We start from the raw sequence: 57,671 nt of genomic DNA on the forward strand, positions 1-57,671 counted from the left end.
CCAAGTACTAGCTGTTGAGGTCCCAATGAACCCGGATCGCCTCCGCGACCGGCCCTGCCGTGACATCGACTTGGAACGAAACGGGCGCGGTCCCTGTCGCTTCAATGATGGTGTCGTGATAGACGCGGCCGCATGCCGGACACAGGGTGTAGAGGTCCTCGTCGTCGGGCCACGCGGCAAGTCCGGCGGGTACCGGCGAGTCATTTCCGGCGTAAACAGGAACGCCCTGTGAGTTGGCCTGAATCAATCCCTCTTTGCTGACGGTGTTTCCGCAGAGACAAGTGATCGTGGTGACATCATGACCGATGACATCGGCGAATTCAGTGTCCATGTGAGCTCCCCGCAGTCGGAAGAGGTTCTGCTTGTAGTTTATGCCTGCAGATCCGCCGATGCAGATCCACCGATGCTTGATCCGCCGAATGCCTGATCCCGAACAACCGGCGGATCGGAACTGGTTGTTCCACGAGGTCTTGGGCGGGAAGATGTTCCCATGCTGCCTGAGGAGCGATTCAACGTGCTGGTTGATGAATTCAGGGCCAGTCCGGACGTCGGCGTGCCGGGAGAACCGGGGCAACGCGGATTCGGTTCGAATGCTCTCAAGGTCCACGGCTCGATTTTTGCGATGCTCTCCGGAGGCAGGCTCGTTGTGAAGCTGCCGCACCAGCGGGTCGAGACGTTGATCGGAACCGGAGCTGGCGCACCGTTTGACGCCGGAAAGGGCCGTGCGATGAGGGAATGGCTCACCGTCACTTCCGACGATGAGGAGTCCTGGCTGGCCCTGGCACGCGAGGCCTTGGACTTCGTGGGATCCCGGCGAAGAACACAGTGAAAGGACGCGATGAAATCCAACGAACTGCTGCTGGATGCTTTTGCCCGGATCCGTGACATAGTGGCCGCCACGCTTGAAGGGGTCGACGGCGAGTCCCTGGCCCGGCGGCCCGGCGGCACCGGGAACTCTATAGCCTGGTTGATTTGGCACCTCAGCCGGGTGGAGGACGTCCAAGTCGCGTCGGCCGCCGGCGTCGAACAGGCGTGGACCTCGCAGGAGTTTGCCGCCCGCTTCAAGCTGCCACTGCCCGAACGCGACACCGGCTACGGCCACTCGAGCGATAAAGTCGACGCAGTTCAGGCGCCGCCGGCGCTGTTGCTCGAATACTACGACGCCGTCCATCGGCAGACGGTGGCGTTCGTGAAAACCCTTGGCGATGAGGACCTTGATCGCGTCGTCGACACCCGTTGGGACCCGCCTGTCACTCTCGGCGTGCGGTTGGTCAGCACGATTGCCGATTGCCTTCAGCACGCGGGACAGGCCGCCTATGCCAGGGGCTTAGGCGGCCTGTGAGAGCACTCCTCATGCGGCGTTCCGGGGTTTGAAGACCAACCCCAGGACGGCTGCCAGCGCGAGTGCGGAAAGGACGGTTGCCGACCAGAACCCGGCCCGCCCGCCGGTCAGGAAATCGCCGGGGACAGCGAATGCCGCGTAGATCGAAGCGACGATGGCCAGCCCGACGGCGCCGCCCAACTGCTGCATTGTCTGGAAGAGTCCCGATGCGGAACCTGCGTGCTCGGGTTCGACGTTTCGCAGCGCGAGCGTCGTGAGCGGCATGAACGTCATGCCGGCGGAGATTCCGGTGCCCAGAAGCGCGAGCAAAACAATGGCGAACGGGGTGTCAGCGTTGAGTTGCGTGAGCGGCAAGAAAGCGACGACGCGAAGGGCCGTGCCGAAGATGACCAGACTGACGGCTCCGAAGCGCTCGAGGAGCCGCGGGACGATCCGCGACATCGCGAAGATGCTCAGCGGCATCGGCAGGAACGCCAGCCCCGTCACCATCGGCGTGAGGTGCAGATCGTCTTCGAGGTACTGGACCATGAGGAAGAACATCGCCAGCATCCCGCCGTAGGTGGCCGCCATCGCTGCCAGCGCGGCCACTCGGCTGGGACTGCGCAGCAGTTGCGGTCGGAGCAGCGGGTGGGCCACCCTCCGTTCGGTGACGGCAAGAATGGCGATCAGCGCGGCCCCGACAACCAGGCCGCCGATCGTCCGCGGACTCGACCAGCCGACGTCGCCCGCTTGGATGAGGCCCCACACGATGGCGACGGCGCCGCCCGTCGCGGTGACCGCTCCGAGGATGTCGAAGCGCCCGGGGCGCCGGGGGGTTTCCGCGACGAGGCGCGGTACCGCAATGAGGACCACGACGCCGATCGGCACGTTGATGAAGAGGGTCCACCGCCAGCTGGTGGTGTCGGTGAGAAGACCGCCGAGGATGAGCCCGAGCGCGCCACCCATGGAGGCAATGGCGGAGAACAGGGCGAGCGCCCGGTTCCGCGCGCCGTCGTCCTTTGCGCTTGTGGTGATGAGTGCGAGCACGCTCGGAGCGGCGAATGCGGCGCCGAGGCCCTGAAGCGCGCGTGCGATGACGAGAAGGAGCGGCGAGGTGGCCAGGCCGCCGAGTAGTGAGAAGAGCGTGAAGGCCGCGACGCCCACCAGGAAGGTGCGACGGCGGCCGACGACGTCTCCGATCCGTCCGCCGAGCAGCAGGAGGCCGCCGAAAGCGACGGCGTAGCCGTTCAGGACCCAGCTGAGCTCGGCCCGGTCGAAGTGGAGGTCGGTGGCGATGTGGGGGAGCGCGACGTTCACGACAGTCGCGTCGAGGACAAGCATGAGTTGGGCCAGCATGACCAGCCAGAGGCCAATGCTGCCGGCGCGACGGCCGGATGTAACGATCCCGGCTGGGGCGCGTGTGGCGATTGTGGGTGTCATGGGAGGTGTCCTGTTCTAGCCGAGGGGGCTGACGTACACTAAGAGGAGAGATGCTCCGCTTAGAACTATACGGAGACACTCTCCGATTTGCAATGGTGTATCGAAAGGTGTTTCTGTGCGCGCTGACGCCCAACGCAACCGCGACCGGATCGTGGAGGTTGCACGTGCGCTCTTCCGGGTCAAAGGCTACGAAGCCGTTTCGATGGATGAAGTTGCCAAAACGGCCGAGGTGGGACCCGGTACGCTCTACCGGCACTTCCCTACCAAAGAGTCGTTGTACGACGCGGTCCTGGAAGCGTGGGCAGAGAAGGTCAACACCGCCGTCGAACGGGCCCTGACGCTCGACGCCCCTGCGCGGGAGCGGTTGCTGAATTGGCTGACCGACTATGCGTCGATGCTGACAGAGCACAAGGGTGCCGCCGCGCGGATTACTGCCGCGTTGGGCGACCCCGGTTCGCCATTCGCGGCAAAGTGCCAGACCTACCTGGGGGCCAATCAGCGCGTGATCGAGGCGTTGGACTCGGCCTTGCGCCCCGGAGTCGACGCGATGCAGATCAGCCGGCTCGTCGGTGGCGTGGCCGCGGTAGTGGACAACAGCGAACTTCCGGCCGATGCAGCAGCATCGATGCTCGCGGTAGTCGCTGACGGACTGATTGCTTCCTGACGCGGTTCAGAGGGCTGAGCCCCATTCTCCGGGTGCAATCCCGGCCACACTCGCAAATCCATTAACTAAGTCGAGTAGGGATCACTCAAGGCTGTCTGGAAGCCGGTCCGTAGGATCCGTAGTGAGCCGAAGATGGCTCACTGCCATTGCTTTTTGGAACGCAATGTGCGGCAGTACCAGCCCCGGCAGGGCCCTGAACCATGCCAAGGACGCACATCATGAAAACTGCAAAACTCATGGCCGTCGCTTGCCTCTTGTTTGCTTGGATAGCCATCCCATCCTCCGCCGCGAATGCCGCACCGATGGCGTCTCCGAACCCGGCCGCCGCGTTGGGCAACGACATTTCCTGGCCCCAATGCGGGGGCGGACTGCCTTCCGGCCAGGCGTTCGCGATCGTCGGAGTGAACGGCGGCCGGCCGGGCACCGTGAATCCCTGTTTCGCCGAACAGCTGGGCTGGGCCAGCGGTTCGGCGGGCGGGACGAGCCAAGCGGCGGCCGCTCTGTACGTCAACACCGCCAATCCCGCAGGATCTGGCGGGTGGTGGCCGGCATCCAACAGGGACGTCACCCTGACGGGTCCTAACCCGTATGGAAACTGCGACGGGACCGCTTCGGCGGCCTGTGCCTACATCTACGGTTACGGAATGGCCTCCGACGACGTCAACCGGTTCGGTGTACCCGACCCCGCCAAGCACATGTGGTGGCTGGACGTGGAGACCGGGAATGCCTGGTCCTGGGACACTGTGGCCAACGCCGCCGATCTTGAAGGCATGGCCGCCTACCTGCAAAGCATTGGCGTTGCGGTGGGCATCTACTCAACGTCGTACCAGTTCGGGGTCATCGCTGGTCAGCTTCGCCCCAACAGCAATCTGAACGGGCTTAAGAGCTGGCTTGCCGGAGCAACGTCACCCGAGTCCGCCGCCGAACTCTGCTCGGCCCCTCCGCTGACGGCCGGGGGCGTGGTTGCGCTCACCCAATTCACCACGGACTTCGACTACAACTACTCCTGCATTCCACCCGCGCCGCCGCCACCGCCAGCACCCGCGCCGGTAGTAGCCCCGCCGGCGCCCCCGGTCCCGACGCTGACTGAAGACGCCAACGGCAAGCGCAAGCCGGTTCTGTCCATACCGCAGAGCTGACGGGATGTGTTCACATGTGTAGTCGGATGATGAACAAGAAGTAGACCCAGACGGGCATCGAAAGCAGCGAAAACACGGCCATCGCGGTCCGTTCCCGGGATCGCCCGCGCAGGATCGCGGAGAGCAGCCGGAATGCGAGAATTCCGATGAGTCCTCCGACGCAGTTCAGAATCACATCGTCGATGTCCGATGCTCCAACCGCAAACACGCCCTGGATGATCTCCACGGCGACGCTGACCGAGGCGACCTTGAGCATGGTCAGCCATGCGGCCGCCCGAGGTCGGAGCCACGATGCGTAGACTCCGAGCGGGATGAAGATCAGGATGTTCCCGGCGACGTTGGCGAACGCCACTCTCGCGGTCCCGGGAGAGTGGCTGAACGCGTATTGCGCGATGCTTGCGAACGGGAGGAGATTGATCGATCTCTCCGAACCCGGTGAACGAGAGAAGAGAAGCAGCTTCAGGAGGAAGGCCGCGTAGAGGGCGAAAACGGCGAAGATGGCCAGAGTCTCCGCCTTCGCCCGTTTCGTGGTGGGTCGACTGCCCCGCACATCATCCGTGACCGTGGTGGGTTTCGGTTTTGCACGCATCCGCAGGACGATACAGAGGCAACCTGTTGTGCTCCTGTGAAACCTGGATCCGACAACCGCCCCAGAGGCGTGCCGCCGTTCGTGACGCGTCGTTTCGTGACCTGAGGCAACGATGGACCAGACTTAGGGACGTGAGCAACAAACCCCGCCCCGGCCTAGCGATCGCTGCATTGAGTCTCGGGACGGCGCTGAATCCGCTTAACTCATCGATGATCGCGGTTGCGCTCGTGGTTCTGCGCCAGGACTTTGCGCTCGACGTCGCCACGGTCACCTGGGTGATCACGTCCTTCTACCTCGCCTCCGCGGCTGGCCAGCCGCTCATGGGCCGGCTCGCGGACCGTTTCGGTCCGCGGAGGTTGTTCACCTTCGGCATGGCGGTGGTTGCCATTTCCTGCCTTCTGGCGCCGTTCTCGCCGAACTTCGCACTGGTCTGCGTGGCGCGCGCGCTCATGGCGGTGGGGACCGCGACGGCGTACCCGTGCGCCGTCGTGATGGTCTCGACGCTCAGCCGGCAGGCGAACATCAGCTCCACCCGGCCCCTGGGCCGGATCCAGATGGCGAACACCTCGGCAGCAGCGGTGGGGCCCGTCGTCGGCGGTCTCTTGGTGAGCCTTGTCGGCTGGCAGGCGCTGTTCGCGATCAACGTGCCGATCTCGCTTCTGGCCCTGATCGTGGTGCGGCGGGTGGCGCCGCCCGACGTCGGACGCGAAAGCGGCAAGCTCTCCGCCCTCCTGCGCGATTCCGACATTCCGGGCATCCTGGCGTTCATCGCCTCCCTGACGCTCGCGATGATGGCGCTGCTCAACGTCATGCCGGCTTATCGCTGGTGGTTCGTCGCCGTCGCTGTTGTCTTGGCGGGGCTGTTCGCATGGCGCGAGTTCCGGTTCAGTCCGCCGTTCCTGGACTTGCGGCTGCTCGGCCGGAACCGGCCGCTGTTGCTGTTGTACTTGGGTTTCGCGGTGTTCAGTGCGGTCTACTATTTTGCCTTCTTCGGGCTTCCGCAGTTGCTGCAGCAGGCCGGAAGGTACGACGCCGGCGTGGTCGGCCTGCTGATGCTGCCCCTTGCTGCCATGTCGGTTTTCGTGACGCCGGTGACGGTGCGGTTCATTGAGCGGTTCGGCGTACGGTCCGTGATGATCGCTGGCGTCGTGCTTTTGGCGGTGGCTTCCGGTGCGCTCGGGGTGCTGACGCTGTCCTTCTGGCCCCCGCTGGTGCTCATACTCACGGCGCTGATGGGTATTCCGTATGGCGTGGTCAGCACGGCGTCGAACCAAGGTTTGTATGTGTCCGCGCGGCCTGAGGACAGGGGAGTGGCAGCCGGGATTTTCCAGACGTGCCGATACCTCGGGGCCATCACTGCGACGGTGCTCATTGGTGTGCTGTACGGGCCCGGGGTCAACCAGGCAAACTGGGGGCTCATGGTGCTCGTGATGCTGGGCCTGAGCGCGGTGGTGTTTGTGCTGGCGCTGGCTTGGCGGAAGCCGGGGGCCGTGGGATAGGTCCCATCGCGCCGCTCCGAAACCCGCTGCGGCTCGATAGACCCCTATACCTACTCCGACCCAGCTTGACCACTCATTTTCGGTGCGATGCCCACTCAATTTCAGTGCAATGGACACCCAGTGATGATTTTCGACCGTAGCGTTGGATAGATTGTCAGGCTAGGGCTCTGGGGCGCTCTCCTCAGACTTGGAAGGCAGCCAGGCTCACATTTCAAAGCTGGGGTGTCTGCGTGAGGAGCTGGGAAGTGTTCGAAGAGAAAGTCCGGCGGGCACTTGACTACGTGGCTAAGTCCTACCGGAAACGTCCTTTCACGTTAGCCGAAATTTTGAGCGGCGTTGTTCGGATGTGGCCATTAATGACAATTGTCCCGGCGCTGGGGATCATCTTTGCCAGCCTGTATCTGCTCAATCTCGGCGTCTACCCTCCGGTGGACTTCTTGGTTTATCGGTACGCTTCGGTAGCGTCTTGGCCCGGGGGAGACATCTATTCCCGCAACATTTTTGGGGAACTTTTGCCGGCCGAGGGTCTGCCTTTCGTTTACACGCCGTTTGCAGCTGCGCTCCTATCTGTCACGAGTTTGTTTCCTTCCCAGGTGTCCTTCATGCTGTGGACCACGGGCTGCGTAGCAATTTTGGCGTTCATCATTGGTGTTTGCCTGCCGCAGTCTTTGCCCAGGCGCCGGACGATATGGCTCGCGCTTCTTTTGCTGGGCTGTTGTACCACCATCGTCGCCCAGCACTTGGTGTGGGGTCAGATCAACTTGTTCCTCGCTGGACTCTGTCTCGCGGATTTCTGTCGTCACACCAATAGAAGGTGGTCCCGGTTCGTTCCGAAAGGGGTGTTGATCGGGGTCGCTGCCGGTATCAAGCTGACCCCGGCCATCTTCATTCCTTATCTCTTGATGACAAGACAATGGCATATGGCGGTCTCCGCCACTGTCGGTTTCGTCGGGACGGTCATTATTGGCGGGATCATGTTTCCCGCCATGTCAGTCACCTATTGGTTCTCAAACGTGTGGCAGCTCAGCTCGAAGGTTGATCTCGGCACCCAGTTCGCCAGCGCGGGCAACAACTCCATACAGGGGGCGGCCGGAGCGATCGGGCATTGGGCGGTCTCGCCCTCCCAGGTCATCGTTATCGTTGTGGCCCTTCTCGGCTTGTTGGCTGCTGCGGAGATCTTCCGCGCGGGACAGACGCTGGCGGCGGTTCTGACTGTCGGAATGACTGCCAATCTTGTCTCACCTGTAAGTTGGGTGCATCACTGGGTCTATCTGATCCCGGCCCTTATCGTGCTCTGGTTCCTGGGACGGACGCGCACGCGGATCTTCGTAGCAGCTGCCGCGCTCGTTCTGCTGATCCATGGAACGGATCTGGGTGAACACATGCTGCAGAACGGCCCTATCATGCTCGCACCCCTGGGCATACTCCTTCGAGAGTCGTTGCTGCTTATTTCAATCGCAACTATAGGGACGTTCTTCGCGCTAAGGAGCCGCACCTCGCCTCTCGCGGCAGCAGTGCAACCTGTGCCCCGCGTCAGATGAAAGGTCAGTACATCCTATGGCTGGAAATAGTGCACCAAGCAGACGCCAGTTATTACTTCCTGTCCAAGACGGAAGCTTGGTCGAAGCGCGCGGTCGGCTGTTCATGGGGGCCGACGGACATGCCTATGTACGGCCGAGAATGCACCCGGATGAACCGCGTATCGGTCTGCACGAGCAAGCTCAAATGGACACAACAACAGTCAGAATCAGGGTCACGGGCCTTGAAACTCGTGAACTGGGCTCGTGGCACACAATTCGTGGCACTTTGAGGGGGATGAGCATCGAAGTTGAAGCTGCACTCGATGCCCCTGCGGAATGGCTCGACTCGTGGGAGGAAGCGGACCCAAGATACGCAGAGTCGAAGCCCGATGAGCCGTCGGAGTGGTTCCTTAGTCCCGACCGCAAGGCGCTTCTGGAAGGAATCTTTGCCAGCTTTGAAGAGCATAAGGACTTCTATCCCCATATTTCGTCCGGACTCAACGGCACTCACGAAGGTACATTCCGCGTTAGCCTGTACATGCTGGCGATCAACGAAAGTTTCGCATCGTGGGCAGGCAGCTACAGTTCCGACGACCTCCTTGTTCGATCGTTCGTGAGGGCGCTGTAGCTTTGGGGTTGCTGTGCGTTGGACAAGCACTGTCGGCGTGGTCTCTGCGATGCTGCTCCCCAGATCCGCGCGTTGACTGCCTGCGACGGAGGCGTCCAACGGCATGCCGGTTGCCCGGTCCGCCTCGAAACGGGGACGTAGTCCCGGCCACGGGGAACTGAAGTGCGTCGCCGGGAGGCTTGCGCTCCGGCAAGCAGAGCATATTGACACCCTCATGAGGCCGGAATATCGTCGGCCTTACGAGGTTCGTGGGTCTCAAAATGAGTGATTTCGGCGCTGCCTTTGGGGGAGCTCCGCTAGTCGATGGTGCTAGCGAGGAGAGTCCTCAATGTCTTGGGAAATGTCATGAGAGCCATGCGCGCCACAGCGTTCAGGATGGATCCACGCGAGGCCGGTCTTGTCGCGGTTCTGCTCGTCCTCGCGGCAGTCAGCTGGATCGTTTCTGCCGCACAAACGTCCGGGATGGACATGGGGCGTTGGACGGATCCCGGGCCGCTCGGTTTCTTCCTCACCACCTGGGTGGTGATGCTTGCGGCGATGATGTTTCCGTCCGTGGCGCCCATGGTGGTCGCTTACGCCAGGATCACCCAGCACCGCCGCGAGACCGGGCGCTATGCACCTGCGGGTTCCACGGCCATATTCGTGGCCGGCTACCTGATCTCGTGGACGATCTTCGGCCTCGCCGCCTATACGCTGTACGCGATGGTCGCGGCCCTCGTTCCGGGGTTGTTTTCCTCCGATCCGGGCGGTCGCTACCTTGCAGCCGCAGTGATTTTTGTGGCGGCCCTGTACCAGCTCACGCCGGCCAAGAACGTCTCCCTGATGAAATGCCGGACGCCGATGGACTTCATCCTGCGCCGAATCCGCTACGGGACCTTTGGTGCACTGCGCCTTGGACTCGAACACGGCGCATGGTGCGTCGCCTGCTGCTGGGCGCTCATGGTGGCGCTCTTCGCACTCGGCGTGATGAGCGTCGGCTGGATGGCTGTGGTGGGGGCGTTCATTGCCTTGGAGAAGATGCTCCCGTGGAGGCGGATCGCCAACCGATTGGTCGCCGTCGCGCTGGCCGTGATCGCCGTGGCGATCGCCGTTGCGCCCGGGATGGCGCCCGGCGTCGGGATGTAAGTACGGGGGAAAAATGGGACGGTCTCACTCATACAGGAGTCGGAAATGACTGATGACAATGGACTGATCGGGCGTTTTTACAAGGAAATCATCGAGGGTGGAAACCTGGATCTGATTGATGAGCTCGCGATGGACAACCTGGTGGACCACGAAGAGGCACTTCCCGGACAACCGCCTGGGAAGGACGGCGTTCGGTTCTTCGTCTCGGCCATCCGGACAGCGTTCCCGGACATCAAGGTCAAGACATTACAGCCGTGGCTGACGGACGGAACCTTCGAGGCGTGCCACGTTGTGATGACGGGTACCCACCGCGGTGACATGGCCGGCGTTCCAGCATCAGGCAATAGCGTCGAGTTCGGCGGGACCGACATCATCCGCGTCGAGGACGGCAAAGTTGCTGAGCACTGGGGATCAACTGACACCCTCAGCCTCATGCAGCAGATCGGCGCCGTTCCCCAGTATCGATTCCGCAATAGAGTCACCCGCCAGCGCTCCGAGAAGCGGGCGGGAGGCATTCGGAGGTGAGCCGGGAAGTCTGGTCGGCAGCTCAAGCCCTCGCTGTGGCCTTCACTCTCGTTGCCAATCTTTCCCGCGGGTTTCCCCTCGTCAGCCTCGCCGTCGCAGGCCTCCTTTACCGGGCCTGGACTAAAGCAGGACGCCCCCGCGGCATCCGCAACGTGGCCGCCGAAGCAGAAGTCGAATGACGCAGGCAGGCAAACCCTAGCTGCCGGCGCCGCTCGCGCCGTCGGCGTCGTCGAAGGCTTCCAGCAGCGCCGCGCCCTCCGCGAGGAGGGGGTCGCGATCGGCTGGCTGGGCCACGAGCCGGGTCACATCGCTCATGAGGGTCTCGACGTACTGACGCACGACGGCGTGGTGGGCCGCGTCGCCGAACCACACGAGCTCACGGCACGCGCGCAACAGGGCCCTGACGACGCGAGGCTCGTTCGCGCCGTAGCGTCGCACCTGTCCGAGGGCCAGATCCACGAGATAGGCGAAATCGCGGGCCGGTACGTAAAGTCTTACGGTGCCTTGCGCGTCCACCACGGCCTGCGGCCCGTGCTGCCGGATGGAGAGGGCCGCGAGGATCGAGCCGAGATGGTCCACCGCTTGGTTCGCAGTGTAGGGATCGTTGATCGCGGGCGACAGCGCTTTGGACGCGACGTCGGCGAGTTGCCGGATCCCGAAGGCGACGTCCTGCTCGAGGGTCCGTTCGTAACCGATCCGCACGCTCTGGGCGAGCGCACGGCGCAGTTCAGCGCCGCCGTCGAGGGCGGGAGGACGTGCGCCCTCGCCTTTGCTCTCCCACACCCAGGCGAGCGGGGAACCCGCGACGACGTGCCGGCCGATCATGGGCACCATCCGGGCAGCAAGGCCCCGGCTCGCGAGCGCCTCCACGAACGCCTCGACGTGGAACGCTTGGACATATCCCGACTGCGGTACCAGCAGGGCCGTGGCGCCGGGCGGCGGGTTTGGCATGCGGATTCCGGGATCCCCGGGAACAAAGGACCGCTCGATCACCTTGAGCGTGGCCTTCTCGACACCCTTCATGACTTGATCCACCTGGATCGAATGGGACAGATGGTGGGCGAAAAAGACGAGCATCACCATGCTCACGAACAGCAGCAGGAGTGCCCCGCTCACCGCGAGGCGAGGGTAGTCCTGGGTGCGCTGTCCGGCGGCGATGCCCACCGTGTAGAGACCAGCGGTGCTGTACGCGAACGTGGCCACGAACGCGCTGAGCGTTACCTGGTTGGGGATGTCGCGCAGGAAGTTCCGCAGCAACCGCGGGCTGAACTGCGTCGACGCGAGCTGCAGTGCCACGACGGTGAGGCCGAGCACGACGGCGATGACGGTCACCATGGTGCTCGCGATCCCGATGAGCAGGTTACGCGCGTCGTCGGAGGTCCCTTGGAAGAGGAGGACTGCGAGGGGCGACGTGGCGTCGAGCTGAACCGCGGAGAGCCCCGCACCCGCGATGATTGCGACGACGACGGCGCAGGTGGGCATCGCCCACAGGGCACTCGCTAGATACTCCCGAACGGCATCACGCCTCACAAGTGTCACTCTCGACTGAGGGTGCCCGCCAGTCAAGGGGAGGCTTGTGAATTAGTGAAACACCCCATCTTAGTTGTTCCGCGCCTCCCAGCGTGGCTGCCATGGCGGATGAATCACTACCGAGGATCCACAAAATATGCTTTATAAAAACGGTTGAGTAACCCTCGACGATCACCTAGGCTTCACGTCAAGCCCGCTAAAAACGGCGGGTCATTTCTCAACTGGGGGGAAATATGAAATTCAGATCTGCCTTAGTTGCCGCTGCCCTGGCGGCAACGGCAATGGTATTAGCGCCGCCGGCTCAAGCCGCTGACGGCCACACTTTGAGCGGCTCCGACCGCGCCTTTGTGATGGAATCGAGTGAGCGGCTAGGGATTGCTCCACCAGTCAGGGACCGCCTGATTGCCAATCTGGAGAAGGGAGTCGTGCCCGAATCCATGACAGGTGCATCTCCCGTCAGCACCAAGACCAAGAAGCAGCCGGATAAGACGGAGGTCAGGAAGGAGTTCGGGGACGGATCCGTCTCGCTGACTACCTTCCAGAACCCCACCGAGCACAGGTCAGGGGGATCCAAGGCTGAGGTAACGCCCATGTCCATCTCCAACTGTGCCGACTACACCGGTGTCGGAACGTTCGAGTTCAGGCACTGCCAGGTCCGCACTGATCAGTTCTCGTTCACTATGGCCTTCGAGTCTGACGGCCGCCTCGGCAGCAGCTGCGCGCCCAGCTTTGCCGGAGCGATCTACAACATCTACGGAGCCTGGTACAGCGGTGTCGGATCTGTGGGCGGAATCACCCAGGAAGTCCTCCAAGGAGTGCAGAACTGCTCCGGCGCAGCCCGCGCACGCGCAAGCGCTCTCGTGAACATGGGTTGGTACTCCACAACGGCGTCGTTGACCTTTTACGTCCAGAACAGCTCACGGTGGGACACTTCACCGTAATGACTAGGATAGGAACATGCGAGAACCGAACTGGATGACCGTTATTCTCCTCGTTGTCATGGCGATTGCATTCATCAGCGCCGTTGCCTGGATTACGGTGGCAGCGCTGCGCAGAAGCCGAAAGAAACTAGACAATGAGTCAAGGCACGACGCATAGTTGACCGTTCCCCGGGTCTTCTTGTCCAAGACGTGGGGGCCAACTCGGCAGAGCCCCGCAAAGAAGCCCTCCCCGGGTCAATGACCGGGAAGGGCTTCTTCGTTGTGTTGCTCAACCGGCCACCCAAGGGGTCCGCAGCTAACCTGATTGAACTTACAGGTTCAGAAACAAGCGTACTTACGGACTTCGCAAGTTCGTAGTATTCGAATATACGCATTTACAAATATACAAACTTCGGCCATTGCGCAGCCTCACGGAACGCGCATCGCCCTTGTCAAGGTTTCCTGACATCCCGTCTGTCAGGAACCGGTACTACGACCCGCAAACAGCCCAATTTCTCAATGCAGACTCGCTCGCAGCCCTTACCAAGGCCATCTACAGCTATGCGAATAGCGATCCGCTGAACAAGATGGACCCTCTTGGGCTGTCCGCTACACAGATCTCGGAGGATGATGGTGGTACAGGGTGCGCTTCCCCCTCGAATTCCTACAATTCATACATATCTGGGCCGACTGATTTCTCGTCAGTCACTGGATGCGTCACCAGCTTCGACACCTGCACAGACCAGGCATTCGCAGCGCAAGGGGGCGGTAAGAGCTGGAAAGAAATCCAAAAGAATTTGACCACGTGTCGACAATTCTGGCCTGGGACGCCACTGGGTATCCTAGATTGGTGAATCACGAAGACCCGGGGACACTTCTGGACGGCCCCTCGGCATACTGGTTGGCAAATACCAGAACGAAATACACGAAGATTTTCCTCCCCTCCCTCTCACAGGGGCCGTCCTCAGTTTTTTGAATTTGTGGGTCCAACGGGTGATGACCTCGCTGATCATATTGATAATGATCACGATTGGACCGCTGCTGTACCTGATCATGGCTGCATTCAACAAGGACAGCGCAGAAGTCGAGGCGGGGTACACGACCAGTCCAAGTAACCACATAGATCTTGAGCAACGAGACCCATACGTGGGACGAGTGATCAGGAAGCCCGGCGAACCATACCTGGAACCAGCCCGGTTCAAAGAGATCGTCTCCCGCGCCCGAGCGGAATCGAGAGAGACATCCTGGACGGGAAGCCACGGCAGGCGTCCATGGCCGCCAGTTGTATTAAAGAGCGAATGCAACATTCATGGGAGGCGTGTCAGTTGAGAGGAATGATGGGGTGACTGCAGAGCGCGACACCGTCAGCCGCCGTCGTTGGGGCCTTACACGGTGGGCATTATTCCGGTGGTGGTCTTCTTCCCGGCGGTTTTTGTCAGCGAAGCCATTACTCCAACGGGGATAGATTGGTCGTCACGGTCGTGGAACTTCCTGTCGATCCTGATGCCATGGTTCGACGGGAGCGTGCCTGGGCCAAGGTCATTCGGGGCGATGTTCAGCCTCCCGATCCTGACAGCGATTGCGATCATTTACCTAAGACGGCGATCGATCTCCAATCGTCCAGACAAGAGTGAATGACGAAACAGCTCCCTAGCAGCTTTCATCAAATACAGAAACCCGTAAATCTACACTGGGCTGGCCTCCGGCAACGAAATGAGCAGTCATGACGACCCCGACCAGCAAGAAAAGATCGTCAGGTTCAACGAACTGCTGGCCAACATCGTCATCTACTCCACCGCCTGCGATATCACCGCCGCCGCCAACGAGCTCGCCGCCGAAGGCCACACCATCGACCCCGAAGACCTAGCCACGATCTCGCCCTAAATCAAAAGGACCATCCGCCGCTTCGAAGACTGCGTCCTCAACCTCACCCCGCCACACCAAGACCCACAAACGGAACTAGACCTGCAACCAGGATCGCTATTCTCGCCCATCAGCATCTAAGGGATTGTGAAAAGTGGAATCGGACGGCGCTTCACCGGTAAGAAGTGGACAATTCGCAGTGCACTATAAGTGCAGTATGATGCACTTATGGATGAGAGTACAACTGCCCTGGCATCCGCAATCGGCGCCCGGGTCAGGCAGGAGCGGCAGTCGCGGGGCTGGACCCTTGATCAGTTGGCGGATGCTGCAGGTGTAAGCCGCCGAATGGTGGTCAACGTCGAGCAGGGCGCCGCGAATCCAAGCGTTGGAACCCTGCTGAGGATCAGCGACGCGCTCGGAGTCGGGCTGCCGGCCTTGGTCGAATCGCCCCAGCCCAAACCGGTAAAGGTTACCCGCCGCGGTGAAGGAGCGGCATTGTGGAGCAGTGCTTCCGGTGGCCAAGGGGTGCTGGTGGCCGGCACAGAATCGCCGGACGTGGTTGAACTGTGGGATTGGACTTTGAGCCCGCGTGACAGTCACGTAAGCGAGGCCCACACACCGGGTACCAAGGAACTTTTGCAGGTTCAGGAAGGCACAGTGGTGGTCGAGGTCGCAGGGCAAGCGATCACCCTCGATACCGGTGACGCTGTCAGCTTCCCGGGCAACGTGGCGCATTCCTATGCCAATCCGGGCACGGAGCCGGCGAGGTTTTCCCTGGCCGTCTTCGAACCCGGCGTAGGGTCCGGACACCGGCATGAGTAAACGCGCAATCCGCGGCGCCGCAGTGCCACCATGGGGGCTGGCCGTTGCCGCGATGTTCTCGGTACAGCTGGGGTCCGCCCTTTCGGTAGACCTGATCCCTGTGGTGGGTGCGGCCGGCACCGCTTGGCTGAGGCTCAGCGTGGGAGCGCTCATCTTCCTGGCAGTGGCCCGGCCTCCGCTGCGTGCGGTACGCCGTCGCGATGTGCCGGTGCTCCTGGCACTGGGTGTCGCCACGGGGCTGATGACCATTGCCTTCCTCGCCGCGATCGAGCGCATCCCGCTCGGCACCGCCGTCGCGATCGAGTTCCTTGGCCCCTTGACCGTCGCCTCCGTGCGCAGTCACAACGCGAGGGCCCTTCTCTGGCCTGCGCTCGCACTGGTGGGAGTCGTCCAGCTCACCGACCCCTGGCAAGGGCAAGTCGACCTGGCGGGTATCGGGTTCGCCTGCCTCGCCGCCGGCGGGTGGGCGGCCTACATTCTGCTCACCCAACGCGTTGGCGATCGTTTCACTGGCATCGGGACACTTTCGCTCACGGTTCCCGTGGCTGCCCTCACGGCAGCGGTGGTAGGTATCCCGCAAGCCGCTGGACAGCTCACCTTCGGTGTCCTCGCTACCGCAGTCGCAGTGGCTGTCCTGATGCCCGTGTTGCCTTTCATCTTGGAGTTGCTCGCGTTGCGCCGGATGACTTCAGCCGCCTTCGGCACCCTGATGGCGCTCGAACCCGCCTTCGGCGTTCTCCTCGGACTGCTCGTGCTCCACCAGCAGCCCTCGCTCATCCAGTTTGTCGGCATCACGCTGGTGGTCCTCGCCGGCGCCGCAGCGCAACGAGGTGGTCGACGCCACCCGCTCACCACTGATCAGGCCGGGACCAGACCGGACCTCGACCTTGTCGGCTAGATAGGGAGCTGGAGTCCTTGACTTCAAGTTCGGGCTCAACAAGGGTGGAAGGGATCGATCCAAGCGACATTCTTGCGAAACAGGAGATCCACCATGACTCTTCCCAAAGGTTTGACTTCCGGCATCTGGCTGCTCGACATGGCTCACAGCGAGATCGGCTTTAGCGTCCGGCACGCCGGCATCAGCAAAGTCCGCGGACGCTTCACTGACGCGAGCGCCGAGGCCCGCGTCCGCGAGTCGTTGGCCGACGCTTCGCTCCACGCAACGGTCAAGACCGCGAGCTTCGACTCCGGCGATGCCAACCGTGACGCCCACGTCCGCGGCGCCGACTTTTTCGACGTCGAGAAGTTCCCGGAGATGACCTTCCGGGCCACCAGCGTAGAGGGCGACGGCGATGACTACACTCTGACGGGCGACCTCACCATCCGCGGGATCACCAAGCCGGTGGAGCTGGAAGTTGAGTTCACCGGCGTCGCGGTTGATCCTTTCGGCGCGACGCGCGCCGGGTTCTCCGCCGAAACCGAGATCAGCCGGAAGGACTTCGGACTGACGTGGAACGCCGCCCTGGAGACCGGCGGTTTCCTGGTGAGCGACAAGGTGAAGATCAACCTCGAGGCTGCCCTCGTGAAGCAGGCCGAGCCCGCCGCAGCCGAGTAGTCAGCGGCCGAGTAGGCAAGAGGTAGCCGGGCGGCCGCTCAACTCGCCGTGTAGGAGTTGAGCGGCCGGCCGGTGCCGCCATACGTGAGGTCCAAGACGAGAAGGCCTTTTTGTTCCAGGACGCTGAGGTAACGCTGCGCCGTCGGGCGGCTGACCCCAAGCTGTCCGGCGATTTCAGCGGCGCTGACGGGGCCCCCGGCGGCGCGGACGGCGTCGAGCGCTTTTTGCATGGTGGGCTGCAGGCGCGGCGCCGGAGCCGCGGGCCTGACCCCGGCGGAGCGCGCGTTGTAAAGGCTGTCAATGGTGGCTTGATCGGCAGTTGAAGCGGAATCCAGCTCCTGCCGCCAGCTCCGGTACGCCTCCAATTGCGTGCGGAGCCGGTCAAAGCTGAACGGCTTGACCATGTAATAGACCGCGCCGCTGGTCATCGCTGACTTGACGGTGGCCAGGTCCTGGGCCGCGGTAATGACGATGCAGTCGACGTCGGTTCCGGCCGCCTGCAGGGACCGCAGCATCGAGATCCCGTCCTCGTCCGGCAGGTGTACATCCAGCAAGAGCAAGTCCGGGTTGAGGCGCGCTATCGCCTCCCGCGCGGCTGCGGCGCTGTACACCTGACCGACACATTCGAAACCATCAACCCTGGCCACGCGGGCAGCGTGGATTCCGGCGACCCGGAAATCGTCGTCGACGACCAATGTCCTAATCAAGGTTTGGACTCCTTTCCATGTCCGCGCCGGTACGGGCGTTCCGGTAGTTGAAGCGACGGCAGAAAACGCACAAAACGTGCATTTTTGCGGCTAAGGCGCACAACTTACTGAAGACTTCTGGCCCGGATGCTCCCTTCCTAAGCTTGACACAGTTGCCGTGATCCACATCACGAATTCAAGGAAATCCCAATGAAGGGACTCCAAAGACAGAGAGGTCTTAGCGTTATGAATGCTATCCACCCCAACCGGCCGCCCGGGGCCCCCGAGAGGACTGAGGACGCCGCGGGCATCGACATCGTCGGGTTGACCAAGCGTTACCTCACTCCCAAGAACGAGACATTCACTGCCATCCGCGATGTGACGTTGAGGGTCGAACCCGGCCAGTTCTGCGCGATCGTCGGACCGACGGGCTGCGGCAAGTCGACCACCCTGGCCCAGGTCTCCGGCCTGGAACGGCCGAGCGCCGGCTCGGTGCGGGTCCACGACCAGCTGGTTGACGGCATCACCAATGGCGTCAGTTACATGTTCCAAGCAGACGCGCTCTTCCCGTGGAAGACCGTTCTCGGAAACGTTTTGATCGGCCCGGTCCTGCTCGGGACGCCGAAGAAGGAAGCCACCGTGCTCGCAAGGGACTGGCTGCGCCGCGTGGGCCTGGCCGGCTTCGAGGACCGTTATCCGCACCAGTTGTCCGGCGGCATGCGCAAGCGCGTCGCCATGGCGGCGGCGCTGATCAACAACCCGCGGATCCTCTTGATGGATGAGCCGTTCGGCGCCCTCGACGTGCAGACCAAGGCCATCATGCAGAATGAGCTGCTGGCGCTCTGGGAAGAACTGCGCCCCTCTGTCCTGTTCATCACGCACGACCTCGACGAGGCCGTGGCGCTCGCCGACAAGGTGGTCATCATGACCAGCAGCCCGGGAACCATCAAGGATGTCTTCGACATCGATCTGCCCCGGCCGCGTGGAGATGTCCAGAAGATCCGGCACGAGGAGCGGTTCCTGGAGCTGCAGGGCCAGATCTGGGAGTCCTTGAAGGACGAAGTCACTCGCGCTTACAAGCAATCGGCGGGTGTAGCAGCATGACAACCACAATCAGTAGAGGTGCTCCCGTGCAAGAGCAAGAGAAAGCACAAGCGAGTGAGCTCAAGGTTTCCGCCCGGCGTGCCATGAACCGTCGCACCACGTGGGTTTGGGCCGGCCGTGCCATTCTCGCGTTCGTTGTGATCGGTGGCTGGCAGTGGTTCACCACGGAGGGCTGGGTGGACAAGTTCTTCTTCGGCCAGCCGACCGAAATCTGGAACAGCCTGGTCAAGCTCTTCACCGAGGGCACGGCATTCGGCACCATTTGGGAAAACCTCTGGGTCACCATGCAGGAAGCGATTTACGGCTTCTTGCTCGGCACGCTCGTCGGCGTCGTGCTCGGGATCCTTTTGGGCTCGAACAAGTACCTGTCGGAAGTTGTCGGCCCGTATATCCGGATCGTGAACTCCATCCCCAGAATCGTGCTCGGCTCGATCTTCATCGTGGCGTTCGGCCTCGGCGTCTTCCCGAAGGTGCTGCTCGCAGCGGTCCTGGTCTTCTTCGTCGTCTTCTTCAACGCCTTCCAGGGTGTCCGTGAAGTGGACCAGAACCTGGTCGGAAACGTCCGAGTCCTGGGTGCATCGCCGCTCCAGGTAGCGATCCACGTGACCATTCCCTCGGCTATGACCTGGATCATCGCCAGCTTGCACACGGCATTCGGCTTCGCGATCATCGGCGCGCTTGTTGCTGAAGTGCTCGGTGCCCAGCAGGGAATCGGCCTGATCATCAGCCAGGCACAGGGAACCTTCGACCCCAACACAGTCTTCGCTTGCATGGTGATCATCGCAGTCATCACGCTCGGGGCGGAATACCTCATCGCCCTGCTAGAGCACACCCTGCTCAAGTGGCGGCCACCAAACCGTTCCGAAGCCCAGGCGATCTGACGCTCGCCGTTTTGCACTCCACTTACCCAACGCTCGAATCCTCACAATAGAAGGAAAAGCACAACCATGATGAAGAACAAGATCTACGCCGTCGGCGCTGCCGGAGTGATCGCACTGAGCCTCGCGGCTTGCGGCACCAGCTCCGCAAGCAGCAGCAGCACTGCGAGCGGCGGTGCTTCCGCGGACGCCGCCTCGATGCCCACCGTGAAGATGATGGTTGGCGGCATCGACAAGCAGATCTACCTGCCGTACCAGCTCGCAGAGCAGCTTGGCTACTACCAGAAGTACGGCGTGAAGGTGGAGCTCTCTACCGAGCAGCAGGGTGGCGTTGGCGCCGAAGACGCGATGGCATCGGGGCAGGTGGACATGGCCGGTGCCTGGTACGTCCACACCGTCGACTTCCAGTCCAAGGGCAAGAACGTCATCAACCTCGTACAGCTCTCGAGCGCACCGGGCGAACGCATCATGTGCAGCCCCAAGGCAAACGTGAAGACGGGTGCGGACCTCAAGGGCAAGACCGTCGGCGTTACCGACCTCGGCTCGGGAACCGATGAGCTCACCCAGTTCATCGCCGCGAAGGCCGGCCTCGCCAAGACTGACTACCACACGATCGCCGTCGGCGCCGGATCAACCGCCATCGCGGCCATCCAGCGCGGCTCCGCTGACTGCGTCATGACCACCCAGCCCACGGTCGGGGCCCTCGAGAGCAAGAACCTCGCCACTTCCGCGATTGACCTCGCCACCACTGAGGGTGCCACCGCAGCACTTGGCGGCACCCTGCCGTCGGCCGGCCTCCTCGCCCAGTCTGACTGGGTCAAGACCCACGAAGACGCAGCCCAGAAGGTTGTCAACGCCCTCGTCGACACGATGCACTGGATCAGCACCCACTCCGCCCAGGACATCGCCGACAAGCTGCCCCAGTCCTTCGTCCAGAACAGCACCATCTCCAAGGACCAGTACGTCGCAGCGCTGAACCAGGACAAGGGCCAGTTCCTCCCGGACGGCATCATGCCCGCCGGCGGCCCGAAGACCATCTTCGACGAAGAGAAGACCATCGGCGTTGACACCTCCAAGGTCAACATCCCCGACACTTTCACCCAGAAGTACGCCCAGGCCGCACTCAAGCTTGAGGGCTACACCGCTACCACCACCCCTGCCGGCAACGACGGCTAATCTCATCGCTGTATAGCTAGCCCCTAACAATCGGCCTGCGTGGTAATCCACGCAGGCCGATTGTTTTTGTTTCTTTACTTGCGGATGCGCGGAGTTAGAGCCGCCGCGTACTCCTTCGATTTCTCGTTAGCCATTCGTTGGATTTGAAGAATTTTGCCAGCTCCGGTCCGGCATTCTCGGAGATACGTGCGTTGCCATCGGTCATGTCAAACAGGGGAAGGTAGCCCTTTTGCTTGGCCAAATCATTCGCTATTTCGAGAACCGACTTTTCCTCGGATGATACCGGATCACCGCTGATCACTCGCTCGGCTATGTGCTCGCACCCGGACACTTGCAGTATGACCATGAGGTCGAAGTTTCTGAACTCGTGCTCACGCCAGATGCTCTTCAGTTGAAGAGGCCCGATGGTGCTGCTGTCGCCAGCCCTAACTTCATAGCTCGTCATGGGACCACCGCTAGGAACAGAACGGATTTCCTTACGAGGGACATGTTCATCTCCATTGGGCAGGTAGGCATTCCAAAACAGGACGGGCGGTCTGTTTAAAGTAGGCGACAATACTCGCTGCGTCCATCCTTGGCGGCCATCAGGGCCTCCCGCACTCGTCCAAACGGAGCCGCGGGAACGGACCCGGATCTCAAAATTGATAGTGAGCTATTGATTTTTCCCATCAGTCTCAACTAGTGTCTGACCACCACCGATGATGAAACGAGAAAATCTCGCTCCGTCGGCAGACTTTTGGGGGGAATTCGTCATGCCTAATGGTCGTAAGATCCTTTGTTCAATCGCACTATCTTCAGTTCTGGTTTTCTCGGGCACCAACGCCGCCACCGCCCGGGCCGCCACCACCGAGTCGACTGCGGCTCCGGCCGCTCCGATTGTTGGTGCAACTACGGAGCCGCAGGTCGCCAAGGTCTGGAACGTCTGGCAAGACAACTTTTACAGCGAGGGGACGTGCAAAAAGGCCTCCTTCCCGATCCTCTATACGCACCCTTATATTCTTGACTATCGCTGTCTTCAGAATCGTCCCGGTTCTTTCAACGCCGGCCGCTGGTCGCTTTGGGTTCTGGTTCCTGATTCTGTCTAAACGAAGCGGAGGTCGCCACGCCCTATGAAGGCAAAGAGCGAAACAACCAGCGGCCAGAAGTTGCGCCCTGTCCGCGAAGGTTCCTCGGTGGAAGTATGTGGACGCCTGTTCACCGGAACCGACGGGCACACTTATGCGCGTCCGAGACTTCACCCCGATGAACCGCACACCGGTTTGAGGGAACAAGCCGAACGGGACTCGACGCCAAACAGAATCAGAGTCACGGGCTTGGGAACGCAAGAACGGCAGTTCGGCGGAGCCGAGGGCTCTTGGCATACCATTCGTGGCATTCTCAGAGGCATGTGCATCGAAGCCAAGGCAGTGCTCGATCCTCCCGAGCACTGGCTCGACACCTGGGCGGGAGCAGCCTCTAGATACTCAGAATCGGACCCTCATGCGCCAACCGAGTGGTTCCTTAGCCCAGACCGCCAGGAGTTCCTGGAGAGAATCTTTGCCATGATCGATGAGCGTAAAGACTTTTGTCCGCGTATCTCGTCGGGACTTAGCGGTACCGATAACGGCACCTTCTGCGTCAACATAAATATCATGGCGATCAACGAGAGTTTCGCGGCTTGGGCAGAAAACTACAGCCCGGATGACCTCCTTGTCCGATCTTTCGTTAGGGCGCTCTAGGGGCAGATTCATAACGACGCTAGGCAATCATCGGCATAAGCAAGGGCGGCCAGCACGGATAACATGGTGGCCGCCCTCGCTTGCCAGTGTCTAGACGTCGATGCTGGCCATGTTGGGGTAGCGCGCTCCGGCAGTAGACCCTGCCGGGGCCAGTTCGTCGAGGCGCTTCAGATCATCTTCGGAGAGTTCGACGGCGGTGGCCCCCAGGTTCTCGGCCAGGCGTTCGCGCTTCTTGGTGCCGGGGATCGGGACGATGTGCTCGCCCTGTGCCAGCAGCCAGGCCAGGGCCAACTGTCCGGGAGTGCATCCCTTCTGGTCGGCGAGTTCTTTCACCCGGTCCACGAGTTCCAGGTTTCGCTTGAAGTTCTCGCCTTGGAAGCGAGGGGAGTGGCGGCGGAAGTCGTTCTCCGCGAAGTCGGCCTCGCTGCGGATCTGCCCGGTCAGGAAACCGCGGCCGAGCGGGCTGTAGGGGACGAATCCGATGCCCAGCTCTGCCAGGACGGGGAAGACTTTCGTTTCGGGCTCCCGTTCCCAGAGGGAGTACTCGGTCTGCAATGCGGTGATGGGATGTACCGCGTGGGCGCGGCGAATGGTGTCCGGCGCGGCCTCGGACAGTCCAAGGTGCCTGACCTTTCCGGCCTGGACCAGTTCGGCCATGGCGCCCACGGTGTCCTCGATGGGGACGGTCTTGTCCACCCGGTGCTGGTAGTACAGGTCTATGTAGTCCACGCCGAGGCGTTGCAGGCTGGCGTCGCAGGCAGAGCGGACGTATTCGGGCCTGCCGTTGACGCCCACGAAGGAGCCGTCGTCGCGCCGTTCGTTCCCGAACTTCGTGGCCAGAACGACGTCGTCTCGACGGTCCGCGATGGCCTTGCCCACCAGCTTTTCGTTGGTGAAGGGTCCATACATGTCGGCGGTATCCAGCAGGCTGCCGCCGGCGTCGAGGAATGCATGGATGGTGGCAATGGATTCGCTTTCGTCTCCTTCCCCGTAGAACTCACTCATGCCCATGCAGCCGAGGCCGAGGGCAGAAACGGTCAGTGAACCAAGCGTGCGGTTTTCCATGGGGTTCTCTCCTATAGGTGGCAGAACGTGCTGGACGGCAGGACGGTGCTCAGAGAGGGGTGCGGGTAGGGCCACTATAGGCACGTTGGCGGAGGAGGGACAACGTGAGGGCGGGAACGGGCCGCCGGACCGCGGCGGAAAGTAAATTGGTGTTGGAACACGACTTGCCGTCCAGCTAAGTCGACCGCCAAGGGAAGCAGGAAAAGGGAAATGAGCGAAACCGCGCTGCGTGCTGCGAACGTCATTCTGATGGTGGCGCAATGACGGCCCGACTGCGGGTGTGCCTGCCCGATCAGAAACTCCTGGACGTCATGGAACCCTCCGCCGACGTCGAGTTCGTGGTGTGGGACCTGACTGGCCCCGCCCCGGCGGACGGTTTCGACCTGCTGGTGCCGCCTTATTTGGGCCGGCCAGACGCGCTTGCGGCGCTGGAGGGTGTGACGGTCCGGCTGGTGCAGAGCCAGTCGATCGGGTACGACGGCGTCGCTGACGTCTTGCCGTCTGGTTGCGCCTTCGCGAACGCGGCAGGAGTCCATGAGACGTCGACGGCGGAACTCGCCTTGGGGATGATAATCGCCAGCCAGCGCGGGATTCCGGAGTTTGTGCGTAACCAGGAGTCCGGAATATGGGCCAACGGCCAGCGTCCCAGCTTGGCGGACCGCAGGGTTCTCCTTGTTGGCTACGGGGGAGTGGGCAAGGCCATTGGAGCCAGGCTGTTGCCGTTCGAAACGCTGGTGATGCGGATGGCAAGCCGCGAACGGGACGATGAACATGGCCGGATCTACGGCATCGATTCACTGTACGAACAATTGCCGTTGAACGAGATCGTGGTGGTCAGCGTACCGCTGTCCGAGCAAACCCGTGGGCTGGTTGATGCCCGGTTCCTCGCGGCTATGCCGGACGGGGCGTTGTTGGTGAACGTGGCGCGAGGTCCCGTGGTAGATACGGAAGCCTTGCTGCGGGAAACGTCGTCGGGACGGTTACGCGCTGCTTTGGATGTGACAGACCCGGAGCCGCTGCCGGCCGACCATCCTTTATGGACGGCCCCCGGTGTGCTGATCACGCCTCACGTGGGAGGGGCGAGCTCGGCGATGTTCCCCCGGATGGTCCGGCTGATCGAGAAGCAGATCTCGTTGCTGCTCGCTGGGGAGCCGCCCGCGAACGTGGTGCTGGGCAAAAAATCAGTGGCTGGCTAGGTGACTGAGGGGGCACGCGGAGCGTAGGTATTCCGGCCTGTCGTTGCTGGCCGCCCAGGAGCCATGGTCGCCGCATTCGTCCCCGAACTTCGTGGCCAGAACGATGTTTCGCCCTTCCCCTTGCTGCAGCAAGGGGAAAGTACGACGTCGGCGCGGTTGGCCTGCTGATGTTCCCGCCAAAGTACCTCGCCCGGGCCCAACTCGAGTCGTTGCGCTCCGCGGAGAGCGAGAATAGCCTGCATCTAGCCTCTAAGTTGCAATAGGAGATCCTCGTCATGTCAGTAGCGGAAAACAACACGCGGCGCCTGCGCCTGATTCTGGAACTTCTTGGGGATCAACCTGACGGCCTATATAAGACCACCGGTTCTGATGGAATCTTCCCACAAGTCTTCGAACGTATCCCCCCTGAGGGCCCGGAGTCACTGCCTGTATCAGATGGTAGGACTCGGGCGGAAGTGAACTTGGCTTGGTCGACGGTGGACCTCGTGAAGGCCGGATGGTTAGAAAAGAGCGGTACGGGTCTGTGGAAGATCACGGATGACGGAAGACGGGCGCTCCTCGATTTCCCTGACGCCTTGGCGCTGGCGGCCGAAGCCAGAAACCGCTACAACGCCTGGAGCGCACTCAGCGCCGAAAAGAAGAGGGAGCAGCTTCGGGACACGATCGTCGCGGGGAACAGGGATGAGGAGATCATTCGGGATGCAGCTCTGGCGTTTGCCCAGCGCGGTCTGCAAGAAGGAGGCTCCGTATTCTCGGAAGGCAGGATCGTGTGGGCAAGAGGACCGGTTAACGAGCTTCTCGGGGTCTTCGTCGAGGCGCCCGAAACCGATGCCGGGAACTTTGTGGGCAAGCTCAAAATGCAGCTCGCCGACGTTTCCGACGACGCACGGCTGCTGATGGCGGAACTGGTGTGCTGGCAGTTACTTCCGATTAGTCCGAACCGAATCGGTGAACGTGCCAAGAAGGAACGCGTGCAGACGCTACTGGGATACATGGATCATCCGGTACAGATTCCGGCCGAAATCATCAAAGCCTTCAAGGTCGGAAGCTTCGACCCTGGGCAGGCCATGAATAACAAACTTTACGAAGCGCTCGTCTTGATCATCCGGCTGCTCGACGCCTGGCTAGACAAATCCGAAACCGAAAAGGAACTGCTTCTAGCTGATGTCTGGGCGTGGCGACAATTCGTCAACGAGCTCCCTGGACACGGCTTTCGCACTCAAAGGAATGCCCTGATTTACCTTGTCCACCCGCAGTACATAACACCGATTGTTTCCGAGGACCACAAGGCCCGGATCCATGCCGCTTTCACGGGCGAAATCACTGAACCCACTGGAGACGTCGACCGCGACTTGCTCGCTATCGTGCTGAAGCTCCAGCAGAAAACGGGGCAGCCGGTGGGCTTCTATGCGGATGCGCTGAAGAACGAATGGAATGTCTCGCCAACAGCAGATCAATCCATCAGGTCCCCGGAGGTGACAAACGACGAGGACGTACTTTCGCCAATGTTGGGGGAACGGCGCGAATTCATCCCTGCAAACCAAGCCTTGGCGCAGGAACTTTTCATCGACGAAGGGTGGCTGCAGAAGCAGTTGAATCTGCTTGAACGACGTGGGCAGATCATTCTCTATGGACCTCCCGGCACAGGAAAAACCTATGTCGCGATGCGACTAGCCGAGCATGTCGCGGGAGACGCCAAGTACACGGAAATTGTCCAGTTCCATCCCAGCTACTCCTATGAAGACTTCTTCCAGGGATATCGTCCGGTGACCTCGGACAACGGCTCACTGACTTACAAGCTCCAGGACGGGCCGCTTCGGAGGATCGTCGACCAAGCGGTCAAAAATCCCGAGTTTAACTACGTGCTCATCATCGACGAAATCAACCGGGGCAACCTTGCAAAGATATTCGGGGAGCTCTATTTCTTGCTGGAATACCGTGACACTCCGATCAAGTTGCAGTACAGCGAGAGCGATGACGACTCCTTCACGCTGCCGTCAAATCTTTTCCTCATCGGCACCATGAACACCAGCGACCGTTCCATAGCTCTTTTTGATGCGGCGATGCGCCGGCGCTTTTCGTTTGTCGAGCTGCACCCGCAGCGAGAGCCAGCCCAATCGGTTTTGCGCAAGTGGCTCGCCCACCATGGGTTGGGCAACGAAGCGGCGGACCTCCTCGATGCCGTCAACCGCAGAATCGGCGACTCGGACTTCCAGATCGGTCCCAGTTACCTCATGCCCAAGAACAAGGAGTTCCTCCCAGGTCAGATTGAAGAGATCTGGGAATATGAGATTCTGCCTCTTCTCGCCGAACACCATTACGGTGAGGGCTTACATGTCGAGCAGGTTTATAGCCTGGCCACACTTCGGGCAGGGTTAGCTCCAGCACCTGCGCCTGAGAATCCGGATGAAGCGATCAACGAAGAATGAAGCGGGTACACCTCGCCGAGGGAGCGGTTCCCCTCACGATCCAGCTTCCGACCGATGTCGCTGCTGCACTGTGCAAATTCGAGGTCGCCACCACGACTCCAGCTGGGGCCGGTGAGTGGATAGTGTCAAATATCCGGAAAGTCGGCGTCGTCCGCGTCGGAGACTACCAGATCGACATCCGGCCAAAGGTCTCGATTCCACGGCTCTTTTTCCTGATGGGCTTCTCGGCGGAACGGGATTTCTGGAAACGACACGACGTCACTATCGACCTGGACGATGAATTGCTCAACACCGTGGCTGAGGCTTTCATTCGTCAAACCGGAAAGGCAATTGGACAGGGGCTACTGCAAGGGTACGAAACCATTGACGAGTCGCTTCACATATTCCGGGGAAGGCTCGATGTGGCTGCGCAAGTTGGCCGGCGCGGCGGACTGGTCCTACCAGCGCAAGTCGTTTTCGATGAGTTCACTATCGACATCGCTGAAAACAAGATGCTGTTAGGCGCTGCGCAAAGACTTCTGCGAATGCCGTCGCTGGCTCGAAAGCACCGCACGGTTCTCAAAAAACTGACGCAAAGCCTGGACGGAGTTAGCACTTTGCCCCATGGCATCGGCTTGCCTACCGTGCATTTCACCCGACTAAACGCCCGATATCGGGACGCCGTCATCTTGGCACAGCTCATCCTTCGAAACACATCTTTGGAACAGCGTCCAGGAGAAATCGTCGCCACAGCATTCCTGTTCGACATGTGGCAGATCTTCGAAGACTTCGTGACCACGGCTCTGGGAGACAGCCTTAGAGAAATAGGAGGATCTGTCGAAGCCCAAGTCAAAGGCGAGTGCCTTGATATTGGCGGCAACATCAACTTACGGCCTGATCTCATTTGGAAGGACGGGGCGCGTGTAAACGCGGTCATCGACGCTAAATACAAAGCACCCAAAAATTCCACTTATCCCAATGCGGACATTTACCAGATGCTCGCCTACTGCGTCCGGTTCGCGCTTCGCACGGGACACCTCATCTACGCCAAAGGCGAGGAAGAACCGCATGTCCACGAAATCATTGGCCATAACGCCAGTATCCAATGCCATGCCGTCGACCTTGATCAAGACCCTGCCTCACTCCTTCAGCAGATGGGCCGCATCGCTCTCAAGATCCACGAATGCGTCGAATAGATGGCAGCGGTGCGATCCGAAATGCCCACGTCCGCGGCGCCCCGCTGCGGTCCCCTCGTTGCTGTGGTCGCGCCGCTGAAGGCGGTCGTTGCTACGAGTACCGATATCGGGATTCCGTCCCAAAAATGGGCCTGCCATGTCACCGAGCGCGGCCTCGGCCGTGGTGAGATCGGCTAACGGTTAGCTCCCCAGATGCCAAGAATAGCTGGAGGCGTTCCAGTTGACGGTTGCGGAGAAACGATAGCCGGACGAGGACCCGTCTGCATTGGTTTTGTTGACGGCAATGCATTGGAACGTCCCCGTGATTGCCGTCAGGTCATCCGATGAGCCACCGCCCAGCGGAGTGCACGAGGCAAGAGTAATAGGCCCAGTGAGAATTCCCTCAGTGACGCGCGACTGTGCATCCTTTAGGACGGAATCCTCCAAGGCCGTGACTATTGACTGCCGCCGCTTACGCTCAGACGCATCAGCGGCTTGTTTTGCGGCCGCCGCTGATGCTGATGCCTGAGCATCATCAGCATCACGCTTTTTCGAGGCTTCAGCGGATGCTGTTGCGGCGGCCTGTTCCGCGTTCACCTGATTTGAGTGCTGAAGGGTTAAAGCGATTCCGATCCCGCTAGCCACCATGATCAGGACGGCCGCGACAATGAATACCGCACGTTTGTTGATTTTCGCAAAACGGCGTTGAGCATCATAGCCAGAACCGCAATTCGGGCAAAAGCTGCCAAAGGTCGTGGTTTGAACGCTGCATTTTGGACAAACCTTCGTGGGCGGATCTGTTGCTATGGTTGAAGCTTCTGCACGCCCGGACGGATCGGTATCTTGGAGGAGACCATCGTTGGGGATCGAAGGGTCATCGCTCTGCCTGAGGTCATCCTCAGGCGAACCATGCGACTGTGGTTTATTCACGGTGTGCCTCCATGCGCCATTTCACAAACGCCCGCGTTTCTGTTCATTTCAAACAACAAGAATCCTCAGCATTCACCTGAGGGTTGAAGACTAAGCCAAGGGTTAGCCAATTGCAAAATGAATCATACGCTGGCACCTGCGATTTGCGCCTACTTTGATTCAAATCTGAGGATTCGCAACGCTCGAATTGGCTAATGACGCGCAGCCAGAAAGACGCCCTGCGCCTATTCTTGGTCGCCTCCGGTGCACCGAACTGCGGTTAACGGGTCTGAGTCGCTCACCCGGGTACCCAGCTCTCGGCCCGTGTTAAGGCAAGCTTCAGCTCCCGGCCGCCCGCCTCTTCCAGTAGCGCCAAGTCACCCACCACGACGAGCAGGCTCCGTGCCCGGGACAATCCCACATAGAGCTGCTCGGCCGCCCGGTCCATGTCCTTGAAGCCGTTGACGCATAAGACCACAACGGATCGTTCCAGCCCTTTGAAGCCGAGCACATGACCATAGAATTCAGCTTCCCCTGCGTGGAATTCGCGCCAGTAGTCTTCGGTGGCCCCGCGTTCGTAGAAGTCGAGATGCACCGGATGACGCTCTTTGGTGGTGAGGAGCGCGATTTGGTTGTTGGTCCACCCCTCGGCGATGAGCGAGTCTACGCAGTCTCCGGCGACGTCGAGAGCCTCGTTTGTGGGGCAATCCACTAGCCTGACGGGTAAGCCCGTGCTGCCGCGAGGCGTGAAGTGCTCTCCGGCGAAGGGCTTGAAGGTTTCGGCGATCTTTCGGGTGTTTCGGAGGTTGTCATCAATGTGGATGGGCACAAAACTTGCCGTGGGCCCATGAGTCAGGTCCGCCGTCGCGCCTCCCCACCTGCGGTAGACGTCCTGGCGGTCATCCATGAACGCGAAGACCTCACCGCCGTCGGGGTCCTTAGTACAGGCCAGCAGCGCTTCCCACCACAGCGGGGCAAAGTCTTGCGCTTCATCGACGACGACGGCGTCCAGCCGCTCGTGCTGCTCCAGCCCGGCCGCGAGTTCTTTGAGGAGCCGCGGCATCTCCTCGTCGAAGTAGGCCTGCCCGGAACCGTCAGGAACGCCAAGCCCGCGCACGTATTCGTGGAATTCGCCGGTGAAGACGGGCTTGGCTTGACGCCAAGTGGAAACCCGGTCCTGCAGGTATTGTCCGAGGCCCTTGTTGTAGCAGAAGAGACCGACGCGCTTGCCCTGTTTGCTGAGCAGGCGGGCCTTCTCCACTGCCAGCCAGGTCTTCCCGCTGCCCGCACCACCGGTAAACCGGATCCGAGGGAGTGATCGTGTTGCTTGGAGCAACACTGCCTGACGTTCGGTGAGGTGGTCTTGCGCGTCTTCATCCTCTTTGGGATTGCGGGAGGTCCCGACGACGGTGTCCAAGTCTCCGCTCAGCTGACGGACGATGCGTTCCAGGAAGGCCGGGGCCAATGGGGAGGCCCCGCCACCTTCGTTCTCTATTGCCCGCCGCACCAGTTCGGCGGGGGACTGGTTGTCGGTCTGGTCAAGGATGAGCGAGCGGGCGCAGCCAGCCATAGCCCAGTCGTGGGGTACGCCCGTGTAGGGCAGGCTCACCATGTATGCGCAGCGGCTGCTCAGCCGTGAACCAAGTTGTTTCTCGAGCCAGTTCTTGAAGGCGTGCAGGGAGCTCTGCGACTGCGCGACGGGACTCTGGATCTTGTGTTTTCCGTTTCGATCGGACTGATACCACTGCCCATTGGCAATGGTGACCTGTCCACCTTTGACCTCGATGGCCGCTATCCCGACATTAGGCCAGAGGACGAGCATGTCGATCTCGTGCTCTGCCCGGCCGTCGCGCACCTGGACCGAGTGGGCCAGGACTGCGTCGTCGGGGAGACTCTTCCGCAGGGCGTCCCAGACAGCTTTCTCGGCCAGCTGACCGTCGCCGAATTCCGGTTCCTCCGGTATGCACGTCATAGCTGCTCCCACCCTGACTGACCGTCCTTCCTGTCTTTCGCTGATCCAAACGTTAGCCAGCGGACGGCTTCCTCGCTGAAGCGACACGAACGCGTCTCGTCAAGCCCGGATTCCCCGCGAAAATAATCCCCCGCTTATGCCAAACGGATCTTCTCGGCATCATCGCACTGCCTGCCGTATCTCAGGCCTTCAAGTATTTGGTGTCCTGCCTCAAGAGGCGGAACTGCTTGCAAGTACCAATTTGGAACATTCTCGTCCGGCGGCGACCAGCCATTTCGAAGGAGGTAGTCGGCGTCGATGGGCCATTGTTCTCCTGGCAGAAACTCCGCCGACACAATTTCGCACCAAACACCGTCCGCGCTCAGGCTGGCCTGGGCGTAGGGTCGGTTCGGTCCGTCGGCGTTGTCACCGTAGTCAATGCTCAGGAACGAATTCCATTGCATGTTTGCAAGAACTTCGCTTACTTGTTCGCCTGCTCTTGCCCAACGTTCCTGAACGACGTGAGCGTCTTTGAGAGCCCTGACAATGCCATCGAACTCGCCCTCGATTTCCGGAGGCTGAACGGCACCGATCACGGACTCCCAAGCCCCAAAGTACCTTCGGATTGCGATGACAGACGGTCGCTCACGGCGAGCCCAGGTTTCGGCAATTACCCAGCTGTCGTAGCTTGCCACATCTTTTGGCGACCCAAAGTGGTGGTAGTCGTTCATGAATGCCGCTGCCGCTTCACGGTACTCAGCACCGCTGAACGTGACTTTTGCCGGAGGGGCATCCAGATCGTGCCTCAGCGATGCATCCGCAAGCATTCCTGGTTTTCGGAGCAGCGCCACGGCGATGTCGATGTCGAGTTGTTTTCCGAGCGCGACCAAAACAATAGGGATCTCGGAGGGAGCTATTCCGGAGTTCTTGAGCCTGCCAATGAGTCGCTCTTCATTCAGCAAAGCCTTGGAGGTCGAGTTACAGCGCATCCTCAAGGACCTTGTCCGCTCTGCTTCGGCACGATCGGCGACGCGAGAACTAAGGAGATCCAGAGTCTTGTAGCTTCTTAGGTTCGCCGCAGAAGCAATTGTCAGCAAGGGATCACCGGCCAAAAATGATCGCACGGCTTGCCCGGTTGTTTTGCGCGGATCAGCAGGTACCTCATCAAGCGAAGACTCTATTTCCTCCAACTTGGCCACCTAATCTTGAACAGCGCGGAGAGCATCCGTCCACGTTCCGTAGATGTTTCGCACCGAAGCTCCCACTGGCCTCGGCCGGCCCGCGGCAACTTCCTGCTTGACCCATTCGTCGTAGGCTGCGTATGTTGCCTTAGTTCCGGCGAGAGTGGACGTGAAACAGAAGTCCCGAACGGCGTCGTCGTATTCTTCCCGAGTGAACTTCAGCAGTCCCTTGGTGCGCCCTTGCTTGGTGGTCCCGATGCCCATAGCCTCGAGCGCTTCGTTCCATCCACCGAACCGCTTCATGACGGTCTGACGCGTGGGAGGCCAAGGAAATGCACCCTGCCTTGAAACCAGACCAAGCGCAATCACGAGTTCGTCCCGGAGCTCGTCATAGCGTTTGCCCGTAATGCTAGCCTCTGGCTGCTCGGTAAGGCGCCTCTGGGCAGCACCAACGACACCGAGGATCGTGGCAACGTCACTTGGGGTGGCCTCGGCAGATTCGAGCGCTGCCCGAAGTTCCCTTATGAGTGACAGGTCGAGGTTAACCGCCGCCCATTCGGGAGCCGGGGCAAGGCCCAACTCTGCGCCGAGCAGATACCAGACCCCGGCGGCGAGCGCCTCCTTCGAGAAGATGTCCTCGGCTTGGTACTTGTCGAAAACAATCGTGGATGCTTTCAAAGCCTCCTCGGCAAGATCGACGTCGATTGCCGGGTACAGGGCCTGTAGCTTCATCACGGCGTCCGGCCGGGTTACTCCACGCTTGGCCATCTGCCGGGCAGTTTCGCCGTAAATCAGAAGAAACTCTTGATGGGCGGCCCTCACTGAAGCTTCCTTCGCCGCAATTCGGTTCCGCCGCGACTGCTCGGCGTTCGTGCCACCGACCTTCGAAATGATCTGCCGGACCCGCTCGCGGGTGATACCGAAGCTCTGGCCGATAGAGTCCAGGGTCTCGCCGTCTGAGTAGCGTTCCACCATCGCGGTGTCGCGCTGCTCCCGACTGAGTTCAGGAGTAGTTGTCATGGTCACATTCTTATCAGTAGGTTCGGACAATATTTCGCAACTGCTAGGTAGGATTAGTTGCCGCGGTGGGTGCCCCGGCGTTGGTTTTGACAAGCAACTTCAGAAACAACTGGTTCGGCTGGGCCGCCGGCAACACGCGCCGGATGTCCTCCAGCGCTCGTAGCGGATCGATGCCGGCGACCGTCGCCCCATAAAGAGCCGCCACCGTCGGGGTCCGAGACTCTGCCCGCACGCAATGCAGCAGCACCGTTTTGCCTTCGGACCGGAAGAGTTCGACGGCGGCAGAGGCCTCTCTCAGCACGAAACCCGGTTGGCCGTTGTCGCCGGCCTCCGCAGAATCCACGACCCAGAAGGTCGCTTGATCACAGGACGGGACATCCGGCACGTCCTCCACGCCCAGCCTGCACAGGGACACAACGGCATCGATTCCGAGCTCCGCAACCCGCGCAAGGGATCTAACCCCACCCAGCCACACGCCGTCGTCGTGCGGGTGCTTGACCAGCACATCGGTGCGGCCCCACATGCTGTAGTCCTGATGCGCGGCGCGGGGCCAGACGTGATCGCGGCGACCGTCGCCGCGGGCGAGCTCCATGCCGAGGGTCATGAGGTCGCGGGCGTGCAACCCTGGCCAGCCGTGCAGGCTCCGCCGCCATTCGAAGGGCACCGCGGTGTAACCGTGCGCAGCTCCCAAAAGGCCGCCGGCGATTGCGGCCACGGTGTCCGTGTCGCGCCCGCCACGGACGGCCTCCTCCAAAGACGCCCGCAGATGCGCCGGACCCGACGTCGACAGGCCAGCAAGGTGGATGGCGCTCCAGGCTCCCTGGAGTGCTTCCACCACCCAGCCGTTGTGTTCGAAGTCCCGCGGTCGAGACCGTTCGGCCCTTTCGATGCGCTTGAGCCAGACGGCCGCCCGCCCGGGAGGCAGAAGAGGGAGGCCAGCCCGGACATCGAGCTCTCCGGTCAGGACGGCCTTTCGGATGGCGACGCACCAGAGCCCGCAGGCTTCCTGTGCGTCCGGATCGGTATGGGTCAGCGCGCTGACCACTGCCGCCTCAGCCATCAAGGAAGCCGGGTCCCGGTCCAGGTAGGCGAGGGCCAACGGCGCGGTTCGCATGAGGGATCCGTTGCCCGCGCTGCGGCCGGTACAGGAGTGGAAGTCCGCGGCCGCGGCAGTGAAATCGGCGGCGTGGACCTTGTCCCGGCCAGCCGCCGAAGCGAGCCGGCGCGCCGCCGCAATGACCGAGCTGGTCTGTGCGCCCACGTCCTTTGCGTCCGTGGCCCAAGCGGCCCATGCCCTCACAATCATGGTCAGGACGGCTGGCGAACCCGAACCCGCGGCGGAAGAAGACTCGAGCAATGCCTGCGCGATCGGGATGGCCATGGACGTGTCGTCGGTCCACTCCGACGGCGCGAAGCCGAATGGACCGCCACCTTTCATGGTTACCTCGGCGCCGTCGGGAAGCGGAGCACCGAATTCGTAGCCTGCGCCGAGCGCGTCTCCCGCGGCCATGGCGACCAGGACTCCGGCGGCGCGGTCATTCTGCAATGGGTTCAGTATCATGCGATCTCCATCAGGCGGTGTTTGGTGTTCCATCCGGTCAGGTGTGCCAGTTCGGGCTGGCGGTCGGGGAGTGCGACGGCGATGCCCGCGCCTTCCAGCGCTCCGGTCCGCCCGCCGACGTTGCGGCTGCGCAGGGAACCGTGCTGCCGGACCTCGACAGTAGTCAGGCGGTCGTCGAACGATCCGAAGCTCATGGCCTGCACAGCCGCGGCGAAGTCTCGAGCACGCTGACCCGGCATGGCCCCGGCAGACAGGAGGTTGAGCGGCAGCAGTTCTACGTCCAGGAGGGCGGATTCAACGAGTTGGCGGTAGTGCCTGCGGAACAGTGTGTGCGTGCCGAAGACCTCAAGCAGAAGTGGCTGACGTCCCAGCCCGATCACCACTCCGCGTTGGCCTTCAATTGGGTTCGGGGCATCGGCGACGTCGAAACGCCGGTTAGCACGGTGGGCGTCGAGGTGGTCCAGCAGGGAACTCGTCGCCGACGGGCCGCGGGCGGCGTCGAAGCGACGGACCCGCTCCCAGATGCGGTCCTGCCGGCCAGCGCCGCCGCGTTCCTCCGTGCGGGAAACGAGCTCCGCCCTGACGTTCAGGGGAGCGCGCCGGCCCTGGCGGCGGTGGTTGGTCTCGCCTGCTTGCCAGCGGCCGGCCTCCACGCAGTAGGTGTCGATGTCGCGGGTCTCGCCTGCTCCGAGGACGACGTCGCGGGCGCAGGTCCGGTGCTGCTGGCCGCCCTCGAGCAGCTCACCTTCCAGGAGAAGCGCGGGCCTGGGGCCGTTGTTGGTGACTGTCAGCTTGCCCACTTGGGCTCCGCTGGCGAGTTCTGTCACGACGATGTCCGCATGGGTGCCGGTGCTGATGCCCAGCTGTCCGGGGCCTGCCGTCCAGACGGGAAAGATGGTCAGCGGGCCGAGCGTGCTGCCGACGCCGACGTGAAGCTGTTGAACCCTCATGGGAACCTCCCGATGATTTATCGCAAATCTGCGCTAACTGAAATAAGTATGCGCCGCTTGCTTCTTTTGCGCAACCCTGCGATAAATGGTTCTGTGAAGGATTCCAAAGACAGCTCCGGACTCTCCCTGCTCGACTACCCCCGGCCGTCGGTTGCGGTGGACGCGGCGGTGCTGACAGTGGCGGAGGGCAGTGTTTGTGTGCTCCTTGTCCGGCGGGACCAGGGAGACCGGGCAGGCGAGTGGGCGCTGCCGGGCACCTTCCTTCGCGAGCGCGAGCGGCTGAATGACGCGGTGCTGCGGTGCCTCCGCGAGAAGGCCGGTATCTCAGGCCGCGTTCCGCGGCAGCTGCACGTTTTCGACGACCCCGCTCGGGACGACCGCGGCTGGGTGCTCTCTGTGGCGCACGTTGATGTGGTTCCGTTGGCGGCGCTGGGGGAGGCGCTCAAGTCCGACGGCGTCAGGCTGGCTTCGGTGACTGACGAACCTAGGGTCGTGGCTGGGTTGCCATACGGTCATACGGACATCGTGGCGAAGGCTGTGGAATGGATGCGGGCCGCTTATGCGGAGATGCCGGATTCGGGTGCATTGTTGGATGAGCCGTTCACGCTGCGTGACTTGCGAACGCTGCATGAAGCGGTGGCGGGGGAGACATTGATGCGGGACACGTTCCGGCGGTTCATGGAGCCGAAGCTTGAGGGGACCGGGCAGATGTCGGACGGGACGCGGGGGAGGCCGTCGCGGTTGTGGGTGCGGGCATCTTCTCAGAGACACGCAGAATGAACGCGGAACACTTCACACCCGTCATGCCTCGGACATTCCGGCAAAACCCAATTCCTTCAATGCATTGTCGAGCACTCCCCACACTTCGGCCGTTCCCGCGGACCGCGGCCAGTAGGCCATGTCGAGAAGCTGCCGACGCAAAATGAGTTCGTCGTCCGCGAGGCCCCCGTTGTACGCGGGGGCCAAAAGGTAAGAGTGGTTGTCGGTGGCGTAGGCGGCCAGCATGTCCAAGAAGATTTCCAGCTCTCTTCCGGCCCTCGCGATGGAGGCGCGCAGCTCGGCCGCGGTAGCGTCAGGTGCGGGTGCGTCAGCCATGTGGAGTATGCCCAATTTCCCTTCCCAGACAAGCTTCTGCAGTGGCTCCTGGAAGAGCGAGAGGACCGTTCCCATCCTGTGCTGCTTCGAGGCGTCGACCGGAAGGGCTCGCCGGACGTCATGAACGATTTCATGAAAATGGTCGTCGGCGAGTCCGAAGCCAACAAACAAGAGGTGGTGAGTCAGTAGATGCGCTTTGACTAGCGCAGACAGGGCATCCCGATTGCTGTTGTAGCCGAGGTAGTCATCACGAGTCAGGACAATACTTTCCGGTTGGCTGACCGAGCCATGCAGCTTTAGGAGCCAGCTGCTCCCTTCGGCCGGGATATTCTCTGGCATGACTGTCCGTGGCCTTTGGGCATCCTTACAGGCCATTTCAAAAAGCCTGTCGTAGTTCAAAGTAATTGCGCCGGCCGATGGCAACGCAGTAAGAAGAGCCGGCGCGAGCCCGTATCTCGGTAGGTCCACCGCCGCCGCAACAGCTTCCCCGAAAGCTTGCTTGGATCCGTGTTGAAGGGCATATAGCTGTTCAAGAACTCCGGCCCGGTCGAGCATGCTTAGTCCTTCGAAGGCATTTGCCTCTGATTCTTTGAGCTGGATACCGGTCCTCAGTTTGTCGAGAAGCTGGCCCCAGCTTGGCGCTCCGGCACTGACGCTGACTCCGGCGCCGAGGAATGGTACCAAGTGTCCGGAACGCGCCTTCTTGCCTAACGACTTTGCTTCTTCATGCCGCTGGGCGCCCAGGGTTGGCCATGACGAGTCATCGCGAACCTCGCGCCTCAGCTTTTGGGCCAGGGAAAAGGCTGCTCTGTCTCGAAGTACCAGAACGATGTCGACTCCATAGCGACTTGACAGCTCGATGGCTGCGTCGAGGATGTCGCGAAGTGCGGCGCCTAGGTGGTTGCCGGCTCCACCGGCGGCGGTTCCGAAAAAGGGCAACGCGAGAAGTCTGTAGGGTCGGTCGTCTGGAGCCGGCGTGTTTTTGACGGCGCAGCGCACAAACTCTTCAAGACGCTCTGCGACGACGGACGAACCCCAATGCCCGTCGTCGGGGACTGCCGTCATGATGGGTCGAGGAAATCCCCGTTCCCACGGATGAACTGCCTCGGCCAGCGCGCTCCCGCTACGGAAGTATTCCGATGCGGATGTGGCGGCCCTCGTTCTTAGGTCGGGGTAAGCCGCGAGCCAGGGCCGCTCAATGTTCACTGTGGAGTCAGTTGGCAGGAGCCATGCGTCGCATCGAAGATTGAGGATGTCCGCCATGGCGACGAAGACGTGGGGCTGAGTCATTGAATCTGTTTATCAGATATGAGTTCAAGTTTGCTCGGATGCTCATCAGGTTGCCGGCCCCAGCAGGTTACAGGAAGAGAATCGATGCCGATAACCATAGGAGCAGTTACGGCGACACTCGGCATCCAGACGCCGAGTTGTGTCGGCCCGTGCAGTTAGTGTTATCTCACCATCGAGCCGCCGAGGCCGATCGATTGAAGTGTACGGGGGAGAGATTGACTGAAACGATAACCATGGTGCCCGATCCGCATCTCATGGAATCGATGCGGGCCGTGGGTTACACCCTCGAAACGGCTATCGCGGATTTGATCGACAACTCGATCACGGCCGGCGCATCCCGCGTTGATCTTCTCTTCTCCGGCGAGGGGGAGGGCTACGTTGCCGTCATTGATGACGGTGCCGGTATGACGCCCTCCGAGGCTCAGAATGCCATGCGACTAGCCGGTAAAAACTCGCTTTCAGGCAGAGCAGCAAATGATCTTGGAAGATTTGGCCTCGGTCTCAAGACCGCCTCCATCTCGCAATGCCGCGATCTGACTGTCGTCTCGAAGAAGGACGGGAAGCTCCACGGTTACAGGTGGGATCTGGATTATCTGATCGAGTCGGGCACTTGGAGTTTGCTGCAGCTCGCTGAAGACGAATGCCAAACACTTCCAGAATTCGCAGAATTGGATAAGAAGCCGACCGGCACTCTCGTGATCTGGCGAAAGCTGGATCAGCTGGAAGCGATGGCTGGAGACCTGGATCGAGGGTTCGACGAGAGCATGGTGCGAGTCCGAAAGCACTTGGGGCTTGTGTTCCACCGGTATTTGGCGGGCGAACATGGCCGCAAATTCGATATTGCTATAAATTATCGGGCCATCGAAGGTGCCGACCCACTGCTTCAGTCTCACAGAGCAACTCAGGCAGGTCCGCTCGAAAAGATTCACGTCGAAGGGGAAGTTATCGAACTTCGGCCCTTTACGCTGCCCCATCTTAACAAACTCAGCAGCGCCGACAGGCAAAGGGCGCAGGTCGATGGGTCCCTGAGGGACAGCCAAGGGTTCTACATCTATCGGGAAAAGCGGCTCGTTATTTGGGGAACTTGGTTCCGGATCGCCCCCAAGCAGGAGCTTGGCAAGCTCGCCCGAGTCAGGGTTGACATTCCCAACACTTTGGACCATCTGTGGGCGCTGGATATCAAGAAGGCTCAGGCTGTACCTCCCCCGGCCATTCGAAATCGGCTGCGACAAATTGCGGACAACATCGTCGGCCCAAGCCGGCGTGTGCACGAGTACCGAGGGCGGCGCGCTGCTTCCGGCCCCGTGAGTCATCTCTGGGATGTGGTCGATGACCGGACGAGCTTCCGCTACGAAATCAATCGAAACCACCCGGCGATCGTTGTCTTGGAAGCGAGCATGGCATCAGATGAATCAAGGATGTTGGGGGCGCTAATCACGATGTTGGAGCAGTCGTTTCCAGTGGAAGACGTTTACAACAGACTCGGACAGGATGCAGTTCATTCGCCGCATTCGGCCGACGACGTCGAGTTGAACATGTTGGCTGTATCCCTTTGGGAATCGCTAAGCGGGGCACTTGGTCCGGAGCGGTTCGTGGACTCAATGCTTAATTCCGAACCTTTTAATGCCCATCCCCGCGCGCGCGGAATTCTTGAGAATGTGGTAAATAGCTGATGACTAATCCCACCATGGTGTTCCCTTTGTCCGCCCTCGAGGGCGCCGTTTTTGGGTACCTTACGGATCCTTCCACGGGCGAAACGCGTACGGGGCTCAAAGAACAGGACGTGAGGGCTGCTTTCACCGCATTTACACCAATTATGCGAACCGATGCCAGCGATGATGAACTTGAACAGCTCGTCCGGCATGTGCTAGCGGCGGTGAGTGCAGACATCCCGGGGCCCGGACCTGGCCCCGTCATAAAAAAAGATCATGAGCCTTGGCTTAAAGAAATGAAGCCGGAGATCAACTGGCGCAGGTGGCGTGCGTACCGGAAGATGCTGTCCAAACAAGGGCGTTCTGGACGCGTGCTCGATCGGCTCGACAAATTCACAGACGACGTTTTGGACCTCGCTGGCAACCCGCAAAAGCCAGGTCGGTGGAACCGGCGGGGCCTAATCATTGGTGACGTGCAGTCCGGCAAGACGCAGAATTACTTGGCACTAATCAATAAGGCGGCCGACGCTGGGTACCGCCTTGTCATCATTCTCTCAGGCAACACCGAATACCTCAGGCGTCAAACCCACGAAAGGGTGGACGAGGGCTTTATTGGCAGAGATACCCGCCGAGTCGGGATGCCGAAGGGCGCCGTTCTCAAGGACGTACACATCGGTGTCGGGAAGATTGACCAGGAGGTTGCCAACGCCACGAGCCTGACCACCGTCTTGATGGACTATTTGCAGGCCACCAAGAACGGGATTGATGTTCCGCTTCCCTCGAGCTCTTCAGGCCCCCTTGTCTTCGTCCTAAAGAAGAACAAGTTTGTCTTGGACGCGGTCAACGGCTGGGCTCGAGGCAAGGCCGACAACCACGGAAGGATAGACCTTCCTGTGCTGCTTCTTGATGATGAATCGGACTACGCATCAGTGAACACAAACGAGGCGGAGGACCCAACCGCGATCAACGGTTCAATCCGAAAGATTCTGTCGAGCTTTACGCGGTCATCCTATGTGGCGATTACGGCGACGCCTTTCGCCAACATCTTCATTGATTATGAAGCGTCCGGAATCGTACAGGACGATGGTGAAGCCGTGGACGATCTCTTCCCCGAGGACTACATCTACCCGCTCGAGGCTCCCAGTAACTACGTTGGAATACGGGCAACTTTTGGTACTGACGAAGAGGACCGTCCGCAGTCGGTGCATTACCTGACCGATGCTCAGCAATGGATCCCTTTGAAGCACCGGAAAACACAAGTTGTTGGCCCCCTCCCAGAGAGCCTCAAAGAGGCGCTTAGGACCTTTCTCATATCGAATGCAATCTTGGATGCTCGGGTCAAGTCGCCACCCAAGCGTTCAATGTTGGTCAATGTATCTCGCTTTACAAACGTCCAAGATACTGTTGGTGACCTCTTGACCGAAGAACTGTACCGTTACAAATCGGCTATCGAACTGCATGCGCTCACCTACTCAGCGGGGAAAAGCAACGCCGTTCTCGACGAGCTGAAGTCGACGTTCGAAAAGCAGTTCGCTTCAACGGGTCCGTCTTGGACCTCGATTCTTGCTGAGCTTCACAAATCTGTCGCAGATGTCCGAGTCAAGGTCTACAACTCAAGTGTGGACAAGGCCGAGGACGAGGACTATCGCGAGGAGGTGCCGACGAGGCAGATCGCGGTCGGCGGTGACCTGCTCAGTCGAGGACTTACGTTGGATGGCCTAGTAGTCAGCTACTTCCACCGTAGCGTTGGTGCTGCCGACACAATGATGCAGATGGCCCGGTGGTTTGGCTACCGTGACGGTTTCCAAGATGTTTGTCGGTTGTGGATCAGCGAAAAATCCGCAGCGGACTATCGGTTCGTGGGTGCCGCCATCCAGGAACTCCGAGATGATCTCGCCCACATGCGTCGGAACAACATGACCCCGCGTGATTTTGGCTTGGCGGTCCAGCAGCATCCGGAATCACTGCTCATCACGGCACGAAACAAAATGAAGCACACTGTCCAGTACGAGAAGGAAGTCAACCTCCTTGGCCGAAACTTGGAGACCCGGAAGCTGTCAGCGAACCCGGCAGTCCAAGCCGAGAACTTTGATGCCGCTCAGAAGTTGGCCAAGGCTGCTCTCGCTTCGGGCTGTTCAACCGACGAATCCGCGCGAGGATATACGCGATTTAGAAACGTCCCTAAGGACCTCGTCGCCGACCTGTTGCACATTTACAAGGCAGCAGACGATGACATCTTCTTCACGGGAAGCGGGCTGGAAAGGATGGTTCGGGCCAGTCCGGGCGAGCAGTTCCAAACATGGGACGTGACCTTCATGAATGGGCCCAAGAAGAAGGGGGAATCGGAGCAGCCAAGTTTGGCTGAGCTTGTGCCTGGAAAGTCGGTGTTCAAAGTTGGCCGCGCCTTGATGCTTCGTCAACTGACGGCCAACGATGGCACGCTCACGGGGTCATCGCTCTGGGTGAGCGGAAAAAAGACTCGGCTCGCCGGGAGCGATGATTTGCGTAAAGTCTTGGATCCGGATGTGGAAGCAGAGGCAATTGCAGCCTACCTAGACCAACTATCCGTCGAAACAGCCGAAGTGAGTGTTTCGGCGCAAGGTGGGTTTCTTCCCGAGCGCGCGCTTTACAGACATCTACCCCGTCCCCAGCTGATGGTTTACGCGGTCGAACCCAGTCATGATGATGGGGTCCTACCGGATGAGAACTTAACTGTCACACCGGAGATTTCCGAGCTAATGAGTGAACTCACTGTGGCTGCGAGGGATCCCAAAGCTGCCTTTATCGCCCTTAAGATTGCCTTGCCGACGTCTGATTCCGAATACAACAGTAAGAACGGCCGGGTTAAGTACGTGCTGAACAAGGTGGCTCAGAGGTACTGGATGGCTGACTATGAGGAGCTGTCGTGACGGTTGAATCTTGGACGCCCGAGCGCTGGCAGACCGAAGTTTGCGGGGGACTTGTGACCCTGCGGGAACTTGACCCAATGCTGGCCACCCGGATGGTCTACGGTGCGGACGAAGTCGGACGTTTGAGCTTTGGATTGATCACCCACCAACCCCCGGGCCTTCCGCAACTTTCAGACGCAGTAACGATCGTTCGGGCGGAACGCGAGCACGACGGGACGTGGATTCTTCTGCTCACCTTGGAGGACGCCAGGTTCAGCGAGGTGTTTATGCAGCTGTGCGGCCACGTGCACAAAAAGGTGTCCGAATCAATGACTGAGAGCGCTGGGATCTCCACCGCTATGGAGTGCTTTGCTGAGTGGCGCCATCTCTTTCAAGGCTCGAGAAAACGACTACTCAGCATGGAGGAATGTAGGGGCCTTTTTGCGGAATTGGACTTCGGATTCAATGTCCTTGGACAGCGAGTTGGGTCCTCCTTGGTTGTTGAAGGCTGGCAGGGACCCTATGGATCCGACCAGGACTTTCAGTTCGTCGATGTTCACTACGAGGTGAAGAGCCGGCATGCCAGCACTCACGCGTTGAGGATTGCTTCCGAGTATCAGCTCGACGGAGACAGTATCGTTCTAGTATCCGTTGAAGTTGCCGATAGCGCGAAGTCCCTCCTCGGGTTCACGTCGCTTGCCGATAAAGTCGTCTTGGCGAGGGAGTCCGTGGCTCTTGACGACGGAGATCTTGAAGCATTTGATAGCGCACTGGATGAGCTGGGGTTTGACCCAAGCGAGGAGTTCTACGGCCGGATCTACTTCAGTAGCCGCGGATTGGACTTTTATACCGTGTCTGACGAATTTCCCCGAATCAGGCCGCGAGACCTGACGCGAGGCGTGTCAGGTGTGAAGTATCGCCTCGAGCTATCAATACTCGACGAATTCGCAATCGACGCAAACACGGCACTTAGCCGGATGCAAAACTACGGGGACATCTAAATTGAACGTTCAAAGTTTTCACGAGAACCTGCTCGCTTCCGTTGGGTCTTTGGCCGACGCTGAAGGTGAGTTCAGTGCGACGGCCTTCGGGCGACATTGCGCGGAACTGCTCACCGAGGCCGGCGAGTTTGATGACGTAGTCACCGTTGACTTCGACGGAACTGGGACGCGTCGGCGAAGGCTAAAGGTGAACGGTTACGACCTTGACAACGCCGATAATAGTGTTTCGCTAATCGCGACAATCTACGTCGGGTCGCCTGAAATCCAAGTCGTTTCCTCCGCAGATGCCAAAGGCGCTCTGAAAGCGCTTCAGTACTTTCTGGCCGAGTCGCTCGACGGAAGTTTTTTGGAGGGCCGAGAGGAGAGCTCGCCGGCCTATCAGCTCGCATACGACCTCCGCAATCGCGGAGGCAACGTCTCACGGTACCGGCTCTATCTGCTTACAGATGCTCAGCTGAGCAACCGGCTGCGGGAGCTTCCAAGCGAAGCCTTGAACGGCATCCCCGTCGATTACCAGCTTTGGGACGTTGACCGACTGCATCAACTGCACGAATCGCAGAGCGGTCGGGAAGCGCTACAAATCGACCTGCGAGAGTGGGAGGAGGCGGGTCTCCCCGCGCTAAAGGTTGAGTCAACTCCGGAATTTGCGACCTACCTTGCATCCGTGCCTGGAAGTGTCCTGGCAGGACTATACGGCCGGTACGGCAGCAGGCTGCTGGAGAGCAACGTGCGTTCCTACCTGACCAACAGAGGGAAGGTGAATAAGGGCATTCGCGAGACTATCTACTCTGCACCTCAAAATTTCATGGCGTTCAACAACGGAATCACAGCGACTGCCACGGCAGTACAAACGGACAGTGAGAAATCAACCATTCTGACTATCGAGGATCTCCAGATCGTCAATGGCGGGCAGACGACGGCGTCGTTGTTCTTCGTCGACAAGGAACACAGTGACAAAGCTGTCCTTCAGAACGTCTTCGTCCCCATGAAGCTGGTTGTGGTTGCGCCCTCTGTGGCCAGCGAACTCGTGCCCAGCATTTCAAGGTTTGCCAACAGTCAAAATGCTGTTAGCGCAGCCGACTTCTTTTCTAACAGCCCGTACCATGTTCGCATCGAAGAGCTGTCAAGGCGGGTACTAGCCCCGACCGTGGCGGGCGCGACCTACAACACCAAGTGGTACTACGAGCGAACACGCGGTCAGTACGAAAATGAAAAGAATAAGCTCCCTAGAGCGGAGGCTTCACGCTTCGACAAGCTCAATCCAAAACACCAGAAGTTCGACAAGCCGGCTCTGGCAAAATTCGTGATGTCATGGGAGCAGCGGCCTCATATCGTCAGCGCAGGTGCCCAGAAGAACTTCGTCTCTTTTGCCGAAATGGTCGCGAAGACATGGGAAAGAGACGAATCTGCCATCAATGAGATCTATTTTAAAGACGCGATTTCCAAGGCAATCCTGTTTTCGGCTATCCATTCAGCCGTGAGGAATACTGACTGGTATCAGCGAGACCGGGCCTATCTTGCCAATATCGTCACCTACACAGTGGCGAAAATGGCAAACCTGGTTGAGACGCAGGGGCGTGGCCGATTGATGGACTTCGACCTGATTTGGCGCTCTCAAGCCGTGCCCCAGTACGTCTTGGACTTGGCTATAGAAATCAGTCGCTCCGTGCAAGCCGCGCTGACGAGTGAACATCGGCCAACTCAAAACGTTACCGAGTGGGCCAAGAAAGTAGCCTGTTGGGACTTGGTCCGCGCGATACCAATGCGGCTGCCCGAGGCTTTCCTCGCGGGGCTCGTTGATCCTGCCGCCGTGGAGCAAAGGGGACGAGCCGGCAAGGAAACGCAGAAGCTCGACAACGGAATCAACCAACAGAAACGCGTCTTTGAGATAAGCAAGGAACACTGGCTGGAGCTGCGCGAATTCTCTTTGGGAAACGGTGTCGGCAGCCCTACCGACCTGAGTATTCTCGACCTGGTGACGGGCAGGAAGTCGGGCTTCCCGACGGAGCGTCAGTCCGCCAGACTGCTTAATCTTGTCTCATCCGCTAATGCGAAGGGATTCCGAGCCTTTAGTCCTTAAGGGACCCCAGCATGTCGGCTACAACGTCACCGATCTGCCTAGACAGCAGGGGTGGGACGGCGTTCCCCACTTGGTGAAATTGCTGCGTTCTGGCCCCTTCGAAGAAGTAGTTGTCGGGGAAGGACTGGAGACGCGCGGCTTCCCGTACCGTGAAGCTGCGGTTCTGTTCAGGATCCGGGTGAATATAGTAGTGCCCGTCTTTCGAGATGTGCGAGACAACTGTCGTGGCGGGTGCGTCCCAAACCTGCACCCTAAAGCGGTCTGTAAAGGGAGTTCCTACTTTGCCGACATTTCGGTGCTCGGGATGGAGCTTTGCCGGTAAGTCGATGTACTTCGGGCTTTTTCCCAAGCGCTCCGCAAGCTCTGCCATCACGCGATACCGCGCCAAGTCAGAAACCATGTGTGCGCGGGGCTCGTGATGCACGGGTACCGTTAACCTGTCATCTAGGATCCACGATTCGTAGGAATCCACTGCCAGAACTCCTGCCTTTACTGGTTCCGGCTTCGACGCTACATCTATCGTCCGTACATGGCTTAACGCATCAGCCTGAACGGCGCGCCAGTCTTGATCGACCTTCGGTTTCCTGCCCGAGGTCTGTGCTCGAATGCTGGGCATCGTCTGCAAGGCTGCGCGGACCGTAACTGGCCCGTCGGCTTTGTCGAGAACGAGTCGAGGAATGATGGCGGCGACGTCACTTCGAACCCCGAGCAGAATCACGCGGTGTCGCTTCTGCGGCACACCATATTCTTCGGAACGGATAATGAAGTCGGACGGGTCTAAGTCCTTGGGATCTGCTTCCACCACCAATGAACGGATTTCGTAGCTCGCACCACCGGGGAGCCGCTTGAGGTCGCTCAGTATGGTTTGGAACATGCTGCTGTCGCCATTTTTCGACGAGAGAAGCCCTTTGACGTTCTCCATAACGAAAATCGTTGGCTTGAACTTGCCCAGGATGTGGAGGTACTCGCGGTAGAGGAAATGCTTGTGGTCTGATGCGAACGCCTCGTCTCCAGTCCTGCGGGACCGCCCGGCAAGGGAATATGCCTGGCACGGGGGCCCGCCGATTAGCGCCCAATGACCTCGTCGATTCTCCGGCCCGAGCTGCCGTTCGATGAAGTTGTCCACCTCAGGGCGATTTTTCTCACCAAGCTCAACCTGGTAGACGTGGGACTTCGCGGCTAGATAGGCTTCCCTGAAATCACCCGTGAGAGTGGACTGCCACGTATTCTTGCCCTGGATGTAGTCGAAATAGGGCTGCAGATCCCCTCCGGATCGAACTAGCTCCCGGTACGTCGCTCGTAGCCTGAGCGTCTGGCAGGCAAGACTATCCATCTCAAAAGACGCCAACGTTTTGAAGACGAAGTCGCCCCGCTCGTCCTTGACGCTTGAGAATCCTTCATTTAGGCCGCCCGGCCCGGCGAAGAGATCAATTACTGGAAACACATGAACCCCTTGATATCTGACACTCCAGGATACCAGGTGAGACAGACATCTTAACCATCAATTCTGCGATGCTCTCCGAAGAGGCACCGGCTGCTGCATGGTGGGGGATCGGTCAGCCGATGAGAGATCACCTGCTTGGTGCTTGGCTGCCAAGGGCTCCCAACAAGCAAATTGCGTTGACCAACCACAGGGGCTAGGGATTAGAACCAATCGCCGGGTCAAAATTGCGATCTCCTCCATTGAAGGTCCTAAATTGCTGGGGCGAAGCTTGGGAGGCGCCCAACGTGGCACTAATCTGAACTGAGTTGAGGTCGGCAGTGGTGCCGAAGATTGGGGAACATAGTGGGGCTTTCGAACCGCGAATACGTCGGACGTGCTCTGGACGCGCTGGCAGCCGGACTTGGCCCCCACATCAGTGCCCATCTGGGTGCCTTGGCACCAGGAATCTCGTGGACCAAACTTCTTGAGCACAAAGATGCCAGCGCGGGTAAAGCCCCGAAAACCTATGCCCCCACGGATCTGAGTGTTCAACTGCGCGTCATGACCGAATCTCTCGGCTCGCTCGGTTACCCCTTCAACCTGGGGCACGACGCCCGCAGCTACACCTCCGAACTTCGCCAGATGCGTAACCTCTGGGCCCACAATGAGGCCTTCGACAACGCAGACACCTACCGCGCCTTGGACACGGCGGCCCGGTTGGCTAAGTGCTTGAAACTCGACGACGCTGAGCAAACTCTCACCGCACTACTTGAGGAATACAAGATCAAGGACAAGGGGGCCGTCTGGAACGGCTCCGAAGCCACCACCGTCGGAGGCGAAGCGGAAGAGCTCCACGAATCGCCGCCCAGCGAGCTTGCCGAAAAACCTCTCAATCATCACCAGATCCTCGTGGAAATTACTGCGGCTGACGCGCTGAGCTACGCAATGGCCCACAACGGTTTCAAGTTCGTCCGGCAGATCAAGATCACCAATCCAGGCACGGAAGTCCGGGGCGCGGTGGTTCGGATAGAGGTTCTGTCCACCGCCGGGAGGATTTCTGAGGACTTCCAACAATACGTTGACCTTGCCGCTGGCCAGAGCGTCGTCCTGGACGACGTGGACGTGTCGGTTTCGCCCAACACCATGTACGAGCTTTCAGACAAGCAATCCGGCAGAGTTGTCGTGACCGTTGGATCCGGCGCCGGAGAGGCCACCACGGAGATCGGCAAGGCGGAGGTCCGTATCGACCTCCTTCCGGCACAACTCTGGATCGCAGGCAACGGGCTGGTCTCATACGAATTCTTGGCGGCTTACGTTCAGCCGCACCACCCCGCAGTCGGCAAGCTTGTCTCCGAGGCAGCCGACCTCCTCTCCGCTGCCACTGGCAATAGCAGCCTTGGCGGCTATACGGAAGGCGCCGATCGCGTCGACGAAATCGTCTTCGCACTCTCCCAAGCTGCTAGCAACCGGAACATTCGATATAGCATGCCCCCGGCCAGCTGGGGCCTTCAAGGCCAGCAGGTTCGTACGCCCGCACAGGTACTCGAGGACCGGCTCGGTACCTGTCTTGATACTGCGATTGTCATGGCCGCCGCACTGGAATTCTGCAACATCAGACCACTGCTTTGGATTGTGGAAGGCCACGCGTTTTTGGGATATTGGCGGGAAGAAGGTGTGCTGCCCACAGCCGCTTCCGACGACGTTCCTCAACTCGTCAGCCTCGTCCAGCGTGGTTACATCGGCCTGATCGAGACCACACTGCTCACGGGCAGCCAGCCCATCACTCTTGCCGTGTTGCGGAACGCGCCCATAGCCAAATACATCGAATCGGGCAACGACGAGATTCATGCTGTGACGGACATCCGCCGCGCTCGGCTTGACGGTATCTATCCGCTGCCCGCCCGGACTATGTCTGAGACCGGGACTCCGGTAGTGACCACTTACGTTCCCGAAACGAAGGTGGCGCCAGCACTCCCCGAGAAGCATGGCAAGGTCGTCCGTACCGCCAGCCATGGAACCGAAATCCCGCCTCGTGTTACTCAGTGGAAAAATGCGCTGCTCGACCTAAGCCTGCGGAACCGTCTAATCAACTTCACCGACACCGCACGCTTCCCACTTGCCGTACCGAGCTCGTGGATCGGCTCGTTTGAGGACCTGATCAACAACGGCACGCCGATCAGCCTGCTCCCTTCCACTCAGATCAGCGCGGTCCACCAAGAGCGCGGTATCCGCTTTGGCCGTGATCTGCCCCAGGATGAGCTCATCGCATTGCTCAGTTCCAAGAAGGCAGTGTTCGCAGAGGTCAGCGAAGATGCTTACAGCACCAAGATGCGCGGTCTGGCCTACAAAGCCAAGACGCAGCTCGAAGAAACCGGCGCCAACAACCTTTACCTGGCTCTCGGGAGCCTTATGTGGGAACTCGACGGCCGTACCCTCCGTTCGCCGTTGGTCCTTGTACCGGTCAATCTGACTTCTGCCGGGAAGCAGGGGCTCTACCGCGTGACCTTGGACGAAGCTGGCCAGTCCACTCCAAACTACTGCCTGCTTGAGAAGCTTGCTTTGACGCACGGGCTGCGGATTCCTGGGTTGTCCGAGCCGGTTGAGGATGGCTCAGGAATGGATCTCGACGCAGCTTTCAATGCGGTCCGCGAGGCAGTCTCGGCCAAGGGGCTCGCCTTCCGGGTGGAGAATACCGTGGACCTGTCCATGCTCCAGTTCGCCAAGTTCCGGCTCTGGAAGGATCTTGACGAAAACTGGGAACAGTTCGCCAAGAACCAGCTGGTGCACCACCTCATCAGCACCCCCACGGAACTGTTCCAGGACGCAGTGACCGTGAGTGACGACGTCGATCTCGACGCACTTGCTGCGCAATGCCCGATTCCGGCTGACTCATCACAGCTTCAAGCAGTCGCGTCGGCGGTGTCCGGGCAGACCTTCGTCCTGGAAGGACCTCCAGGGACGGGGAAATCCCAGACCATCACGAACCTGCTCACGCGCGCGATCGTCGAAGGAAAGCGAGTGTTGTTCGTTGCCGAAAAAAGAGCCGCACTCGAGGTCGTGCAGAAGCGCCTTGACGAGGTAGGAATGGGGCCGTTCTCTCTGGACCTCCACGACAAAGGCAGCAAGCCTGCCGTGGTCCGTGCTCAGATAAAAAAGGCCCTGGAACTTCGACTGGATTCGGACGCCCAACAACTCGAAACCGCCTCAACGGACCTGACCGCCGCCCGCCGGGGCCTCATTCGTTATGCCAGCAACCTGCATGAGGAAAACGGCGCGCATCTCTCCCTTTACAGCGCCCGCACCAAGGCGCTCACTTACCAGCCCGACGATCCAGCGATTGCGCTTGGTACAGACTTCACTTCCTCAGCGAACGATTCCACTCTGGAGCCGGTCCGGAGTGTTCTGCGTGAGCTGCCTGAGTACACCGACCGAGCCCGCCCGGGTAAGGACCATCCGTGGCGGTTTGTCGCGGCTGTTGCCGGACCGGAGCAGACGGACCAGCTGCTGACCATCGGGAGGCGTCTCGACGCGGCGCTCGACGCCGTCCGCTCCGTTGAGGGATTGCCGCTAGTTGTCTTCTCCGCTGGGCAGCCGTCCGACGTCTCGACCATCGCCGCGCTTTTGAAAGACAGGAGCGTTCCGCTGGAAACGCTCGACGTCGTTCGGTCCGGGAACTGGTCTAGCGGTGCCGGCCATCTGGAACAGCTGGTGGCCGCGTTCGCCGCGGTCAATCACCCGGGTCTCGAGCAGGTAGCGCCGGAGGCTATGAACCTCCCACTGCAGGACATCCTGGCACGCGCGGTGCAGGCCGCTGCGACCGGCTTCTTCGGACGGAAAAAGCGACTACTGGCGGTCGCGGCTGAACTGGACAGCGTTGTGCACCCAGGCGCAGGGATTCGTCACAAGGAGCTGGTCCCGCTGCTGGAGAACCTGGTTCGTGCGCAGCAGCAAATCCGGGGACTCCAAAACGAAGCGCAGACCGTGCCTGGCGTCTCCGTGCCCCACTCGTGGAACCCGCTAACAGAAGCCGGGCAGGCAGCGTTGAACCACCGATTGGGTTGGCTGCGCTGGGCGGCGGAGGCAGTAGTCCCGAACAACGGGAAGGGCGATCTCCTGTTCAAGAGGGCACTGCGCACGTTCCTCAACGACGGACCGCCCGTGCACGAAAACATTGTCGGCTGGCTGTATGAGCTAGGGCAGGCGTGGGAGGCCTTCACGAAGATCCCCGCCGTCGCGGAGTCGGAGCTCAAGAGCTGGGTGGGAGACGTCGGCTTTCTGCAAGTCTGGACGGACACTCGCGCGACCCGGCGCTTGGATGCCGACGGTTCGGCCCCGCTGCAGCGCTGGGTTGAGCTCTTAGAGCACATTGAACCGCTCCGGTCCGTCGGACTGCACGGGGCACGCACTATGATTCTCGACGGTCTTCTGGACGCAGACGACGCAGCAGCTGCCTTTGAACGCGGGCTCGCCGAGAGCTCCCTCGAAGAACGCAGTCTCGCCACCGGCCTGCAGGACTTTGATTCCCACGCCCACGAACGCAACATCGAGCGGTTCACCTCGCGAGCGGCAGCCGTTCGCGAGCTACTGAAACGTAACCTTGCTGCCATGGTCGTTACCGGAAGGCGGGTGTCGTCGTCGTCGAACTCTGGCCGGATGGGGGAGTTGCAACGTCAGCTGACGCGGCAGCGCGGCGGGATGACCGTCCGCAAGCTCATGGAAAACTACGCCGATCTCGTCACACAAATCATGCCGTGTACCCTGGTCAGCCCCGACTCCGTGGCACGGTTCTTTCCCGCAAAGGCAGATCTGTTCGACATTGTGGTGTTCGACGAAGCCTCGCAAATACGTGTGGCGGACGCTGTTGGTGCCATGGGCCGGGGTGCCTCCGTGGTGGTCGTGGGGGACAGCAAGCAGATGCCCCCGACCTCCTTTGCCGAATCCTCTAGCGATTCCGTGGATGAGGTCGAGAACGACATCACGGCCGTGGAGGATATGGAATCCATCCTTTCCGAGTGCGTGGAGGCACGGGTACCCCGACAGTGGCTGTCCTGGCATTACAGGAGCCAGGACGAGTCCCTCATCGCGTTCAGCAACCAGCAGTACTACGACAGCAAGCTCTCGTCCTTTCCTGGGCCATCGCACGGGGCGCCGGATCCGGGGCTACGCGGCCACGGCGTCAACTTCGTCCGGGTGGACGGACAGTTCCACAGGTCTGGGCCGTCCAAGGTGCTTCGCACCAACCCCATCGAGGCCAGGGCCGTAGTGGCGGAGGTTCGGCGGCGCTTCGACGTGGATTCCGTCGGCGCACCATCGGTCGGTGTGGTGACGTTTAACTTGCAGCAGCGGGCGCTTATAGAAGGCTTGCTTCGCGACACAGACGATCCCCGGATCATGAAGGCGTTGGACGAGGACGCTGAAGGTTTGTTCGTGAAGAACCTTGAAAACGTTCAGGGCGACGAGCGGGATGTCATCCTCTTCTCCACAGGCTTCAGCAAGAACGATAAAGGGTACTTGCCTCTGAACTTTGGCCCTCTGAACCGAGCTGGTGGTGAGCGGCGCCTCAACGTGGCCGTGACCCGTGCTCGACAGCAGGTGATCGTGTTCTCGAGTTTCAGCCCTTCAGAGCTGCGGGCCGAAGAGACGAGCTCTGTCGGGATCAAGCATTTGCGTTCATACCTGGACCTTGCCGAACAAGGCACCGGTGCACTCCCATATGATGGTCGCCGCGCCATTGGGGTGGATTTACATCGCGAGGAAGTTGCCGACGCGCTGCGGGAGCGCGGGTTTGTTGTCGCTACGGACATTGGATTGTCCGACTTCAAAGTCGACATCAGCGTCGCGCCCCAGGAGTCCCCGGACCGCCCGGCAATGGCCATCCTTCTTGACAGCCCCGCTTGGGCGGCCCGCCGCACAGCGGGGGACAGAGACGGCCTACCGGGGGACGTCCTCACCCGCATGATGCGCTGGCCGTCAGTCCAGAGGGTCTGGCTGCCGGCGTGGATCAAGGACCGGAACGACGTGCTGGACAAGCTTGAGCAGGCTTTCAAGCAGGCGGACTCTGATTCCGCTACGTCCCAATCCGAGTCTCTCGCTGCTCCCGAGCGCGAGACTCCCGAGCAGGCGCGCCCTGGGCGCCGGGCTGCCGAGCCTTCCGGTCCTGCACAGGACTACATCCTGGTTGCCGGCAAGGGCAATTCCGAGAAAGACCACGGAGCCCTGCTGGAAGCCGTTCGAGCAGATTCTCGCCCGGCCAACGTCGTGGCAGTGTCCTCCCCTCCCAGCTATGAGCCTTGGGCCGTCCGGCGATTGGGAGGTGTGGAAGTGTTGGACACACTGCACTCCCGCCGTTCGATCGCTGCCGTGCGTGACGCCATCCGTACCGTGGTCGAGGCAGAAGGGCCGATCCATCACGAGCGGCTCGCAAAACTGGTCTGAGCGGCATTCGAGCTTAATAAAGTGAGCGGGCCGCGGGCGAATTCCGTGCTGGATGTCTTGGACGTATCGCAACACTCCCGCGATTCGGACGGTTTCATATGGGACGCATCAATCGACCGGGACACGTGGGACTACTTCAGGCCGAACGGTTCTGCCGTAGCTAGGAAGCCCGAGCATGTCAGCGTGGTGGAGATCCGGAACGCGATGGTCGAGATTGTGCGGGTTTCCGGCGGCATTGCAGTGGATGAGCTGCATCGGGAAACCATTAGGACCTTCGGAGGCAAGCGTCTGACCGCCGGTGTCACCGCGCGGTTGAATGAGGGGCTCCAGTACGGCGTCAATACTGAGCGACTTGAGCTGCGCGCGGAGCTGGTGCTCTTGGCCACGGCCCGCAAATGAGTGGGTCCCGCACGTGCAAGCGTGCGGGTCCCACTCATTCAATGGACTTATTCATTTAGCGATCCAATCTTGCGCGGAGACGCTTGAAAAATGACTCCTTGCGCGTTGGGGGCTGGAAGGAGACTTCGACCCGGACGACGTCGACCGTTTGAGGATCCAGGTACGACAAATAGCCACCGTCTACGAAGACGAGCTGGCCAACCTCTAGCGAAATTCCCTTAGGCGTTATCCACGCCTCCGCCGTTGCTTTCCGGTAAACCCGCTGAAGATGCAGCAGCGTGCCACGTTCATTTAGCCAGGAACCCTCCACCGTGAATGCTCTGCTCGCGGTGCCCGAAGGCGAGTCCGCTAGCTTGCGCCGACCCACGTCGTCCGGGTAGAGGACCGGAGCCTTAGATGTGTTTCTTCGTGTTCCGTTTGCACTCAGGGGTTGACCACTATCCGTGCATGGATGTTTGGGCCAAGGCGGACCCATTTCGTCGAAATAGACGCGACTGCCAAATTCGTTCGCATAAAAATAGACGTGGGCCCCGCAAACCGCGCACACCGCATTTGGCCTTACCAAGCCGATGGATCGGGGCAGGCGAGTAGTCGGGATAAAGCCTGCCGGATAAATGGTCCTTTGAGCGGGAGGTGAGATGGAGCTGGTGATTCCGAGCGAATACCCCTGTCCACTCGACCGTGAGACGGTATGGCTGGATACCCAAACTCGCTGCCCGTTGGGACCGCGGCGGTAATGGCCGCGCCGGTTATAAGACGTCATTTTGCAATCCTGACATGACGGCGGGAAGGCACCAACTCCGCCACATCCTTCTGTTCACTGCGAGAGCAGGCATCAGGTCGTGGCCATCAATTCTTCGGCAAATGAATCTGCTGAAACGGAGGCGAGTAGGAAAGATTCCTTGACGAGCAGGCAACTGGTTCCGTAAGCCAGATCGCGTGCGAATGTAATGGCATCCGACTGATCAAAAAACGCGCCTAAGAAGGGTGAAGGACCTGATGGCATTGGCATTCACCTACGTGAAGTATTTCTCCCGGCAAATGTCTTGACGAGGTTCTGCAGCCCCTATCTTTTGGTGATGGCACTCCACGACGAGGACTGGGGAACCCGAAGAACGGACCCGCACTCCACTGCCGTTCTATCCGATCTTTGTCCAAGCGGTGCAACTCGTCGATTCGAATACCTCGCCATTCGCGAGGGTTACCGTGGCCGTACCCTTGACGATGTTGTTGTCCTTAATGCTGGCGTCGCTGCCGGTGCCTGTTTTCCAGGCGTAGTAGCAGCCGACCGAGTTGGTTCCGTCAGGACCCGATGTTATGTAGGTGCCGGGCTGCACGTCCCCACCAACAACCTGAAGGCCGCTCTTGATCTGGCTTGCCGCAACCTGCTTCGTCGCATCGCTGAGTTTCTGTTCACGGGAGGCCAGGTCCGCTTCTTTGCCAGCTAAGGTCTTCTCCTTGTCAGGCAACTGTTGCTGCAGGCTCCTCACACCGGCGGCTGCTGATTGCAACGTGCTGATCTGGGCGTCCTTGTCCGACGCCGCGGCGCGGTCCTTCGGGTTAAGCGATTCGGAGACAATGCAGGGCCGCGAGTGCGAAAGCATTGAAATTACCCCTGCTCTTACTCTCGGCAGCCTGCTGTGCTCACGTTAGGATCGGGGTCGGACATTTTAGGCGAGATCCTCGAGAACGCCAGTCAACTCCTTGTTTGCCCACCGAGACGAGCTTTCTCGAACGGAAATACTCAAGCCGTCATTGGCAAATCTCGAGAGTCTATGGGGCGGCCAGCATTTCGATGAGAGCCAGATCCCAGCGATCAGTGGGGGGAGGTGCCGTTGATGGTCACTACGGTGCCGCTGGTGGTTGTTGGGCCGGTTTGGCGCTGCAGCCAATAGGTTTCGCTGGCCGGGGGGAAAGTATTGGTCAACCAGGGTCTGGGCCGCCTCGACGGTTCGGGCCAGCGGAGCGTTCCAGTCAGTTCCAACTCGCAAACCCATGAGCCAGCGCGGGTGGTGGTGAGGCTGGCGCTCGGCGCTCCCGTGGCGGCGCTGGCTCCAGTTGTGGCGCCTTGGGCTGTGTCGGTATTTTTGAACGCCACCAGGGTCATGGCTGATGGCCACGAGCCCGAGTTTTGAGTTGCCGTAATGGTGGCGTTGGTGGCGTTGGTGAGCGGGCCAGGTGCGCCTGCCTGCCATATTTTGTCTGTGCCGGCCTGGGCATTGGTGCGCTGGCGGAGCGTCCAGGACGGGCCGGCGCAGCTGACTGATCGTATGGATGCGATCCCTCCGCTGCTGGGACCGTCGGAGCAGCTGATGAAGGCAAGTATCAGCTGGTTGCTTCCGGTGGTCGTGAGACCGGAAATGCTGACTGTGGCGTACCTTCTGGGTGCGGGCGGAGCTTTCGACCGGCAGCGATAGAAACGCGCCATTCGAGCGGTGACGATGCTAGCTGCATTCGTTGTCTCACCACTTAGATGGCGAATCCGGCCATAGCCTTTTTACGGCGAACTGGGTGGCCCTTGTGCCACCCAATTGCTGGAATGAAGTGATTGCTACAGCAAGCTAATACTTGGGATCTGGAGGGTTGGCGCCGAGTTGTGACCAACCCGGTCGACTTCATCAGGTACCGATGCAATTGGTAGTACGGAAGTAAGGACGAAATGAGTAACCGAACAGCCCCCATCATCATTGGTGCGCTTGGTCTTGTAGTCTTTTCCGTCGTATCCGTGATGTGGACAGTGCGGACATTTGAGATTGACGCTGCCAATCTGACAGAGGCCACCCCACCACTGCAGGACGCCCTCTGGCTGGGGAGCATCCTGGTGGTTGCCGGATCCATTACTTGGCTCATTGTGCTCCGAAGACGGGCGCCTTAGGAGTAGCAGCTACTCGATCATTTCATCGACGAGCGCGGGCTCGCGGCTTTCGATCGCGGCGGCGGCAATGCAGGCGTCGAGCTCGCGCCTCATGCCCTGGCCGAACCCGGGCTCGACTGTTGCCAGGCGTTCGGGGAGGTCGTAGGTGAAGGTGAGCTCTCCGTCGTCGGCCTCTTCCAATGCCCGTGAAGCCGGATGCCTGGCGGCCGAGCATAGGGAGGTGGATGTCGCGGTCACCGTCGTCCGCCACAACCCGTGTCGGTTCGTCGAGCGCCTGAGGTCCCCGTGCAGGACTTACTGACCCGCCCGACGAACCTGCTCGCTTCTTGCGGGGAACGAGAGGTTCCTGTGTCCCCGTCTGGGTTCCTTCCAGGGGGAGTCCCCATCCGTCATCTAGCGGAATTCATTGGCATGA

General features: G+C 60.4%; 49 protein-coding genes. 32 read left to right on the plus strand and 17 right to left on the minus strand.

Translation table 11 applies throughout. The features are described from left to right. Positions 1-7: 7 nt before the first annotated feature. Positions 8-331, minus strand: a complete 324-nt coding sequence (locus QRN45_RS07270; RefSeq protein WP_264637479.1) for a hypothetical protein — start codon at positions 329-331, stop codon at positions 8-10. A 159-nt stretch (positions 332-490) separates the two neighbouring features. Here QRN45_RS07270 and QRN45_RS07275 point away from each other — a divergent pair, with 159 nt between their 5' ends. Together QRN45_RS07275 and QRN45_RS07280 are read left to right on the plus strand one after the other, a co-directional pair. After that, positions 491-829 (plus strand): TfoX/Sxy family protein, encoded by a 339-nt coding sequence (locus QRN45_RS07275; protein ID WP_241710740.1) that lies wholly within the window; start codon positions 491-493, stop codon positions 827-829. Between the two features lie 9 nt (positions 830-838). After that, positions 839-1,342, plus strand: coding sequence for a mycothiol transferase (locus QRN45_RS07280; RefSeq protein ID WP_241710741.1), 504 nt, complete (start codon positions 839-841; stop codon positions 1,340-1,342). A 9-nt stretch (positions 1,343-1,351) separates the two neighbouring features. Here QRN45_RS07280 and QRN45_RS07285 read toward each other — a convergent pair whose 3' ends face one another. Then, positions 1,352-2,761, minus strand: a complete 1,410-nt coding sequence (locus QRN45_RS07285; protein WP_078106117.1) for an MFS transporter — start codon at positions 2,759-2,761, stop codon at positions 1,352-1,354. 115 nt (positions 2,762-2,876) lie between these two features. Between QRN45_RS07285 and QRN45_RS07290 the strand changes: the two genes are divergently transcribed. Both QRN45_RS07290 and QRN45_RS07295 read left to right on the plus strand, forming a co-directional pair. Then, on the plus strand, positions 2,877-3,425 hold the full coding sequence (locus QRN45_RS07290) for a TetR/AcrR family transcriptional regulator (protein WP_241710742.1): 549 nt from the start codon (positions 2,877-2,879) through the stop codon (positions 3,423-3,425). A gap of 218 nt (positions 3,426-3,643) precedes the next feature. Beyond that, positions 3,644-4,564, plus strand: coding sequence for a glycoside hydrolase family 25 domain-containing protein (locus QRN45_RS07295; protein WP_241710743.1), 921 nt, complete (start codon positions 3,644-3,646; stop codon positions 4,562-4,564). A gap of 10 nt (positions 4,565-4,574) precedes the next feature. Here QRN45_RS07295 and QRN45_RS07300 read toward each other — a convergent pair whose 3' ends face one another. After that, on the minus strand, positions 4,575-5,153 hold the full coding sequence (locus QRN45_RS07300; protein WP_241710744.1) for a VanZ family protein: 579 nt from the start codon (positions 5,151-5,153) through the stop codon (positions 4,575-4,577). A 131-nt stretch (positions 5,154-5,284) separates the two neighbouring features. Between QRN45_RS07300 and QRN45_RS07305 the strand changes: the two genes are divergently transcribed. The 6 genes from QRN45_RS07305 to QRN45_RS07330 all read left to right on the plus strand — a co-directional run bounded on the left by QRN45_RS07305 (position 5,285) and on the right by QRN45_RS07330 (position 10,629). After that, positions 5,285-6,652 carry an MFS transporter gene (locus QRN45_RS07305; protein ID WP_241710745.1) on the plus strand — a complete coding sequence of 456 codons (1,368 nt, stop codon included), beginning with the start codon at positions 5,285-5,287 and terminating at the stop codon, positions 6,650-6,652. 245 nt (positions 6,653-6,897) lie between these two features. After that, positions 6,898-8,193 carry a glycosyltransferase 87 family protein gene (locus QRN45_RS07310; protein ID WP_264637481.1) on the plus strand — a complete coding sequence of 432 codons (1,296 nt, stop codon included), beginning with the start codon at positions 6,898-6,900 and terminating at the stop codon, positions 8,191-8,193. Between the two features lie 274 nt (positions 8,194-8,467). Then, a complete protein-coding gene (locus tag QRN45_RS07315; RefSeq protein ID WP_284762830.1) occupies positions 8,468-8,800 on the plus strand; it encodes a hypothetical protein in 333 nt (110 codons plus the stop codon). 345 nt (positions 8,801-9,145) lie between these two features. Further along, a complete protein-coding gene (locus QRN45_RS07320; RefSeq protein ID WP_264637483.1) occupies positions 9,146-9,925 on the plus strand; it encodes a DUF2182 domain-containing protein in 780 nt (259 codons plus the stop codon). A 45-nt stretch (positions 9,926-9,970) separates the two neighbouring features. Then, a complete protein-coding gene (locus tag QRN45_RS07325) occupies positions 9,971-10,450 on the plus strand; it encodes an ester cyclase (protein ID WP_264637484.1) in 480 nt (159 codons plus the stop codon). Beyond that, complete coding sequence (locus tag QRN45_RS07330) at positions 10,447-10,629, plus strand: hypothetical protein (RefSeq protein WP_264637485.1); 183 nt, start codon at positions 10,447-10,449, stop codon at positions 10,627-10,629. The genes QRN45_RS07325 and QRN45_RS07330 overlap by 4 nt, the downstream gene beginning before the upstream one ends. Positions 10,630-10,645: 16 nt before the next feature. On the opposite strand, the gene QRN45_RS07335 is transcribed toward QRN45_RS07330, so the two are convergent. Further along, positions 10,646-11,980, minus strand: coding sequence for a DUF2254 domain-containing protein (locus tag QRN45_RS07335; protein WP_264637486.1), 1,335 nt, complete (start codon positions 11,978-11,980; stop codon positions 10,646-10,648). Between the two features lie 437 nt (positions 11,981-12,417). Between QRN45_RS07335 and QRN45_RS07340 the strand changes: the two genes are divergently transcribed. From QRN45_RS07340 to QRN45_RS07360, 6 genes are all read left to right on the plus strand, one after another. Beyond that, entirely contained in the window at positions 12,418-12,921 is a 504-nt protein-coding gene (locus QRN45_RS07340; protein ID WP_139359562.1) for a hypothetical protein, read from the plus strand. A 428-nt stretch (positions 12,922-13,349) separates the two neighbouring features. Then, a complete protein-coding gene (locus QRN45_RS20895) occupies positions 13,350-13,754 on the plus strand; it encodes an RHS repeat-associated core domain-containing protein (RefSeq protein ID WP_350309758.1) in 405 nt (134 codons plus the stop codon). 859 nt (positions 13,755-14,613) lie between these two features. Next, on the plus strand, positions 14,614-14,784 hold the full coding sequence (locus tag QRN45_RS07345) for a Tn3 family transposase (protein ID WP_216353789.1): 171 nt from the start codon (positions 14,614-14,616) through the stop codon (positions 14,782-14,784). 207 nt (positions 14,785-14,991) lie between these two features. Then, a complete protein-coding gene (locus tag QRN45_RS07350) occupies positions 14,992-15,585 on the plus strand; it encodes a helix-turn-helix domain-containing protein (protein WP_078106104.1) in 594 nt (197 codons plus the stop codon). Further along, positions 15,578-16,483: an EamA family transporter gene (locus QRN45_RS07355; protein ID WP_078106103.1), complete on the plus strand. Its 906-nt coding sequence runs from the start codon at positions 15,578-15,580 to the stop codon at positions 16,481-16,483. Before QRN45_RS07350 ends, QRN45_RS07355 begins: the two co-directional genes overlap by 8 nt. Before the next feature lie 93 nt (positions 16,484-16,576). After that, complete coding sequence (locus QRN45_RS07360) at positions 16,577-17,140, plus strand: YceI family protein (protein ID WP_078106102.1); 564 nt, start codon at positions 16,577-16,579, stop codon at positions 17,138-17,140. Positions 17,141-17,178: 38 nt separating this feature from the next. On the opposite strand, the gene QRN45_RS07365 is transcribed toward QRN45_RS07360, so the two are convergent. Then, on the minus strand, positions 17,179-17,847 hold the full coding sequence (locus QRN45_RS07365) for a response regulator (protein WP_284762832.1): 669 nt from the start codon (positions 17,845-17,847) through the stop codon (positions 17,179-17,181). Between the two features lie 225 nt (positions 17,848-18,072). On the opposite strand from QRN45_RS07365, the gene QRN45_RS07370 reads away from it, so the two are divergent. From QRN45_RS07370 to QRN45_RS07380, 3 genes are all read left to right on the plus strand, one after another. Continuing rightward, positions 18,073-18,930 carry an ABC transporter ATP-binding protein gene (locus QRN45_RS07370; RefSeq protein WP_241710753.1) on the plus strand — a complete coding sequence of 286 codons (858 nt, stop codon included), beginning with the start codon at positions 18,073-18,075 and terminating at the stop codon, positions 18,928-18,930. Positions 18,931-18,956: 26 nt separating this feature from the next. Beyond that, complete coding sequence (locus tag QRN45_RS07375) at positions 18,957-19,811, plus strand: ABC transporter permease (RefSeq protein ID WP_216353788.1); 855 nt, start codon at positions 18,957-18,959, stop codon at positions 19,809-19,811. Between the two features lie 66 nt (positions 19,812-19,877). Continuing rightward, a complete protein-coding gene (locus tag QRN45_RS07380; RefSeq protein ID WP_241710754.1) occupies positions 19,878-20,984 on the plus strand; it encodes an ABC transporter substrate-binding protein in 1,107 nt (368 codons plus the stop codon). Positions 20,985-21,078: 94 nt separating this feature from the next. Here QRN45_RS07380 and QRN45_RS07385 read toward each other — a convergent pair whose 3' ends face one another. After that, positions 21,079-21,429 (minus strand): hypothetical protein, encoded by a 351-nt coding sequence (locus tag QRN45_RS07385; RefSeq protein WP_241710755.1) that lies wholly within the window; start codon positions 21,427-21,429, stop codon positions 21,079-21,081. 253 nt (positions 21,430-21,682) lie between these two features. On the opposite strand from QRN45_RS07385, the gene QRN45_RS07390 reads away from it, so the two are divergent. Next, the gene (locus QRN45_RS07390) at positions 21,683-22,069 is read left to right on the plus strand and encodes a hypothetical protein (protein ID WP_284762834.1); all 387 of its coding nucleotides are present in this window, start codon (positions 21,683-21,685) and stop codon (positions 22,067-22,069) included. Positions 22,070-22,093: 24 nt separating this feature from the next. Then, a complete protein-coding gene (locus QRN45_RS07395) occupies positions 22,094-22,702 on the plus strand; it encodes a hypothetical protein (RefSeq protein WP_284762835.1) in 609 nt (202 codons plus the stop codon). A 90-nt stretch (positions 22,703-22,792) separates the two neighbouring features. On the opposite strand, the gene QRN45_RS07400 is transcribed toward QRN45_RS07395, so the two are convergent. Beyond that, positions 22,793-23,767 (minus strand): aldo/keto reductase, encoded by a 975-nt coding sequence (locus QRN45_RS07400; protein WP_284762836.1) that lies wholly within the window; start codon positions 23,765-23,767, stop codon positions 22,793-22,795. 260 nt (positions 23,768-24,027) lie between these two features. On the opposite strand from QRN45_RS07400, the gene QRN45_RS07405 reads away from it, so the two are divergent. From QRN45_RS07405 to QRN45_RS07415, 3 genes are all read left to right on the plus strand, one after another. Continuing rightward, positions 24,028-24,963, plus strand: coding sequence for a 2-hydroxyacid dehydrogenase (locus tag QRN45_RS07405; protein ID WP_284762837.1), 936 nt, complete (start codon positions 24,028-24,030; stop codon positions 24,961-24,963). Positions 24,964-25,238: 275 nt separating this feature from the next. Continuing rightward, positions 25,239-27,392 (plus strand): AAA family ATPase, encoded by a 2,154-nt coding sequence (locus QRN45_RS07410; RefSeq protein ID WP_284762838.1) that lies wholly within the window; start codon positions 25,239-25,241, stop codon positions 27,390-27,392. Then, the gene (locus QRN45_RS07415; RefSeq protein ID WP_241710043.1) at positions 27,389-28,567 is read left to right on the plus strand and encodes an McrC family protein; all 1,179 of its coding nucleotides are present in this window, start codon (positions 27,389-27,391) and stop codon (positions 28,565-28,567) included. The genes QRN45_RS07410 and QRN45_RS07415 overlap by 4 nt, the downstream gene beginning before the upstream one ends. Positions 28,568-28,747: 180 nt before the next feature. On the opposite strand, the gene QRN45_RS07420 is transcribed toward QRN45_RS07415, so the two are convergent. The 6 genes from QRN45_RS07420 to QRN45_RS07445 all read right to left on the minus strand — a co-directional run bounded on the left by QRN45_RS07420 (position 28,748) and on the right by QRN45_RS07445 (position 36,118). Beyond that, positions 28,748-29,476 carry a hypothetical protein gene (locus QRN45_RS07420; RefSeq protein ID WP_284762839.1) on the minus strand — a complete coding sequence of 243 codons (729 nt, stop codon included), beginning with the start codon at positions 29,474-29,476 and terminating at the stop codon, positions 28,748-28,750. Positions 29,477-29,753: 277 nt separating this feature from the next. Further along, positions 29,754-31,427 (minus strand): nuclease-related domain-containing DEAD/DEAH box helicase, encoded by a 1,674-nt coding sequence (locus QRN45_RS07425; RefSeq protein ID WP_241710045.1) that lies wholly within the window; start codon positions 31,425-31,427, stop codon positions 29,754-29,756. Positions 31,428-31,561: 134 nt separating this feature from the next. After that, positions 31,562-32,596 carry a TY-Chap domain-containing protein gene (locus QRN45_RS07430; protein ID WP_139359561.1) on the minus strand — a complete coding sequence of 345 codons (1,035 nt, stop codon included), beginning with the start codon at positions 32,594-32,596 and terminating at the stop codon, positions 31,562-31,564. 9 nt (positions 32,597-32,605) lie between these two features. Next, positions 32,606-33,607, minus strand: coding sequence for a sigma factor-like helix-turn-helix DNA-binding protein (locus QRN45_RS07435; RefSeq protein WP_241710046.1), 1,002 nt, complete (start codon positions 33,605-33,607; stop codon positions 32,606-32,608). Between the two features lie 43 nt (positions 33,608-33,650). Further along, positions 33,651-35,168, minus strand: a complete 1,518-nt coding sequence (locus QRN45_RS07440; RefSeq protein WP_284762840.1) for an ADP-ribosylglycohydrolase family protein — start codon at positions 35,166-35,168, stop codon at positions 33,651-33,653. Continuing rightward, positions 35,165-36,118 (minus strand): ARPP-1 family domain-containing protein, encoded by a 954-nt coding sequence (locus QRN45_RS07445; protein ID WP_241710048.1) that lies wholly within the window; start codon positions 36,116-36,118, stop codon positions 35,165-35,167. Before QRN45_RS07445 ends, QRN45_RS07440 begins: the two co-directional genes overlap by 4 nt. Before the next feature lie 93 nt (positions 36,119-36,211). Between QRN45_RS07445 and QRN45_RS07450 the strand changes: the two genes are divergently transcribed. Continuing rightward, positions 36,212-36,898, plus strand: coding sequence for an NUDIX hydrolase (locus QRN45_RS07450; protein WP_284762841.1), 687 nt, complete (start codon positions 36,212-36,214; stop codon positions 36,896-36,898). Positions 36,899-36,919: 21 nt separating this feature from the next. On the opposite strand, the gene QRN45_RS07455 is transcribed toward QRN45_RS07450, so the two are convergent. After that, positions 36,920-38,503 (minus strand): SIR2 family NAD-dependent protein deacylase, encoded by a 1,584-nt coding sequence (locus QRN45_RS07455; RefSeq protein ID WP_284762842.1) that lies wholly within the window; start codon positions 38,501-38,503, stop codon positions 36,920-36,922. Positions 38,504-38,718: 215 nt separating this feature from the next. On the opposite strand from QRN45_RS07455, the gene QRN45_RS07460 reads away from it, so the two are divergent. The 4 genes from QRN45_RS07460 to QRN45_RS07475 are packed head-to-tail and all read left to right on the plus strand — an operon-like array spanning position 38,719 to position 46,124. Then, complete coding sequence (locus QRN45_RS07460; protein WP_284762844.1) at positions 38,719-40,176, plus strand: ATP-binding protein; 1,458 nt, start codon at positions 38,719-38,721, stop codon at positions 40,174-40,176. Further along, positions 40,176-43,064: a Z1 domain-containing protein gene (locus QRN45_RS07465; protein WP_284762846.1), complete on the plus strand. Its 2,889-nt coding sequence runs from the start codon at positions 40,176-40,178 to the stop codon at positions 43,062-43,064. The genes QRN45_RS07460 and QRN45_RS07465 overlap by 1 nt, the downstream gene beginning before the upstream one ends. Beyond that, positions 43,061-44,044, plus strand: a complete 984-nt coding sequence (locus QRN45_RS07470; protein ID WP_284762848.1) for a PD-(D/E)XK motif protein — start codon at positions 43,061-43,063, stop codon at positions 44,042-44,044. Before QRN45_RS07465 ends, QRN45_RS07470 begins: the two co-directional genes overlap by 4 nt. A 1-nt stretch (position 44,045) precedes the next feature. Continuing rightward, positions 44,046-46,124, plus strand: a complete 2,079-nt coding sequence (locus QRN45_RS07475) for an AIPR family protein (protein WP_284762849.1) — start codon at positions 44,046-44,048, stop codon at positions 46,122-46,124. On the opposite strand, the gene QRN45_RS07480 is transcribed toward QRN45_RS07475, so the two are convergent. Next, positions 46,114-47,568, minus strand: a complete 1,455-nt coding sequence (locus QRN45_RS07480) for a DNA cytosine methyltransferase (protein WP_284762850.1) — start codon at positions 47,566-47,568, stop codon at positions 46,114-46,116. The genes QRN45_RS07475 and QRN45_RS07480 overlap by 11 nt on opposite strands. 342 nt (positions 47,569-47,910) lie before the next feature. Here QRN45_RS07480 and proA point away from each other — a divergent pair, with 342 nt between their 5' ends. Both proA and QRN45_RS07490 read left to right on the plus strand, forming a co-directional pair. Beyond that, positions 47,911-53,982, plus strand: coding sequence for an anti-phage protein ProA (gene proA, locus QRN45_RS07485; protein WP_284762851.1), 6,072 nt, complete (start codon positions 47,911-47,913; stop codon positions 53,980-53,982). A 21-nt stretch (positions 53,983-54,003) separates the two neighbouring features. Beyond that, positions 54,004-54,381: a hypothetical protein gene (locus QRN45_RS07490; protein ID WP_284762852.1), complete on the plus strand. Its 378-nt coding sequence runs from the start codon at positions 54,004-54,006 to the stop codon at positions 54,379-54,381. Between the two features lie 1,139 nt (positions 54,382-55,520). Here the strand turns inward: QRN45_RS07490 and QRN45_RS07495 are convergent. Continuing rightward, positions 55,521-55,985 carry an Rv1352/Rv1906c domain-containing protein gene (locus QRN45_RS07495; RefSeq protein WP_284762854.1) on the minus strand — a complete coding sequence of 155 codons (465 nt, stop codon included), beginning with the start codon at positions 55,983-55,985 and terminating at the stop codon, positions 55,521-55,523. Between the two features lie 1,055 nt (positions 55,986-57,040). On the opposite strand from QRN45_RS07495, the gene QRN45_RS07500 reads away from it, so the two are divergent. After that, the gene (locus QRN45_RS07500; RefSeq protein ID WP_241710067.1) at positions 57,041-57,256 is read left to right on the plus strand and encodes a hypothetical protein; all 216 of its coding nucleotides are present in this window, start codon (positions 57,041-57,043) and stop codon (positions 57,254-57,256) included. A gap of 9 nt (positions 57,257-57,265) precedes the next feature. Here QRN45_RS07500 and QRN45_RS07505 read toward each other — a convergent pair whose 3' ends face one another. Next, on the minus strand, positions 57,266-57,493 hold the full coding sequence (locus tag QRN45_RS07505) for a hypothetical protein (RefSeq protein ID WP_241710068.1): 228 nt from the start codon (positions 57,491-57,493) through the stop codon (positions 57,266-57,268). Between the last annotated feature and the right edge of the window lie 178 nt (positions 57,494-57,671).

It is taken from the genome of Arthrobacter sp. efr-133-R2A-63 (genome assembly GCF_030209795.1).
GTDB classification, from domain to species: domain Bacteria; phylum Actinomycetota; class Actinomycetes; order Actinomycetales; family Micrococcaceae; genus Arthrobacter; species Arthrobacter bambusae_A.

Excerpts from the sequence above, each read along its gene's own strand:
- QRN45_RS07270 (WP_264637479.1), bottom strand. The coding sequence starts at position 331 with ATGGACACTGAATTCGCCGATGTCATCGGTCATGATGTCACCACGATC.
- QRN45_RS07275 (WP_241710740.1), top strand. The coding sequence starts at position 491 with ATGCTGCCTGAGGAGCGATTCAACGTGCTGGTTGATGAATTCAGGGCC.
- QRN45_RS07280 (WP_241710741.1), top strand. The coding sequence starts at position 839 with ATGAAATCCAACGAACTGCTGCTGGATGCTTTTGCCCGGATCCGTGAC.
- QRN45_RS07285 (WP_078106117.1), bottom strand. The coding sequence starts at position 2,761 with ATGACACCCACAATCGCCACACGCGCCCCAGCCGGGATCGTTACATCC.
- QRN45_RS07295 (WP_241710743.1), top strand. The coding sequence starts at position 3,644 with ATGAAAACTGCAAAACTCATGGCCGTCGCTTGCCTCTTGTTTGCTTGG.
- QRN45_RS07300 (WP_241710744.1), bottom strand. The coding sequence starts at position 5,153 with ATGCGTGCAAAACCGAAACCCACCACGGTCACGGATGATGTGCGGGGC.
- QRN45_RS07315 (WP_284762830.1), top strand. The coding sequence starts at position 8,468 with ATGAGCATCGAAGTTGAAGCTGCACTCGATGCCCCTGCGGAATGGCTC.
- QRN45_RS07320 (WP_264637483.1), top strand. The coding sequence starts at position 9,146 with ATGAGAGCCATGCGCGCCACAGCGTTCAGGATGGATCCACGCGAGGCC.
- QRN45_RS07325 (WP_264637484.1), top strand. The coding sequence starts at position 9,971 with ATGACTGATGACAATGGACTGATCGGGCGTTTTTACAAGGAAATCATC.
- QRN45_RS07340 (WP_139359562.1), top strand. The coding sequence starts at position 12,418 with ATGACAGGTGCATCTCCCGTCAGCACCAAGACCAAGAAGCAGCCGGAT.
- QRN45_RS07345 (WP_216353789.1), top strand. The coding sequence starts at position 14,614 with ATGAGCAGTCATGACGACCCCGACCAGCAAGAAAAGATCGTCAGGTTC.
- QRN45_RS07350 (WP_078106104.1), top strand. The coding sequence starts at position 14,992 with ATGGATGAGAGTACAACTGCCCTGGCATCCGCAATCGGCGCCCGGGTC.
- QRN45_RS07355 (WP_078106103.1), top strand. The coding sequence starts at position 15,578 with ATGAGTAAACGCGCAATCCGCGGCGCCGCAGTGCCACCATGGGGGCTG.
- QRN45_RS07360 (WP_078106102.1), top strand. The coding sequence starts at position 16,577 with ATGACTCTTCCCAAAGGTTTGACTTCCGGCATCTGGCTGCTCGACATG.
- QRN45_RS07370 (WP_241710753.1), top strand. The coding sequence starts at position 18,073 with ATGAATGCTATCCACCCCAACCGGCCGCCCGGGGCCCCCGAGAGGACT.
- QRN45_RS07380 (WP_241710754.1), top strand. The coding sequence starts at position 19,878 with ATGATGAAGAACAAGATCTACGCCGTCGGCGCTGCCGGAGTGATCGCA.
- QRN45_RS07385 (WP_241710755.1), bottom strand. The coding sequence starts at position 21,429 with ATGACGAGCTATGAAGTTAGGGCTGGCGACAGCAGCACCATCGGGCCT.
- QRN45_RS07390 (WP_284762834.1), top strand. The coding sequence starts at position 21,683 with ATGATGAAACGAGAAAATCTCGCTCCGTCGGCAGACTTTTGGGGGGAA.
- QRN45_RS07395 (WP_284762835.1), top strand. The coding sequence starts at position 22,094 with ATGAAGGCAAAGAGCGAAACAACCAGCGGCCAGAAGTTGCGCCCTGTC.
- QRN45_RS07400 (WP_284762836.1), bottom strand. The coding sequence starts at position 23,767 with ATGGAAAACCGCACGCTTGGTTCACTGACCGTTTCTGCCCTCGGCCTC.
- QRN45_RS07405 (WP_284762837.1), top strand. The coding sequence starts at position 24,028 with ATGACGGCCCGACTGCGGGTGTGCCTGCCCGATCAGAAACTCCTGGAC.
- QRN45_RS07410 (WP_284762838.1), top strand. The coding sequence starts at position 25,239 with ATGTCAGTAGCGGAAAACAACACGCGGCGCCTGCGCCTGATTCTGGAA.
- QRN45_RS07415 (WP_241710043.1), top strand. The coding sequence starts at position 27,389 with ATGAAGCGGGTACACCTCGCCGAGGGAGCGGTTCCCCTCACGATCCAG.
- QRN45_RS07425 (WP_241710045.1), bottom strand. The coding sequence starts at position 31,427 with ATGACGTGCATACCGGAGGAACCGGAATTCGGCGACGGTCAGCTGGCC.
- QRN45_RS07435 (WP_241710046.1), bottom strand. The coding sequence starts at position 33,607 with ATGACAACTACTCCTGAACTCAGTCGGGAGCAGCGCGACACCGCGATG.
- QRN45_RS07440 (WP_284762840.1), bottom strand. The coding sequence starts at position 35,168 with ATGATACTGAACCCATTGCAGAATGACCGCGCCGCCGGAGTCCTGGTC.
- QRN45_RS07445 (WP_241710048.1), bottom strand. The coding sequence starts at position 36,118 with ATGAGGGTTCAACAGCTTCACGTCGGCGTCGGCAGCACGCTCGGCCCG.
- QRN45_RS07455 (WP_284762842.1), bottom strand. The coding sequence starts at position 38,503 with ATGACTCAGCCCCACGTCTTCGTCGCCATGGCGGACATCCTCAATCTT.
- QRN45_RS07465 (WP_284762846.1), top strand. The coding sequence starts at position 40,176 with ATGACTAATCCCACCATGGTGTTCCCTTTGTCCGCCCTCGAGGGCGCC.
- QRN45_RS07495 (WP_284762854.1), bottom strand. The coding sequence starts at position 55,985 with ATGCTTTCGCACTCGCGGCCCTGCATTGTCTCCGAATCGCTTAACCCG.
- QRN45_RS07500 (WP_241710067.1), top strand. The coding sequence starts at position 57,041 with ATGAGTAACCGAACAGCCCCCATCATCATTGGTGCGCTTGGTCTTGTA.